This is a genomic window from Bifidobacterium callitrichos, from assembly GCF_008698085.1.
GTDB lineage: Bacteria > Actinomycetota > Actinomycetes > Actinomycetales > Bifidobacteriaceae > Bifidobacterium > Bifidobacterium callitrichos.
This window is the reverse complement of the sequence record NZ_RZJP01000002.1, coordinates 417388-475058: the sequence shown is the minus strand read 5'-3', so window position 1 is coordinate 475058 and position 57671 is coordinate 417388. Positions and strand designations below refer to the sequence as shown.

38 protein-coding genes and 1 tRNA gene (1 of these 39 running past the window's edge) are annotated in these 57671 nt (G+C 64.3%); 21 read left to right on the top strand and 18 right to left on the bottom strand.

What is annotated here, in order from left to right; translation table 11 throughout:
- The 3 genes in view from EMB92_RS06505 to EMB92_RS06495 are tightly spaced (at most 39 nt apart) and all read right to left on the bottom strand, a layout consistent with a single transcriptional unit that may run on beyond the window.
- On the bottom strand, positions 1-977 hold the 5' portion of the coding sequence (locus EMB92_RS06505) for a PP2C family protein-serine/threonine phosphatase (protein ID WP_150394207.1). 904 nt of this gene lie to the left of the window's left edge; only the first 977 of its 1881 coding nucleotides appear in the window; its start codon is at positions 975-977; its stop codon lies off the left edge, out of view.
- 7 nt (positions 978-984) lie between these two features.
- Positions 985-1569, bottom strand: a complete 585-nt coding sequence (locus EMB92_RS06500) for an FHA domain-containing protein FhaB/FipA (RefSeq protein WP_150394206.1) — start codon at positions 1567-1569, stop codon at positions 985-987.
- Between the two features lie 39 nt (positions 1570-1608).
- Positions 1609-2310, bottom strand: a complete 702-nt coding sequence (locus EMB92_RS06495) for an FHA domain-containing protein (protein ID WP_043166634.1) — start codon at positions 2308-2310, stop codon at positions 1609-1611.
- A 311-nt stretch (positions 2311-2621) separates the two neighbouring features.
- On the opposite strand from EMB92_RS06495, the gene EMB92_RS06490 reads away from it, so the two are divergent.
- The 6 genes from EMB92_RS06490 to EMB92_RS06465 all read left to right on the top strand — a co-directional run bounded on the left by EMB92_RS06490 (position 2622) and on the right by EMB92_RS06465 (position 11132).
- Entirely contained in the window at positions 2622-5129 is a 2508-nt protein-coding gene (locus tag EMB92_RS06490) for a prolyl oligopeptidase family serine peptidase (protein ID WP_150394205.1), read from the top strand.
- Between the two features lie 49 nt (positions 5130-5178).
- Positions 5179-6243 carry an alpha/beta fold hydrolase gene (locus EMB92_RS06485; protein ID WP_150394204.1) on the top strand — a complete coding sequence of 355 codons (1065 nt, stop codon included), beginning with the start codon at positions 5179-5181 and terminating at the stop codon, positions 6241-6243.
- A gap of 120 nt (positions 6244-6363) precedes the next feature.
- A complete protein-coding gene (locus tag EMB92_RS11485) occupies positions 6364-8124 on the top strand; it encodes a vWA domain-containing protein (protein WP_190973592.1) in 1761 nt (586 codons plus the stop codon).
- Positions 8124-8786: a hypothetical protein gene (locus tag EMB92_RS06475; protein WP_150394203.1), complete on the top strand. Its 663-nt coding sequence runs from the start codon at positions 8124-8126 to the stop codon at positions 8784-8786. The genes EMB92_RS11485 and EMB92_RS06475 overlap by 1 nt, the downstream gene beginning before the upstream one ends.
- A gap of 2 nt (positions 8787-8788) precedes the next feature.
- On the top strand, positions 8789-9898 hold the full coding sequence (locus EMB92_RS06470; RefSeq protein ID WP_107044567.1) for a substrate-binding domain-containing protein: 1110 nt from the start codon (positions 8789-8791) through the stop codon (positions 9896-9898).
- A gap of 52 nt (positions 9899-9950) precedes the next feature.
- Positions 9951-11132, top strand: coding sequence for a toxic anion resistance protein (locus EMB92_RS06465; RefSeq protein WP_223847604.1), 1182 nt, complete (start codon positions 9951-9953; stop codon positions 11130-11132).
- A 98-nt stretch (positions 11133-11230) separates the two neighbouring features.
- Here EMB92_RS06465 and EMB92_RS06460 read toward each other — a convergent pair whose 3' ends face one another.
- Positions 11231-11497: a hypothetical protein gene (locus EMB92_RS06460; RefSeq protein ID WP_150394202.1), complete on the bottom strand. Its 267-nt coding sequence runs from the start codon at positions 11495-11497 to the stop codon at positions 11231-11233.
- Between the two features lie 83 nt (positions 11498-11580).
- Here EMB92_RS06460 and EMB92_RS06455 point away from each other — a divergent pair, with 83 nt between their 5' ends.
- The 5 genes from EMB92_RS06455 to EMB92_RS06435 all read left to right on the top strand — a co-directional run bounded on the left by EMB92_RS06455 (position 11581) and on the right by EMB92_RS06435 (position 18530).
- On the top strand, positions 11581-12504 hold the full coding sequence (locus tag EMB92_RS06455) for a DMT family transporter (RefSeq protein ID WP_150394201.1): 924 nt from the start codon (positions 11581-11583) through the stop codon (positions 12502-12504).
- A 517-nt stretch (positions 12505-13021) separates the two neighbouring features.
- Positions 13022-14452, top strand: coding sequence for an alpha/beta hydrolase (locus EMB92_RS06450; protein WP_150394200.1), 1431 nt, complete (start codon positions 13022-13024; stop codon positions 14450-14452).
- 8 nt (positions 14453-14460) lie between these two features.
- On the top strand, positions 14461-17109 hold the full coding sequence (locus EMB92_RS06445) for a bifunctional lysylphosphatidylglycerol flippase/synthetase MprF (RefSeq protein ID WP_190973591.1): 2649 nt from the start codon (positions 14461-14463) through the stop codon (positions 17107-17109).
- Positions 17110-17119: 10 nt separating this feature from the next.
- Positions 17120-18106 carry a peptide-methionine (S)-S-oxide reductase MsrA gene (msrA, locus tag EMB92_RS06440; protein WP_150394199.1) on the top strand — a complete coding sequence of 329 codons (987 nt, stop codon included), beginning with the start codon at positions 17120-17122 and terminating at the stop codon, positions 18104-18106.
- Positions 18107-18197: 91 nt separating this feature from the next.
- Complete coding sequence (locus EMB92_RS06435; protein ID WP_150394198.1) at positions 18198-18530, top strand: putative heavy metal-binding protein; 333 nt, start codon at positions 18198-18200, stop codon at positions 18528-18530.
- A gap of 247 nt (positions 18531-18777) precedes the next feature.
- Here the strand turns inward: EMB92_RS06435 and EMB92_RS06430 are convergent, their stop codons facing one another.
- The 5 genes from EMB92_RS06430 to tgt all read right to left on the bottom strand — a co-directional run bounded on the left by EMB92_RS06430 (position 18778) and on the right by tgt (position 22896).
- Entirely contained in the window at positions 18778-19185 is a 408-nt protein-coding gene (locus EMB92_RS06430) for a HepT-like ribonuclease domain-containing protein (protein ID WP_223847602.1), read from the bottom strand.
- Complete coding sequence (locus EMB92_RS06425; protein ID WP_150394197.1) at positions 19185-19751, bottom strand: nucleotidyltransferase domain-containing protein; 567 nt, start codon at positions 19749-19751, stop codon at positions 19185-19187. The genes EMB92_RS06430 and EMB92_RS06425 overlap by 1 nt, the downstream gene beginning before the upstream one ends.
- Before the next feature lie 320 nt (positions 19752-20071).
- A tRNA-Leu gene (locus EMB92_RS06420) sits at positions 20072-20157 on the bottom strand.
- A 343-nt stretch (positions 20158-20500) separates the two neighbouring features.
- Positions 20501-21481 carry a nitroreductase family protein gene (locus EMB92_RS06415; RefSeq protein ID WP_150394196.1) on the bottom strand — a complete coding sequence of 327 codons (981 nt, stop codon included), beginning with the start codon at positions 21479-21481 and terminating at the stop codon, positions 20501-20503.
- A gap of 47 nt (positions 21482-21528) precedes the next feature.
- Positions 21529-22896 (bottom strand): tRNA guanosine(34) transglycosylase Tgt, encoded by a 1368-nt coding sequence (tgt, locus tag EMB92_RS06410; RefSeq protein WP_223847601.1) that lies wholly within the window; start codon positions 22894-22896, stop codon positions 21529-21531.
- Positions 22897-23459: 563 nt separating this feature from the next.
- Here tgt and EMB92_RS06405 point away from each other — a divergent pair.
- On the top strand, positions 23460-25580 hold the full coding sequence (locus EMB92_RS06405) for a S1C family serine protease (protein WP_150394195.1): 2121 nt from the start codon (positions 23460-23462) through the stop codon (positions 25578-25580).
- A gap of 229 nt (positions 25581-25809) precedes the next feature.
- Here the strand turns inward: EMB92_RS06405 and EMB92_RS06400 are convergent, their stop codons facing one another.
- The gene (locus EMB92_RS06400) at positions 25810-26373 is read right to left on the bottom strand and encodes a GNAT family N-acetyltransferase (RefSeq protein WP_043166613.1); all 564 of its coding nucleotides are present in this window, start codon (positions 26371-26373) and stop codon (positions 25810-25812) included.
- A gap of 1256 nt (positions 26374-27629) precedes the next feature.
- Between EMB92_RS06400 and EMB92_RS06395 the strand changes: the two genes are divergently transcribed.
- Positions 27630-30260: an RICIN domain-containing protein gene (locus tag EMB92_RS06395; RefSeq protein ID WP_150394194.1), complete on the top strand. Its 2631-nt coding sequence runs from the start codon at positions 27630-27632 to the stop codon at positions 30258-30260.
- Positions 30261-30570: 310 nt separating this feature from the next.
- Positions 30571-33189 carry an RICIN domain-containing protein gene (locus EMB92_RS06390; RefSeq protein ID WP_150394193.1) on the top strand — a complete coding sequence of 873 codons (2619 nt, stop codon included), beginning with the start codon at positions 30571-30573 and terminating at the stop codon, positions 33187-33189.
- Positions 33190-33256: 67 nt separating this feature from the next.
- Here the strand turns inward: EMB92_RS06390 and EMB92_RS06385 are convergent, their stop codons facing one another.
- Positions 33257-34204, bottom strand: a complete 948-nt coding sequence (locus EMB92_RS06385) for a glycosyltransferase family 2 protein (RefSeq protein WP_150394192.1) — start codon at positions 34202-34204, stop codon at positions 33257-33259.
- A 198-nt stretch (positions 34205-34402) separates the two neighbouring features.
- On the opposite strand from EMB92_RS06385, the gene EMB92_RS06380 reads away from it, so the two are divergent.
- Both EMB92_RS06380 and EMB92_RS06375 read left to right on the top strand, forming a co-directional pair.
- Complete coding sequence (locus EMB92_RS06380; RefSeq protein ID WP_223847600.1) at positions 34403-35614, top strand: acyltransferase; 1212 nt, start codon at positions 34403-34405, stop codon at positions 35612-35614.
- Positions 35615-35638: 24 nt separating this feature from the next.
- Positions 35639-37402, top strand: coding sequence for a DUF6020 family protein (locus tag EMB92_RS06375; RefSeq protein WP_150394191.1), 1764 nt, complete (start codon positions 35639-35641; stop codon positions 37400-37402).
- Here EMB92_RS06375 and EMB92_RS06370 read toward each other — a convergent pair.
- A complete protein-coding gene (locus EMB92_RS06370; RefSeq protein ID WP_150394190.1) occupies positions 37370-38440 on the bottom strand; it encodes a glycosyltransferase in 1071 nt (356 codons plus the stop codon). The genes EMB92_RS06375 and EMB92_RS06370 overlap by 33 nt on opposite strands.
- A 71-nt stretch (positions 38441-38511) precedes the next feature.
- Positions 38512-39639 carry a glycosyltransferase family 2 protein gene (locus EMB92_RS06365; RefSeq protein WP_150394189.1) on the bottom strand — a complete coding sequence of 376 codons (1128 nt, stop codon included), beginning with the start codon at positions 39637-39639 and terminating at the stop codon, positions 38512-38514.
- A 223-nt stretch (positions 39640-39862) separates the two neighbouring features.
- On the opposite strand from EMB92_RS06365, the gene EMB92_RS11480 reads away from it, so the two are divergent.
- The 3 genes from EMB92_RS11480 to EMB92_RS06355 all read left to right on the top strand — a co-directional run bounded on the left by EMB92_RS11480 (position 39863) and on the right by EMB92_RS06355 (position 45258).
- The gene (locus EMB92_RS11480) at positions 39863-40477 is read left to right on the top strand and encodes a hypothetical protein (protein WP_190973589.1); all 615 of its coding nucleotides are present in this window, start codon (positions 39863-39865) and stop codon (positions 40475-40477) included.
- Complete coding sequence (locus EMB92_RS06360) at positions 40444-42261, top strand: YfhO family protein (protein WP_190973588.1); 1818 nt, start codon at positions 40444-40446, stop codon at positions 42259-42261. The genes EMB92_RS11480 and EMB92_RS06360 overlap by 34 nt, the downstream gene beginning before the upstream one ends.
- A gap of 627 nt (positions 42262-42888) precedes the next feature.
- Entirely contained in the window at positions 42889-45258 is a 2370-nt protein-coding gene (locus EMB92_RS06355) for an InlB B-repeat-containing protein (RefSeq protein ID WP_190973587.1), read from the top strand.
- Between the two features lie 133 nt (positions 45259-45391).
- On the opposite strand, the gene EMB92_RS06350 is transcribed toward EMB92_RS06355, so the two are convergent.
- On the bottom strand, positions 45392-47575 hold the full coding sequence (locus EMB92_RS06350) for an InlB B-repeat-containing protein (RefSeq protein WP_190973586.1): 2184 nt from the start codon (positions 47573-47575) through the stop codon (positions 45392-45394).
- A gap of 124 nt (positions 47576-47699) precedes the next feature.
- Between EMB92_RS06350 and EMB92_RS06345 the strand changes: the two genes are divergently transcribed.
- On the top strand, positions 47700-49112 hold the full coding sequence (locus tag EMB92_RS06345) for an RNA/DNA-binding domain-containing protein (protein ID WP_150394185.1): 1413 nt from the start codon (positions 47700-47702) through the stop codon (positions 49110-49112).
- An 896-nt stretch (positions 49113-50008) separates the two neighbouring features.
- Here EMB92_RS06345 and EMB92_RS06340 read toward each other — a convergent pair.
- The 4 genes from EMB92_RS06340 to EMB92_RS06325 all read right to left on the bottom strand — a co-directional run bounded on the left by EMB92_RS06340 (position 50009) and on the right by EMB92_RS06325 (position 57022).
- Positions 50009-51274: a hypothetical protein gene (locus EMB92_RS06340; RefSeq protein ID WP_190973585.1), complete on the bottom strand. Its 1266-nt coding sequence runs from the start codon at positions 51272-51274 to the stop codon at positions 50009-50011.
- A gap of 43 nt (positions 51275-51317) precedes the next feature.
- Positions 51318-52598 carry a GmrSD restriction endonuclease domain-containing protein gene (locus EMB92_RS06335; protein ID WP_263390624.1) on the bottom strand — a complete coding sequence of 427 codons (1281 nt, stop codon included), beginning with the start codon at positions 52596-52598 and terminating at the stop codon, positions 51318-51320.
- Positions 52599-52698: 100 nt separating this feature from the next.
- Complete coding sequence (locus EMB92_RS06330) at positions 52699-54450, bottom strand: hypothetical protein (protein WP_150394183.1); 1752 nt, start codon at positions 54448-54450, stop codon at positions 52699-52701.
- 262 nt (positions 54451-54712) lie between these two features.
- A complete protein-coding gene (locus tag EMB92_RS06325) occupies positions 54713-57022 on the bottom strand; it encodes an InlB B-repeat-containing protein (protein WP_150394182.1) in 2310 nt (769 codons plus the stop codon).
- A 130-nt stretch (positions 57023-57152) separates the two neighbouring features.
- On the opposite strand from EMB92_RS06325, the gene EMB92_RS06320 reads away from it, so the two are divergent.
- A partial coding sequence (locus tag EMB92_RS06320) for an InlB B-repeat-containing protein (RefSeq protein WP_190973584.1) occupies positions 57153-57671 on the top strand: 519 nt, incomplete at its 3' end.

Here is a 57671-nt window from a genome sequence, read left to right as displayed (position 1 = left end):
GTGGCGATCGGCTCGTTGACGATGTCGGCGATCGGCTCGAGGCTCGCGCTCGCCGCGCCGCCCACCAGCGGCGTCTGATGCGGCAGGTCGAAGGCGTGCGCGTCCAGCGTCATCGTGGCGTCGCCGATCACGGCGGTCACGTTGTCGGTGCTGCCGGCGCGCAGGGCCATGCTCACGAGCTGCTGCGCGCAATCGCCCGGATTGGAGACCTCGGTCATCGTCTCGGCGATCGTGGAATCCTCCAGCACGCCGCACAGGCCGTCGGAGCACAGCAGCCAGCGATCGGCCGCATGCGCCTTGAACATGGCGATGTCCGGATGGGGGTCGATGTCGAAATCGCCCAGCACACGCATCACGACGTTGCGCTGCGGATGGTTCTTGGCCTCCGCTTCGGTGATGCGCCCGGTGTTGATGAGATGCTGCACGTAGCTGTGGTCCTGCGTCGCGCGGCTCAGCACGCCGTCGCGTAGCAGGTAGGCGCGCGAATCGCCGATGTGCGCGAGCACCCAGTATCCGGCGACGAGCGCCACGGCCGTCACGGTCGTGCCCATGCCGGAGAGCTTGCGCTCGCGACGGGCCTTGCCGACGATCGCGTCGTGCGCGGCCATCACGGAGGTCTCCATCATCGAGGCGATCTCGGCGACGTCGTCGGTCACGTCGTCGCGCTCGATATGCGCGAGCGAGCGGATCGCGATCGTCGAGGCGGTGTCGCCGCCCGCATGACCGCCCATGCCGTCGCAGATCGCGATGAGATGCGCGCCGGCGAACGACGAATCCTGATTGTTCGCACGCACCGTGCCTACGTCGGATACGGTGGTGGAGCACAGGAACAGCTGCTGCGGGTCGCTGGCGGCGGCGGATCGCTGCGTCAACGGAAGGGTCTCGGTGGCATCCTGCGCGTCCTGCGCGATGTGCCGGGGCAGCGATTGGGTCTGTTCGTTCCGTTCGTTGTGTGACTGGTCGGAGGAGGCGGACATACGGCTATCACCTCAACTCGAATGTCGTGGCGCCGATGCGTACGGGTACGCGGGCGGGAAGTACGGTGGGCACGGCCAGACGCTGGCCGTTGACGACGGTGCCGTTCGTCGAATTGAGATCCTCGATGGCCCACTGGCCGGAACGGGGATCGGGGTACAGGCGGGCGTGATGCGACGAGGCGAACTCGTCGTCGAGCACCACGGTGTTCGACGCGGCGCGGCCGATCGTGATCGCATCGCCGGTCAGCGGCACGGAGGAGCCGGCCAGCGGCCCGTCGATGATCACCAGCAGCGACGGGGATGACACGCCGCCGGAAGACGTCGAACCCGACATGCCGGACGAGGCGGAACGGGCCGGCGTGGCGCGCATCGCATCGGACGACGGCGCGACGCCGGGCGTGCCGGAGGCGACGGCCACGGCAGGAGCGTTGGCTCTACGGGAGGCGTGACGCTCCTTGCGACGGCGCGAGCGCGACGGGCGCGGGCTGAAGGACGAGATGTCCTGATGCAAGGAACGCACGGCGAGCCATACGAATACCCAGAGCAGGACGAGGAATCCATACTTGAGCAGTGCGAATGTCAGTTCGGTCATGCGATTCGACCTTTACCGTAACGGTAACGCCGTGCGGCGCTACTCCTGATCCTGGGAGGACGCCCAATACAGGATGCGGGTGCGGCCGATGGTGATGGTGTTGCCGTCCAGAAGCGTGGCGGCGGGCACCTGATGACCCTCCACGTACGTGCCGTTCGTGGAGCCCAGATCGCGGGCGATCACGCCGTTGGGGGTGATGTCGATCTCGAGATGCTTGCGGGAGATGCCCGGATCGTCGATGACGATGTCGCAGCCGGAGCCGCGGCCGATGATCGTCTTCTCCTTGGTGAGCAGGTACTGGCTGCCGTTGATCTCCAGCAGCGGGCTGTCCTGATTCTGATCGTCGGTGGTGACCGGAACCGCGTTGCCCTGCACCGAGGCGGAGGTGAGCTTGAAGCTGCCCTTGGTGAGCTCCAGATCCTCCTCGAAGATCACGACCACCGGGCCCACGAACGCATAGTGCTGGCTGCGCGCGTAGTTCGTGAGGTTGTCGGCCAACTCGTCGGCGAGCGTCTCGCTGCCCCACTGTTCAATGCGGTCGAAATCGGGGGTGCTCAGCTTGAAGCGGTACTCGTTCGGGGCGACCGTGCGGTCGCGGCCCACCGGCATGGCCTCGTTGTCGATCTCGCGCTCCAGGGCGCTGGACAGGTCGACTGGCTGCAGATCCTTGGAGCCGAACTTCGAGAACACTCCGTTCACTGCGCCTTCGACGCTTTTCTCAAAACGGTCGAGAACGCTCATAGTCATCCCTTTCTATATCCCTGACCAGTGTACGCATGGGTCGGAACGCGTCATATATTCGAGTCCAATACTTGCAAAAGCCACAAATCACCCTCGAGTGCCCTCGAAACCGCCTCCGAAGCGCCACCCGTTCACCCCAGATGGCCTTCTCTGCCCGCAATCGCGTCGCATTTTAGGGATGAAGCGCCACTGCGCGCCCCCGTCCGCCCCCGCCCGGGTTGGTCTCCGGCAAATTGTCGCACTGACCGATTCTCAGCGCGACAATCTCGCGAAATCGCCCCGGGTTGACTCCCGCGTGTAGCGTGGGGCGTATGGACGAAAACACTGCGATTGACGCAATCGAGAAGTTCCCCCGCGCGAAGGCGCGCACGCTGCGATTCACCAGTGGCGCCCCGCGCTCCGCACAGGCTCTGGGCGACGGCTCCATGGCCCTGTTCCTGCGCTCCGACGGCCCCGAGGACCTCGCCACCTCCCTGTGGCTGAGCTGGTTCGACGCCAACGGCGACCACTATGAGACCAAGCTCGCCGATCCGCGCGAGCTGCTCGGCGACAAGGCCGACGATGAGGACGTGCCCGCCGAGGAGAAGGCCCGCCGCGAGCGCGCCCGCGAGGGCGGCACCGGCATCGTCGGCTATTCGGTCGACGCGGACGGCGATCGCGTCGTCTTCACGATCAACGGCCGACTGTTCCTCACCGAGATCGGCGACCCCGAGGACTGCGACAGCGACGGCGATCTCGAGGTGCGCACGCGCGAACTGGCCGGCGCATGGCTCGACGAGGACCCGGACCTCTACACCCCGGTCCTCAACCCGCGCATCAGCCCGGACGGCTGGCACGTGCTGTACACCACCGGCGAACACCTGATGCTCGTCGACATCGGCGACTGGCCGGGCGACGAGGACGACGAGGACGATGATGACGGCGAGCCGTTCGACGACCGCGTGACCGCGATCTACGGCGTGTCCGTCGAGGACGAGGACGGCGAGCCGGCCGAGAACACGTGGAGGATCGGCCTGGCGGAGTTCGTCGCCGGCGAGGAGATGGACCGCTACGACGGCTTCTGGTGGGCGCCCGATTCACGCCACGTGCTCTTCGAATCCTTCGACACCGCCGACGAGCCGATCTGGCACATCGCCGATCCGGCCGACCCGGAGCAGCCGGCCGCGCCCCGCCGCTACCCGCGTGCGCTGACCCGCAACGCCGACGTGTATCTGACCGTTCTCGCCCTCGACTTCGACGAGGACGAGCGCTACGCCGGCATCACCGGCAACGCGGACGTCGACTGGGATCGCGACACGTACGAATACGTCGCGGCCGTGAGCTGGACGAAGGGCCACGATCCGCTCGTGCTCGTGCAGAACCGCCGCCAGACCCGCGACCAGGTGCTTGAGGTCGCGGTGAGCGAGGACGATCCGCTCGGCTCGACCCGCGTGCTCGAGGAGCACGCCAACGACCAGTGGATCGACCTCGTCTCCGGCACGCCGGCCCTGACGTCCGACGGCCGTCTCGTCTCGGCCCTCAACGACATGGAGACGGACACGAATCGCCTGACCGTCGACGGCCGAGCGTTCACCCCCGCCGGCTGGCAGGTGCGTCACGTGCTCGACGTGACCGACGACGACGTGCTCGCCGTCGTCCAGCGCACGCCCGAACTCGCGCCCGACGTGCCGGTCGAATGGCGACTTGCGTCCGACGCCTCGGTGTCCGGCAAGACGGCTTCCGGCCTTTCGGGCAGCGCCGCGCACATCGGCGACCACGACGCGCGCAGCTTCGACGTGGTGAGCTTCGGCTACGACGGATCGATCACCCCGCTGACCGTGACGCCCGGCCTGTGGACCGCCAGCCGCGCCGGCGACGGATACGTGCTCACCGGACGCGACATGACCTCGCCCGACGTGCGCATGTCCCACTGCCTGACGGTCGTCGACGGCATCGACACGGACGATGCGGACTCCGCGCTCACCATCCTCACCGCGCCCATCGCCAGCCACGCCGCACGCCCCGGCTTCACGCCGAACGTGACGTTTACGCGCCTCGGCGAACATGGCCTGTACACCGCGATCATCACGCCGAGCCCCTCCAGCCCCTACTACGGCTTCGGCCAGCTGCCCGTGCTCATGAAGCCCTACGGCGGCCCCGGATTCCAGCAGGTCATCGCCGCGCAGTCCTACTACTGGGAGGCCCAGTGGTGGGCCGACCAGGGCTTCCTCGTCGTCACCGCCGACGGCCGCGGCACCACCGGCCGCGGACCGAAGTGGGATCGCGAGATCTTCGAGAACATGAAGGACGTGACGCTCGCCGACCAGATCGAAGCCGTCAACGCCCTGCCCGAAGCCATCGCGACGATCAACGACATGCGCGCGGACGAGACGGACGCCGACCGCGTCATCCCCGCTCCCGACCTCGACAGGGTCGTCATGATCGGCTGGTCCTACGGCGGATTCCTCTCCGCGCTCGCCGTCCTCGACGCGCCCGACGTGTTCCGCGCCGCCTGCGCCGGCGCCCCGCCCACCGACTGGACGCTCTACGACACGCACTACACCGAGCGCTACCTGGGACTCGACCCCGAGGTCTACCGGCGCAACGGCATCGTCCAGGACGCGCCCAAGCTCGTCCGCCCGCTCATGCTCATCCACGGGTTCGCCGACGACAACGTGACCATCGCCCACAGCCTGCGCCTCTCCCAGGCGCTTATGGCCGCCGGACGTGCGCACACGTTCCTGCCGCTCACCGGCATCACCCACATGACCAACGACGAGACGGTCGCTGAAAACCTGCTCATCCTCCAGCGCGACTTCCTCAGGAACGCGCTGGCCTGAGCGGCTCGGCGGCCGGCTCGGGCGGTGAAGAGCGGTTAAGATGGGCCGTATGCAGCTCAATCTGATCGACGAGAGCGCCTACGCGCAGACGATGACGAAACTGGTGCGTCCGGCGCTCGCCGGCTGCCGCGACGAAGGCTGGTTCAACCCGGCGCAGGCCGAACGCGAGGCCGGGCTCACGCCTCGCGGCGGCGGCCTGCACTACCTGTGCTACGATGCCACCAAGTTCGACTACGAGCGTGAGGACGGAGCCACGGCCGTGTTCCGCGGCGCCATCGTCATCAGCCACGGTTTCACCGAGTTCGCCGAGAAGTACGACGAACTCGTCTGGTACTTCCTCAAATCCGGCTACTCCGTGTGCGTGATGGATCATCGCGGACACGGCAAGTCGGCGCGCGACGTCGACAATCCGTCGCTCGTGTGGATCGACGACTGGCATCGCTATGTGGTCGATCTGGCCGGATTCGCGCGCACGATCGGCCAGCAGTACGCGGCCGGCGAGCCGATCAACCTGTTCTGCCATTCGATGGGCGGCGGCATCGGCGCGGCCGCGCTCGAACAGTATCCGAGCCTGTTCGACCGCGCCGTGCTCTCCTGCCCGATGATCGCGCCGCAGACCGGCATGCCGATGTGGCTCACGCGCGCGCTCGTCGACGTGCTGTGCGCGTGCGGCATGGGCCGTCATCGCGTCTTCGGCCAGAAGGACTTCGACGGCGTGCTCGATCTGGGTCCCTACCAGCTCTCGAGCGAGCCGCGCGAACGCTGGTACCATCAGCTGCGCTGCAACACCCGCGAGTACCAGACCTACTGCGCGTCGTTCGAATGGGTGCATCAGGCGATGCGCATGAACCGCGCGATCCTTAAGTCCAGCGCGTGCGCCGAGATCGAGACGCCGATCCTGCTGTTCCAGGCGGGGCATGACATCTGGGTGCGCAACAAGCCGCAGAACGTGTTCGTCAACCGCGTGATCGACGGCGGCGGTCAGGCACGGCTCGTGCACATCGCCGACTCCGAGCACGAGATCTTCTCGATGCCGAACGCGGTGTTCGGACCGTATCTGGAGCAGGTGCTGGCGTTCTTCAGCGCGCCGATGATCGTGGCCTCGGAGGAGTAACGCCGGAAAACGGCGGAAACTACGCATTCTACGTAGTCGGGTGTTGCTTTTCATCCAGAGTTCACATTGACGTCATGTGGCGGTCTTGAGGGCGTAAGTCCGCGGTTCGAGAATGGAAGTATGGGTATAGAAGCCGTATTTCGCCGTCGAATCGCCGCCTGCGCCGCGCTTGTCGCCGCCACCGCGATGCTGCTGGGCGGGTGCGCCCAGACCAGTGACAACGGTAAGACCAACGCCGGCACATCGAACGGATCGAACGATTCCTCCAACTCCTACAACGGGCCGACCGGCACATCGACCACCAGCAAGGACGGTAACGAGCAGCAGTTCACGCCCGGTTCCGGCAAGCCCGATCAGACCATCACCATCGCGTCCGGCTCCGAGAACAAGGAGGTCGCCGACGCGGTCCAGCGCGCGGTCGACGAGTCGAACGTCGCCGTGACCATGAAATACATGGGCTCGCTCGACATCATGAAGGTCCTCTCCTCCGGCGCCGAAGGGTATGACGCCGTGTGGCCGGCCTCCTCGATGTGGATCTCGATGGGAGACACCAAGCACCTCGTCAAGGACCAGCAGAGCACGTCCACCACGCCGATCGTGTTCGGCATCGCCAAGTCGAAGGCCGTCAAACTCGGCTGGGCCGACTCCAGCGGCAAGACGAAGACCGTCTCCACCGCCGACATCCTCGCCAAGGTGACGTCCGGAGACCTGAAGTTCTCGATGACCTCGGCCACGCAGTCGAACTCCGGCGCCTCCGCGTTCCTCGCGTTCATGACCGCCCTGCGTGGCGGATCCGGACCGCTGACCGACGCCGACCTCAACAACTCCGCGCTCAAGGCCTCGGTCGCGCAGCTCCTGCGCGGCGTCGACCGCTCGTCCGGCTCGTCCGACTGGCTCAAGGACATGGTCGTCGCGAACCCCGATCGCTTCGACTCGATGGTCAACTACGAGTCGCTCGTCATCCAGGCCGACAAGACGCTCACGAAGAACGGCAAGGATCCGCTGCTCGCGATCTACCCGTCCGACGGCATCGCCGTGTCCGACTCGCCGCTCGGCTACGTCGACCGCTCGCAGAGCTCCGACATCAAACAGGCGTACCAGAAGTTCGCCAAGGCGCTGACGACGAAGAACGCGAAGCTCGAATTCGAACGCGCCGGCCGCCGCACCGGTCTGGGCGGCACGCTGACCTACGCGTCCGACAAGCAGGTCAAGGACGCGTTCCGCGCCGAATGGGGCCTCAACACCGACGCGAGCGTCTTGAAGACCATCGCCCTGCCGGCCGCGGCCACCATCACCAAGGCGCTTGACGTCTACCAAACCGCGCTGAGGAAGCCCAGCTGGACCGTGTGGGTGGTCGACTACTCCGGCTCGATGCGCGGCGAAGGCAAGACCGGCGTCGTGAACGGCCTCAACGCGGCGCTCGACCCGTCCAAGGCCGCGCAGGCACACATCCAGCCCGGCGACGGCGACGTGAACATCCTCATCCCGTTCGAAAGCGCCCCGCACACGTCGGTGCGCGCCGACGGCGCCAACACCGGCGACCTGCTGCGCATCGCCGACGCGACCCCGGCCTCCGGAGGCACCGACATCTACCGGGGCCTCGAGGCCGCATACCAGCAGCTGCCCGACGCCTCCCAGGCCGGCAACTACACCACCGCGATCGTGCTCATGACCGACGGCCAGTCCGAAACCGCCCGGCAGCAGGCCGCATTCGACCAGTACAAGGGCCTCGGCCGTGACATTCCGATCTTCTCGATCATGTTCGCCCAAGCCGACCCGACCCAGCTCAACCAGATTGCGCAGCTGTCCAACGCGAAGGTGTTCGACGGTCGCTCCGGCGACCTCGCCGACGTGTTCCGTACCGTCAAGGGATTCAACTGATGCTCCAAGTGATCTGCGGCTTCATCGCCGGCCTTGTCTTCGCCGGAGTCGGCTTCTGGCTGACCGGAGGAGGCCTGCTCGGACTCGGCGTTTCGGTCGCGCTCGCCGCGCTCGGGTACATCGCCGGATCGACGCTGACCGAGCCGGAACGCCGCATCGGGCACATGCTCGTCTCCGCGCTGCCCAACGGGCAGAAGGCCGCCGACGCGATCGACGCCGCCAACGTGCGCCTCAACGCCATCGGCATGCTCGCCGGGCAGGTGCGCGACCCGATGGTCAAGAAGGAGGCGGGCGACTTCATCGCGGCCACCCGCTCCCTGACCGATTACGTGGCTCGTGACACGTCCGCCTATCCGACGCTGCGGCACTACATCAACGTGTACGGCGAGCAGACCGAGAAGCTGCTGCGCTCGTACGTGGACGTCGAATCGTCCGGCGCGCGCGACCAGATGGCCAAGGCGCGCGGCGAGACCATCGAGGCGCTGCAGGTCCTCGAACGGACCGCCGCCGGCGAGCTGAGCCGGGCCGTCAGTTCCAAGACCCTCGGCATCGCCGCCGACTCCGACGCGATCCAGCGCCTCGCCCAGATGGACGGCTACGACGTGGAAGCCGGGGATCCGGCCCAGTCACCTGAGGAACCCGACGAACAGAGGAAGCACTAACCATGTCCAAATCGAAGATCATCGGACTCATCGCGCTGCTCGCGGTCGTCGCGATCCTCGGCGGCGCGCTCGTCTGGCGTCAGATCGGCCCGAAGCCTGCCGCCCCGCCCGAGCCCGTCAAGACCGAAAGCGTGACCGGCTACCTCGGCGGCGAGAAGATCGGTCTGTTCGACGATCCCGACTTCCTTAAGGCCGCCGCCGCGCAGGGCCTCGACGTCGACTACCGCAAGGCCGGAAGCCTTGCGATGATGGACTCCGACTCCAAGGGCATGGACTATCTGTTCCCGTCCTCGCGCGCCGCCGTCGAATACGGCAAGGCGAAGGGCGTCAAGGCCACGCAGAGCGACATCGTGTTCAACTCGCCGATCGTCCTGTACACGCACAAGGCCGTGGCCGACGGGCTTGTCGCCGGCGGGCTCATGACGAAGAACGCCGACGGCGTCTATTCGATGGACATGGCCAAGGCCGTCGACGCGATGGTCGCCAACAAGACGTGGGCCGACGTCGGCTACAAGGCCGGCTACGGCCAGTTCCGCATCGACTCGACCGACCCGGTCCAGTCGAACTCCGGCAATGAATACGCGGCCCTCGTCGCCACCGTCCTCAACGGCGGCCAGCCCGCCACCACCCAGTCGGTGGCCCGCGACGGCGAGAAGATCAAGGCGATCTTCGCGAAATCGGGCTGGATGGAGACCTCCTCCGAGGATTCGTTCAACCAGTTCCTCACGCTCGGCGTCGGATCGAAGCCGATGATGGTCGGCTACGAATCGCAGATCCTCGACCTCGCCGCCAACCAGCCGGACGCGTTCAAGCAGATCAAGGACGACGTCGTCATCGTCTACCCGACGCCGACCGTATGGAGCACGCACACGCTCATGGCGCTCGACGCCAAGGGGGAGAAGCTGCTGAAGGTGCTCACATCGCCCGAAATCCAGAAGCTCGCGTGGACCCAGCACGGCTTCCGCGCCGCCAACTTCTCCGGCACCGACTCGATCAAACGGTTCAAGGTCAACGGCACGCTCGATCAGGTGCCCGCCGTCTCCGAACTGCCCGGCAACGATGCGATGCAGGCGCTGATCACCACGCTGCAGGGCGTACAGCCCACCAACTGAAGGCCAACTGAGGTCGATTGTCAACTGAAGGCCAACTGAAAGGACACATACCATGGCCAAGCAAATCTCACTCGCCGATCTGGCCGGCGGCACCAACGCCGTCACCAATCCCACGCTCGAAGGCGCCATGGGCTCACAGACCGGCGATCTGGTCCCCACCGCCGCGCAGGCCGCCTCCGACGCCGCGACCCTCACGCCGGACCAGCAGATCGCGAAACTGCCCGCCGCGGACCAGCAGACCGTCAACCAGCTGGCCGACCAGATCGACTTCACACGCGAGGGCATCGAATCCAGCTACGGCAAGGACGCGCAGCGCGCCACCTCCAGCTTCGCCGACGAGATCCTGTCAGAAACCCGCTCCAAGGACACCGGCGAGGCCGGCGAGCTGCTCAACACGATGCTCGTGACGATCGACGAGGCCGAGCTCGGCGGCTTCCGCAAGATCCCGATCCTGGGCCAGGTGGCCGTCTCCATCGACAAGCTGCGCCGCCGCTACCAGAAGGTCGATTCGCAGATCGACGAGATCATCACCAAGCTCGAGGCCGCGCAGGCGAGGCTCGTTTCCGACATCTCCATGTACAACACGATGTACGAGCAGAACGCGCAGCAGTACCGCGAGCTCAAGATCACCGTGCTCGCCGGCAAGAAGGCGCTCACCGACTTCCGCGCGCAGCAGCTGCCCGCCCTCGAGGCGCAGGCCGAGCAGAGCGGCGACCCGATGCAGGCGCAGATCCTCAAGGACTTCAAGTCGAAGCTCGACCGCTTCGAGAAGCGCCTCGACGACCTCGACCGCATCAGCGTGGTCACGCTGCAGACCGCACCGCAGATCAAGATCATCCAGAACGCCGACCAGACCATCGTCGACAAGATCGACACGACGATCTCCACGACGATCCCGGTGTGGAAGTCGCAGATGGTGATCGCCCTCGGCCTGTCCAACCAGAAGAAGGCGCTCGACCTGCAGAACAAGGCCGACGACGTGACCAACAAGCTGCTGCAGCGCAACGCTGCCGCCATGCACAAGGGCGCGGTGGCCGCCGAGAAGGCCAACCAGCGTTCCGTGGTCGAGATCGAGACGCTGGAGAAGATCAACTCCGAGCTCATCGCCACGCTCAAGGAGACCGTGCAGATCCAGAAGCAGGGCAAGGCGAACCGCGAGGCCGCCCAGGTCAAGATGCGTCAGATCGAATCCGACCTCAAGAGCGCCCTCATCGAATCCGCCCAGACGATGTGAGAATCGCCTAACAGTCGTGGATAAGCGTGGATAAGCCACAGTCGTGGATAAGCGTGGATAAGCCGGCATACGCCGGCTTTTTCGCGTTATGAGGGGTTCTATGAGGGGTTCTTTTGAGAGTGATCTCGCTTGCCGGTGAGCGGGTCGAGCAGCGTGTTCGGATCGGAGATGCCGAGCATGCTGCGCCCGCCCGTCCTCTCCGGGTGGCGCGCGATGATCGCCACCGAAATGGCGCCCGGAATCATGATGATCGCGAAGATCGCGGCCAGCCCCCAGCTCACCGCGAACCCCAATACGAGGAAGATCACGACCACGGCGGCGGCAGTGCCCACCACGGTCCACAGGGTCTTGCTGTTATGCGTCATGTCATTAAGCATATCCGCCTGAAACTGATAGTTCGTCATCACTAACTACCCCTCAGGCCTGCAATGAGGGCTATGCTGTTGGCATGAGTGAGAAGAGCAGGGGCGGGCGCGCTCCCACATTCGAACGCACGCCGAAGGACCTGCTGGTCGGCGCCGCGCTGGTGCTGGTCGGCGGCGTCATGTGGGGCTGCAACGCCACGGTCTCCAAGGAGCTGATGGGCAGCTACCACGTCGATCCGATGTGGCTCGCCTGCGTGCGCGGCCTGCTGGCCGGCATCCTCTACCTTGCCGTGGCCGCCGTACGCACGCCGCAGCTCCTCACCGGCGCGCTGCATGAGCGTCGCGACTGGCCCCGATTCCTCGCCTGCACACTGGTGTGCGTGCTGCTGGTGCAGGTCGCCTACCTGTCCACGATCGACTGGACCAACGCGGGCACGGCCACCGTGCTCCAGGCGCTGAACCTGCTGTTCGTGCTGGCGTTCATGTGCATCCGCGGCCGCCGATGGCCGGACTTACGCGAGGGGATCGGCGTGGCGCTCGCCTTCGTCGGCACCACGCTGATCGCCACCGGCGGTGACCTGTCCACGTTGAAGCTGCCGGCCATGGGCCTGATCTGGGGACTCCTCAACGCGGCCGCGACCGCCGCGATGGGCATCATGCCCGTCCGTATCATCGCCCGCTGGGGCAACATGGTCGTCAACGGCGTGACGTTCACCCTCTCCGGCACGATACTGCTGTTCGTCGTCCGTCCATGGGCCCACATGCCCTCGTTCGACGCGTTCGGCCTGTTGCTCATGGCCTACACGGTGCTGTTCGGCACGTTCGGCGCGTTCGGACTGTATCTGGCGGGCGTGATGCGCATCGGCGCCATGCGCGCGACGATGCTCGGCACCGTCGAACCGGTCGCCGCCACCGTCTCCTCGGCCCTGTTCCTCGGCGCGATCTTCACCCCGACCGATCTGGTCGGTTTCGTGATGATCCTCGTGATGGTCTTCCTCGTGCGCTAGCCGCGCATCCCCGATGTCCGCGCATCGAATGATCGATGACCATGGATTGGTCTCATCTTCCGTATTCATCAACGTAGCGACTATGGTCGGGGGTGCCGGTCGGTCGGCTTGTTTGTGCCGTCCGGCAAACGGAGGTACGCCAATTGGTTTCCTGTCGCCAATCCGTGCCCCCATCGGGCCGGGCTGGCGATCTGGAACCCGCCAATCCGCTATTTCAGGGGCGAAGCGCTGTGCACATTGTGCGCTTCGTCCCTGTTATTCTTCTTCGCTCCTTGTGCAGGATCAACCGTAAGGATGATATTCACATAACTTCGAGTTATGTAAACTTGCCGTGAAGGTCACGGGATTTCCCCTGATTTCTCGAATCGCGCGTTAGGCTACCGTGCGCGTAAGGAACGTACGGGGGAGAGGACTTGTCATGGGTATCGGTATGCGTGCCGTCGCGGTGACATCGTTTGCGGTGGCATCACTTGTGACGGCATTGCCTGCGGCGGCATCATCGCTGCCGTCAGAGCTGATGCAGACATCCCTGGTCCGAGGCGCCCTGCCGATGACGGTGTTCTCCCTGACCGCGCTCGCAGGCGTCGCGCTGCTTGTCATGCTGATCGCCGCCGCAATCCGCCGAGCCGCGCCCGTGCCCGCCCCCGCATCCGCGCCCACCCCCGCACTGATCGCCGTCCCGCTGCTCGCGGCCGTCGCCTCCGGCATCCTCGGGCTCATCGCCGCATGGCTCGTCTCCGACGTGTTCATGGTGTTCGGCGTCTCGCTCGGATGGCCGGTCATCATCACCATTGCCTGCGGCATCGCCGGACTCGGCTTCCTCATCGCCGCCATCGTCGTCGCGAACCGCCGCCGCGTGCCCCGCACTGTCACGCGTCGTGTGATGCGCGCGCTCGCCGCCGTCCTCGTGCCGCTCGCGCTCGCCTCGACCGGGCTGCGCGTCGACGCGATCTACGGCGAATACCAGACTGTCGGCAGCCTCGTCGGCTACAGTCCGTACGCGTCGATCGACAGCATCACCGTGCATCGCGCGTCCATGACCGTCGAGCAATGGCGATCCCGCGCGCGTGCGCATCGACTGCCGTCCATGCCGGACGCGACCGCCGGCAGAATCGTCACGGCCGACATCCCGAACACGCGTTCGCGGTTCCACGCCCGCCGCGCGATGGTATACCTGCCGCCGGCGGCGCTCTCCCCGACGCCGCCGCGACTGCCGGTGATGGAACTGCTCGCCGGACAGCCCGGATCGCCGGGGCGTCTCGTCGCGGCATCCGGAATCGCCTCGATGATGAACGCCTACGCCGCCGCGCACGACGGCCTCGCGCCCATCGTCGTGGTACCCGACCAGAACGGCGCGGACTCGCTCAACAGCCTGTGCGCCGACACCTCGCAGGGCAACGCCGAAACGTATCTCACCCGCGACGTCGTCGATTGGGCGAAACGTCGCCTCCCGGTCGCGAAGACTCCGCACATGTGGGCGATCGGCGGCTTCTCGCAGGGCGGCACGTGCACGACGCAGCTCGCGCCGCGCCACCCCGACCTGTACGGCGCGATGCTGCCCGTCGACGGCGAGCTCAAACCCACCAACGGTTCCGTCGCCGACATGACGAGGAACTACTTCCGGGGGCGGCGAGCCGACTACGACGCGCAGGTGCCGGTCAACGCGCTCGCCAAGCTCGACCCGGGCGAGGCGAACGGACTCGCCCTGTTCGCGGGCGCAGGCGCACGCGACGTCGAATCGGTGCGCAACATGCGCACGATCGCCGCCGCCGCGCGCAAGGCGGGCATGAGCGAGGTGACCGAGATCGTCGTGCCCGGCACCGGCCACGACTGGCATGCGGTCACGGCCGTGTGGCGGCCGGGCGTCGACTGGTTCGGAGCGCGCACGGGGCTCGGCGACATGACGAAGGAACTCAAGGACTATCCGCAAGTGGAGGTGCAGGAATGACGGAGGCTATGAAGACATCACATACCTCGCTCGCGTGGCACGCGCTTATCGGCGACGCCCGCCGGTGGAACGCCGCGCATCGTTTCGCGGTCGGCGCGACCCTCGCGTTCGTGGCCGTGAACATCGTGGCGTGGATCGTGGCGGCGATCACCGGCTTCGATTTCCCGCTGCGACTGCGCACCAGCATGGCCGAATTCGACTACGGCAAGCTGCTGTGCTCGCTGTTCCTCACGCGAGGCGTCGTCCAGCTCGTCATCGACGCGATGCTGTGGCTCATCATGCTGTCCATCGCCGAACGATGGCTCGGCCGCGCGCGCACCATCCGCATCGCCGTCGCGTGCGCGATCGGCGGCGTGATCGTCGGCATGGCGATGTGCTGTGCGACCGGTGCGCTGCTGCACGACACGCACATCGTCGAACGCATCCGATTCGCGCTGAGCCCGCTCACCCTGCCCGTCGGCGCGCTGATGGCCGCCAGCGCGTACTGCACGCATCTGTGGCGTCAGCGCATCCGACTCGTCGGCTACGTGGCGATCGCCGTCACGCTCCTGTACAGCGGCAATCCCGGCGACTACTGCATCCTCGCCGCCGCGATCATCGGACACGCGGTCGGCGTGGTCATCCGCCAGCGCGAACGCCGCCTCCACGCGTTCGACGCCGTCGAGACCGTCAGAACAGCCGATACCGTCGAAACCACCGAAACCACCGAAACCGTATCCGACGGCGACACAGTCGAAACGCACTGGCACTGGCTGCGCGGCACCTCATACGAGGCGCGACGCCTGTACGCGGCCATCGCCGTCGTACTCGCGCTCGGCCCGGTCATCGCCATCACCTCGCACAGCCATGCCGGCCCGCTCAGCACGCTGGGACTCATCATGAGCCCGGTCGCGGCCGACAACGCCACGCTCGCCCGATGCATCGCCGGCAGTACACGCGCCGACTGCTTCTTCCAATTCGACCTGCTGCGCACGTCGATGCCCGGCGCGGTGCTGCGCTCGCTGCTGCCCACCGCCGTCACGCTGGTGCTCGCGTGGGGACTGTACCGCGGCCGCCGGTTCGCCGCGCTGCTGTCCATCGCGGTCAATCTCGTCACTGCGGCCATCGCCGTCGCCTACTACGTCGTCGTGCCGCTGGGCGTCGCGCCGGACGGTCTCGTCTCGCTCGTCGACCACGGCGCGCTCGCCGCATGCGTCGCGAACGTGCTGCCGCCGTGCGTGTTCGCCATCGCGCTGGCCGTCGGACTGAAGCATTTCCCCGTGCGCGTGGGATGGCGGCGACTGGCTGGCGGCGTCGGCACGATCGCGATCGCCCTGCTCGCGTGCGTCGCCGTGTATCTGCTGTACGGCCTCGCGCGGCCGGCCGATTTCGCGCCGCACGCGACGGCCGCGGCGCTCCTCGCCGAACTGCCCGGCCGCTTCCTGCCGATCGGGTTCCTCAGCCACGTGCGACTCGCGTTCGTGCCGGTCACGCCGCTCGCGTCCGTCGTGTATCAGGGCGTGGGACTCGTGTTCTGGATCGTCGTGCTCACCGTCGTCGCGCGATGGATGGGTGACGTGACGGCGGTCGACGAGCGCGCCCGCGCCCGCGCGGAACGGCTCGTCGAGGCCGGCGGCGAGTCGATGAGCTTCATGACCACGTGGGAGGGCAACGAGTACTGGACGTCGGATTCCGGCAGATCGGCCGTCGCCTACCGCGTGTGGGGCGGTGTGGCGCTCACCTGCACCGGCCCGTTCGGCGATCCGCGCGAATGGGACGACGATCTGGTCGCCTTCTCGCGCTACTGCGCCGAACGGTCGCTGACCCCCGCGTTCTACGCGGTGCATCGCACGCAACGCGACCGACTGCTCGCGATGGGATGGCATTCCATCGAAGTCGGCGGCGAAATGGTCGTCGACCCGCGGCAGTGGAAGACGACCGGCAAGAAATGGCAGGACATCCGCACCGCCATCAACAAGGCGAAACGACAGGGCGTGACCGACGTGTGCTCCACGTTCCTCGAGGCGCCGCTCGACGTGCGCGAACAGATCGAGGACATCTCCGAGGAGTGGGCGCAGGGCAAGGCGCTGCCGGAGATGAAATTCACGCTGGGCGGCGTCGAGGAGCTGCGCGACCCGCGCGTGCGACTCCTGTACGCCGTCGACCCGGACGGCATCGTGCTCGGCGTGACCAGCTGGCTGCCCACGTGGCGCGACGGACGGATCGTCGGCTGGACGCTCGACTTCATGCGTCATCGCCCGGACAGCCCGAACGGCGTGATGGAGTTCCTCATCGCACGCATGGCCGAACGGCTGCGCGACGAAGGGGAGGCGGCACCGGAGACGGCCGTCGAGTTCATGAGCCTGTCCGCCGCGCCGCTGGCCGGCATGAACCCGGAACGCGACAACACGCTCCCCGGCGACGACACGCGCATGGACGAGGGCATCAAGGTGCTGCAGCATGCGCTCCAGCTCGTGGCCGACTGGATGGAACCAGCCTACGGATTCCACTCGCTGTTCAACTTCAAACGCAAGTTCCAGCCGAGCGAGGAACCCGTGTACGTGTGCTACCCGGACGCGGCGAAACTCGCACAGATCGGCCTGGCCGTGACGCACGCGTACGTGCCGTCCGTCACGCCCGGCGAGATCGCCGGCATGCTCAGGACGCTGCGCCGGTAGTCTGGGGCGTATGACTGATACGACGACTGATACGAACATCGCCTACTTCGCCGGAGGCTGCTTCTGGGGCCTCGAACGCTACTTCCAGAACGTCGACGGCGTCATCGACACGACCGTCGGCTACGCGCAGTCGACCGTCGAGAACCCCACCTACGAGCAGGTCTGCTCCGGCGCGACCGACGCGGCCGAAACCGTGCAGGTCACGTTCGACCCCTCGCGTGTGACCCTGCGCACGCTCTCGCTGCTGTTCCTCGAGGTGATCGACCCGTTCTCCGTCGACCGCCAGGGCAACGACACGGGCCGCCAGTACCGCACCGGCATGTTCTTCACGTCCGAGGCGCAGCGGCACGTCTACATCGCCGCGATCGAACAGCTCATCGACCGCCAGCCGCAGCGTCCGGCCGTGCTCATCGAGCCGCTGCGCAACTTCTACCCGGCCGAGGCGAACCACCAGGACTATCTCATCCACAACCCCGGCGGCTACTGCCACATCCCGCTCGCCGCGATCGCGAACGTGAAGCGCCGCCAGAAGTACGTCGACCGCATCTGGGACCTGACGCTCGAACAGTTCGCGGTGACGCAGAACGCCGCCACCGAACGCCCGTTCGTCAACGAATACGACCACACGTTCGAGCCGGGCATCTACGTGGACATCGTCAGCGGCGAGCCGCTGTTCTCCTCACGCGACAAGTTCGACTCTGGCTGCGGCTGGCCCGCGTTCTCGCGCCCCCTGCGCGCCGACCTCGTCACCGAGCACGAGGACGATCGCGTGCCCGGACGCCCGCGCATCGAGATCCGCACCGCCGACACGCAGATCCACCTGGGGCACGTGTTCGAGGACGGGCCGGCCGACCGCGGCGGCCTGCGCTACTGCATGAACAGCGCCTCCCTGCGCTTCGTGCCGCGCTCGCGCATGGCCGAGGAGGGCTACGCCGACTGGATCCCCGCCGTCGACGGTGCCGAGGGTGTTGAGGGCGCTGAGGGTGCTGGTGTCTGATTGACGGGACTCCCGTCGATCAGGAGGGACGCGGGCTAGGGGCTAGACTGGAATCGTGACAGGCAGCAAATAAACGGCAAGGAGGCCAATCATGATTCTCGTCACCACTACGCCGTCGATCGACGGATACGTCATCACCAACTATCGGGGCATCGTGTTCGGCGAGGTCGTCGCCGGCGTGAACATGCTCAAGGACATCGGCGCGAGCTTCCGCAACATGTTCGGCGGGCGCAGCCAGGGCTATGAGGAGGAGCTGACGAACGCGCGCAACGAGGCGATCGCCGAGATGCAGCAGCGTGCGGAGGCGCTTGGCGCGCAGGCCGTCGTCGGGGTCGACGTCGACTACGAGGTGCTCGGCGCCGACGGATCGATGCTGATGGTCACCGCCTCCGGCACCGCCGTCAACATCGCCCGCCAAGGCTGAGCAGGATCCGGCCGGCGGCCTGACCCGGGTAACGACACATTCCATGGCGCACGTCCCGGTGCATGTCCCGGTCCCCGGCATACGGAGAAACCCACGGAACCGTTGGTTTTCCAACGTCCCCGTGGGCTTCTCCTTACTGAACCCGGATTTCGGGAAAGCAAAAGGGCTGGAACCTTGCGGTTCCAGCCCTTGACTGCTGGTGCGAGCGACAACCAAGCTTGAACTTCCGCAGGACTGATACGCGGTCTCACGTTTCGCGCAGGATGGCCGCCACAACCGGCCGAAGTCGCGTGGCCAAAGCCGGCACATCCTGCGTGACCGTGTCATATAAGGATTCGACGTCGATCTCGTCGTAATCGTGAACCAGCGCGTTGCGCAGCGCTCGCAGCTCCGCCCATGGCAGATTCGGCATGATACGACGATAATCCTCCGACAGCCGGCGCGCGCATTCCTGCGCCTGCGTCATCTCCATGGCGACCGAGTTGAACCGCACGCGATCCGCGAACAGGTCGTCGGGAGAATGGGTCGTGCTTGCATCCTCGACAGCGTGATCGAGGTGCTCCAGGAGACGGATCAGTGTGGTCTGGTCGCGGAAGAGTTGGTCGTCATGGCGGCGCTCATTATGGTGATATTCGTGTTGCGGTCGCGGCATCATCACGCCACCTTGATCATGTCACGGGAGATATGCTCGAGGAACCGACGACTGGCCTGACTGCGCTGTGCGCTGCGCAGCAGTGAATCGTAGGATGTCAGCGATACTGTGCGGCCGATCGCCGACTCCAATTCGGCGGTGAGCCGTTGCATCGTCATCATGGAATGCGACGCGCCGGATTCGAGGCGATAGAGCAAGTCCACGTCCGAATCGGCACGGGCGTCACCTCGCGCCGTCGATCCGAACACGTACATGTCGGCGATGCCGTACCGCTTCGCAATGCCGGCGACGATCGCCCTGATCAGTGCGATCTCGATCGGGCTGGATGATGATTCAGGCGTCGGCTCAGGCGTCGGCGAGGCGGATGCAGGGGATTCGGATATTCCCGTGTCGGCGGCAGTGAGGTTCCTGAGGGCGATTTCGTATCGTTGCAGGAAGTCCTGCGTTGGATTGCCCTCCCGTTCCGTGCGGGACACCGCCGACTGCGTGGTTCCCATAGACGCGGCCACATCACTTTGGCTGATATGAGCCAGCACGCGTTCCGTACGCAGTTCGGTAATGCTTTTCATGGATTAAATATAGCATATGTGATATATGGATGGACGGGACGATCGAACTAACAGCCGACACGCCGACAGCGTACGCGGATAAGACCCACGTTTCTTTACTTACTCGTTTCTTTACTTACTCGTTTCTTTACTTACCCGGCTCGGAATGACGGCGCATCCCAGGCGCATGTCCCGTGCTCCGGAATGCGGAGAAGCCCACGGAGCCGTTGGTTTTCCAACGTCTCCGTGGGCTTCTCCTTACTGAACCCGGCTTTCGGGACTGAACCCGGATTTCGGGAAAGCAAAAGGGCTGGAACCTTGCGGTTCCAGCCCTTACTTGCTGGTGCGAGTGGGGGGAGTTGAACCCCCACGAGCATACACTCACTGCCACCTGAAGACAGCGCGTCTACCATTCCGCCACACTCGCGAACAAGCAGATAACTTAGCACTACTTCGGCGCCAAACGCAAATCCGAAGCCTCATCGGCGTGTCGCGGCTATTATGGCCCCTATCTCGGCCCTCTCTAGTGAGGGGGCCGTCAGCGCGGCGGGCGACGAGCACGACAATCCCCTCGTTCTCGACCCCCTCTGACGGGACGTTGCCGTATGGCAAACGGCGGAGCTGTTTGTAGGCAACGTGCGAGCCGACAGGTGAGTCAGATAGTGTCGCGCATAGCGCGTCCGCAATTGCGGGACGGGCTGTCAGCGAAGCTGACTGGGGGAGAGATAAGAGCTCCAGAAATGGACGATTGCGCAGTCCCGAGATCATCCCTAGCGCCACTCGACCTTATGCGGGGCTGCGCCGATCTCGAAGTGGTACTTGGCGCAGCCGAGGCCGACGTGGGCGAACAGGCCGTCCAGCGCCTCGGCGGTCACCTCGCCATCGTCGGAGCCACCATCGCGCCCGTCACCGAGATGCAGCGTGAAGTGGAACGGCTGCTGGCTGAGCGACGTCGGCGCCTTCATGGCCACCTCCATGCCGGCAAGGAACCAGTCGGGCGCATTGGCAAACGAATGGTTTGCAAGCGCGGCATCGCCGCTGCCATCAGCATGCTGGTCAGCCTTGCCGACCGACTGCACGACATCGGTTCTCTCCGTCACGGAATCGACCACCACGCTCGCCAGCTCCTCGATCGGCTTGGTACGGCGACGGCCGCCCGGGCGCGCACCGTGTCCGAACGCGATCACCCACACCACCGACTCGCCATCGCCGAGCGTCCACCACGCATCGGCCGGATCGACGTTCTCCGCGCCATCCAGCACGGCCCACGACGTCTCCAACCCGAGTTGCACGGCGCGCAGCACGAGGCGCTCGCCGTAGTAGCCGACGCGCTCCTGCAGATCCGCGGCCTGAGCCGACACCGGCGTCCCCTCCGCGTCCTTGAACGACTGAAGGGTGGTCGCTATTGCTGGCGTGGCGGGCGCAGCGGGCACAGCGGACGCGGCGTCACGGTTGACTCGGGAGTCGGTCTCCGCTGAGACTGCTGTCGCAACCTCGCCGTCGCCGTCACTGCCACCCGCCACCGCGCCGATCAGCGCGATCGCATTGTGCACGCCCTTGAATCGTCCGTAATGCGTCTTCAGCCCGAGAAACGCATCGTCCAATCCCGCAGCCATCTGGATATGCAGTCCCGACTCGGCGTTGCACGCGTCGATCTCGGCCTGCAGCTGCGCCAGCACATCCGGCGCGACCGGCTCGTCGGCGTACGCGCGGATCGCGTGCCGCGCATCGATCGCCTCAAGAAGATTCATCGTCACTCCTGCTCCTTCAGCTTCTGCGTCTTGACCGTCTCGACCGATCACTTGCCGTAGAAGTGGGCCAGCGACTCGTCGCGGAACTCCTCGAAGTACCCGCCGTCAATCGAATCGCGGATATCGTCGAGCAGCTTCACGAAGAACCGCTCGTTGTGGATCGTCGCAAGCGTGAACCCGGTGAACTCGCGCGCCCGCAACAGATGATCGACGTACGCGCGCGAATAGTTACGGCACGTGTAACAGTCGCAGCTCTCCTCGAGCGGGCCGAAATCGAACTTGTGCTGCGCGCGCTTGATGTTGTAGCGGCCGTGACGCGTGTAGATCGCGCCGTTGCGGCCGCATCGCGCCGGCGCCACGCAGTCGAACGTGTCGCCGCCGTTCTCGACGCACGCGAAGATGTCGTCCATCTCCGCGATGCCCAGCACGTGGCGCGGGCGGCTCTCCGGCATCGCGTCGCAGATCCACGCGCACGTCTCGCCGATGATGCGCTTCTCGATCGCGCCGCCGATACCCACGCCGTCGAAGTCGAGCGACGCGATCTGCTCGGCCGCGTGACGGCGCAGATCCTCGTAGTTCGCGCCCTGCACCACGCCGTACAGCGCCTGATATGGCTTGCCGAGGCGCTCGGCGGTCAGGCGCTCGTGCTCGGCGACGCATCGCTTCGCCCAGCGGAACGTGCGCTCGACCGACTCCTCCTGGTACGAGCGCGTGTTCATCAGCGTGGTCAGCTCGTCGAACGCGAACATGATGTCCGCGCCGATCTTGTGCTGGATGCCCATCGAGATCTCGGCGGAGAAGCGGTGCTGGTCACCGTTGAGGGGCGACTTGAACGTGACGCCGTCCTCGTCGACCCACGCCATGCGCTCCTTGCCCTTGGCGATCACGTCGTCCGACTTCATGCCGGTCACGTCCATCGCGAGCGTCTTCTTGAAGCCGACGCCCAGCGACATGACCTGGAAGCCGCCCGAATCGGTGAAGGTCGGGCCGTGCCAGTTCATGAATCGCCCGAGGCCGCCGGCCTGATCGAGCACGTCCTCGCCGGGGCGCTCGAACAGGTGGAACGCGTTGGACAGCAGGCACTGCGCGCCGAGATCCTTCATCGACTCGGGCAGGACGGCCTTCATCGCGGCCTGCGTGGCCACGGGCACGAAGGCGGGCGTGCGGATGTCGCCGTGCGGGGTGTGGATGATGCCGGTGCGGCCGTAGCGCGCGCCGCCCTTGCCCTTGCCATCGGCGGCGTCGGACAGACGCGTGATGGTCTCGAAATGGAACGCGGATCGGTCGCCGGGTTTGCCGGTGGCGGCGCCGAGCGGGTGCAGGTTGAGGTCGGTGGCGGCGGTGGCGTCGCTGGTGCTGCTATCGCCGCCGTTTGCCAGGGCGGTGACGTTGAGATTCGTGGGAATGTCGGTCATAGCTTCACTTTAGGCGAACAAGGGGATTGAGATGAAGTGTCGGTTGGGTCGTTGGTCGGGTGGTTGGTTCTTGCTTGGGTGCGTGTGCGGTCGTGCTCCGGGGCTGCGAGGAGGGCGTAGCGTCGTGGGGGATGGGGCGAAGCGGCCGTACTGGGGATGGAACATGGCGAAGGAACAGGCAGGTTGCGGGCAAATTGCAGGTATCTGCGTTACGAGGGGTACTTTGAAAGCTTTGCGGACATCTATCTCGCTTACGTGGGGTACCTCATGCAGGTATAAGGGCCCCAAAATGGCTTGATCGTCACGAAGGTTGGCCGTTTGTGAGGTTGTATACCTGCGGCAAGTACCCCATGTAAGCGAGATAGATGTCCGCAAAGGCGGCAAAGTACCTCTCGTAACGCAGATATGCGGAAAGTCGGGAGAAGATTCACTCATCACTTCCAACAAACGTTCAGGAAACTTCCAGAGCCGGAGCTTTTACTCTTATTTAGCAATACGAACCGGCGGCGAGATTGCTGAAGAGAAACCCCGAAGCCGCTGGTCATATGAAGGAGCACACGATTATGGCTGATGAGCAGAACAACTGGGCCCCGCAGGGCGACCAGAACGCGCAGCCGCAGCGCGACACGCAGGAAACGCAGCACATCCCGACGCCGGCAGGCGCTGATTCCGTCAAGGCCGCGGGCGAGCAGCCCACCGAGACGATCTCCCCGGTTGCCAGAGAACAGGGTGCGGCCGACTCGGCCTTTGGTACGACCGGCGCGGCGGCTGGCAACGGTGCCGCGGTCTCCGGTGCGAATGCCGCCGGTGCCTCCAACGGTGAACTGAAGCCCGACTACGCCTCCGCCGCCGGCGAGCAGACCGTGGTCTCCTCCAGGCCGGTCTCGGCGGCTTCGGCCGCTTCGTCGGCTTCGGCTTCCCGGCAAACGCCGACTGCCCAGCCGACCCCGACCTCGACTTCGTCGGCCGAGCAGCCCGCGTACGGTCAGTACCGTCCTGCGCCGGAGTACGGCGCATACGGCCCGGTCCCGACCGCCGCGCAGCAGCAGGGTGGCCAGGCTCAGGCTGGTCAGGCCAACGGCCAGCCCGGCCCGTTCGGCGCCGCCGCAGGCCAGAACGGCCAGAATGGCCAGAACCCGCAGGGCCAGCCGCAGTACGGCCAGCGTTCCGGCTCGATCTTCGGTAACTCCAACCCCTTCGCCTCCAACAACCCGTTCGCCTCGCCGAACCAGGGCGCCGGCAACGGCGCCAACGGCAACGGCGGCAACGGTTCCGGCAACCCGTTCGGCGGCTTCCCCCCGTTCGGCGGCAACGGCAACAACAACGGCAACGGCGGCCAGCCCGGCGACCCGAACCAGCCGATCGACCCGAACCAGTTCAACCAGCCCGGCGCCAAGTCCTCCAACGGCGTCGGCCGTCTCGTGGTCACCGGCGTGGTCGCCGCGCTCGTCTCCGCCGCCCTGTGCCTCGGCGTCGGCTACGCGGCCATCACCTCCGGCGCGGTCCGCGTCGCAACCACCAGCTCCCTGACGAACGTCGACTCCAGCAAGTCCTCCTCCGGCTCGGCCACTGCCAAGACCGGCGAGGCGCCCGACTGGCAGGCCGTCGCCAAGCAGGTCTCCGGCTCCGTGGTCGCCATCCAGACCCAGCTGTCGAACGGCACCGCCAAGGGTTCCGGCGCGATTCTCGACAAGGACGGCCACATCGTGACCAACAACCACGTGATCTCCGGCGCGCAGAAGATCCAGGTGACGTTGTCCAACGGCCAGATGTACTCCGCACAGATCGTCGGCACCGACACCACCACCGATCTGGCCGTGATCAAGCTCGACAATCCGCCGAGCGACCTCAAGACCGTCACGTTCGCCGATTCCGACGAGCTCGCGGTCGGCGAGAACATCATGGCTGTCGGCAACCCGCTCGGCTACGACGACACCGCCACCACCGGCATCGTCTCCGCGCTCAACCGCCCGGTGACCGTGATGGATGACAACAACAACGACATCGTCACCAACGCCGTGCAGATCGATGCGGCCATCAACCCCGGCAACTCCGGCGGCCCGACGTTCAACGCGGCCGGCCAGGTGATCGGCATCAACTCGTCGATCGCCTCCACGTCCAGCTCGTCCTCGTCCAGCTCGGCCGGTTCGATCGGCATCGGCTTCGCGATTCCGTCGAACCTCGTCAAGCGCGTCGCCGACGAGATCATCAAGAACGGTTCGGTCAAGCACGTGGCGCTCGGCATCACGATCACGTCCGACACGGTCGAGGCCGACGGCGTGACCCGCGCCGGCGCGAAGATCACCAAGGGCGCCACCGGTTCCGCGGTCGTCTCCGGTTCCCCGGCCGACAAGGCCGGCCTCAAGGAGGGCGATACGATCGTCGCGTTCAACGGCAACGCGGTGGGCAGCAACGCCTCCCTGCTCGGCTTCGTGCGCGCGGCCGCCCTCGGCGACAAGGCGACGCTGACCATCGTGCGCGGCGGCAAGACGATGGACGTCGACGTGACGCTCGACCAGCAGGAGCAGTCTGTCAACGGCTCCAACCGCTCCGAGTCGAGCAACGGCAGCAACGGTAGCGGCAACAGCCAGAACAACGGCGGCAACGGCTACGGTAACGGCAGCGACGGCAGCGGCAACAGCGATGGCGGCAGCGACAGCTTCGGCTTCCCGTTCGGCTGGTGATAGCTGACATCATCCTCGGTGGCCGGCCCGCGGAAGCAGACGGTCCTGAGGAGTAGCCGACGGATAACGGGCGTATGACGGGTATGTCATCGCGATAAGCCTCTTGGCGGTGCATGTGCACGGTGCACACGCACCGCCAAGGGGCTTTCCGTTTGCTTCCCGGCATCCAGACCGCAGCTCCGGGTTCCTTGGAGCCGTGTGGGATTGGGCCCGGCGGGTGCGCCGGCGTCTACTCCTTCAACTTATGCAGCGCGTCAAGGTAGTCACGCAGCTCCTTGTCGGTGATCGGCCGGTTGGCGAAGATCTGACGCGGGTACATGCCCGTCTTCGGATCGAAGTCGTTGCGCACGTTGCGGAATCCGAGTCTGTTCGCGATCAGTCGGGACGTGTAGTTGTCGCGCAGCATGGTGAGGAACACCGGCATCGTCTTGTCGAAATAGGCCGCGGCCTTGACGCCGGAGGTCGCTATGTAGGTGCCGTAGCCCTGATGCCAGTATTCGGGTTTGACGCAGTATTGCAGGTGCCAGGCGTTGCCGCATCGTCGCACGCCTCCCGTGCCGATGAACGTATTCTGTTTGCACGCGACCCAGATGTCGAGCGCATCGTATCGCCAGCCGCTGAGCCACTGCTCCAGCACCGCGTTGGTGTATTCCATGTTCGGATGTTCGTCGCCCGACTGGTTCCACCAGATGCGCGGGTCGGAGTACATCGCGTACATCGCGGGTACGTCGGCCTTCGTCGGCTTGCGTAGTTTCGGTGGTCGTGGCTTGAGCCTCTTCTTTGCAGTTCCCATGATGGTTCCTTCTGTGTTCTCTTGCTCGTTGTTGATTGCTTGTTGTCGGTTGTTCGGTGATTGTTCGGTGATTGTTCCGTGGGTTGTCCGATGGGGGCGGATATGCGGATATTCGATTGTGTATTTCTGTATTCGATCATTCGGCTGACGATCGGTCGTCGTTCGGTGAGCGTGATCGCCAGCCCGTTTCACGAATGATCAGCTATTGACCGCGATCAGGCGATGCCGAGGCATCACAGTTCGGGCGATCCCCTCGTGAGGGACGTCCAAGGCCGTGAAAAACGCGGATCAGAGCGTGTGTGTGCGGCAGCGGGGCGATCGCGGGGAAGCGTCTGCGTCGTCGTAGACGTCGTGACGCAAGGCCGACGCGATTGCCTGACTGCCTGTTGTGTTGTTGTGTTGTGCCGCGCATCCGATACTGAAAGCTCCGATGATGAAGCGTCGCAATGAGTGTGTGACATTGCAATGAGTATTGAAACGCAACGTGAATAGCGATCAGCCCACGACTCCTTCGTCATCTTGGGTGCCAATATCGCTGTTCGTACTATCCGTTAATCCCACCGAACGATTTCTACGGTAGTCGCGGTTGGAGGCGACGTAACTACATTGTCCGCGATGTGGCCTTATTGGTGAGAAAACACGAACATGGCCATTTGCAAGGGTCGGTATGCGATTGCTGGCCACACTTTGGCCATAGACCGTATGGTGGTCCTCGGATCTGGAAACGTACGTGCCATGGCGGGGGCGCGCTATCTCCTGCGGCTGGAGAAGCTATCTCGCTTGCGTTGAGTACTTTTGGCGGTCTGCAGTCATCTATCTCGCTTACGAGGGGTGCCTGACCGAAGTATCAAGGACTCAAAATGGCTTAACGCCGTTGCATTCAAGCCGTTTTCATGCCCATATACCTGGCATAGACACCCCTCGTAAGCGAGATAGGTGTCTGCAAAGCACGAAAAGCACCCCTCGTAAGCGAGATGGGTGAGGTGTGAGAGCCCGCGCGGCGGAAGCGTTGGTGCTACTGTGCGGAACTAGTGGTCTGATCGCGCCGATGGCCTGCCTCGCACTACGTGTGTTGCCGTCTCTCTGGCCTCTTCTGATGATGAGGCTGTCAGCGAAACTGACTAGAGGCGAGATACGGGCGGCTCGCTCGATCAGACGGAGAGTTGAAGGAAAGAGGCGACGGTATGCGTCGTGGTGAGAAGGATAAGTGGTCGACTGATGAGCTGCCGACCCGTGTGAACCGTTGTGTGAACCGTGTGATCGCAACGTTGACCGGGGCGCTCGCGGTCGTCGCGATGATGATTCCGATGGCGTCGGCCCAGGCCGCGGATGTTGCCCCGATTGCCTCGGTCGTACCGGTAGCGGACACTTCCGCGGACGGCATCCAGCGCGTCGCCAAGACCCACAAGCCTCAGGTCGAGCAGCAGTCGTTCACCGCTGCGCCGGCTACCGCGATGCCAGCTGAGCCGAGTGCCCCGACCGCGCCGACCGGGCCGAACGGCGGGACCGCCTCGGGAAGTGGCTCGGAGGGTGAGCTCGGAGACGACGCGTTCGGCAACGGGAACAGTGAGGCCGGGAACGGCGATGCCGCGGCTCCCTACTCGTTGGCTGCCGAACCGCGTTCCCGCTCCGCCGCCCCGCAGTCGGGCGATGCGGGTGACGGCTCGGATTCGGCCTCCAATGCTCCGGCGGCTCCGGCCCCTGCACCGGTACCGTCCGCCCCGTCCGCCCCGCAGCCACAGGCCTCACCCCAGACCTCCCGCGCGGTGACCGTATCCGCCGACCTCTCCGGCCTCGCCACCGTCGGCGTGACGTGGAAGCAGCAGGATATGAAGGACGCCGACAAGGCTCCCACCTACCAGCTGCGCTATTTCCGCAACAACGCGTGGAGCCAGTGGATCACCATCCCCTCCATCGACGATGACTTCGGCAGGATCGGCCTGAGCCCCTCGTACTACGTGGGCGACGCCACCAAGGTCGAGGCGCAGCTCATTCCGGTGGCCGGCCAGACCATCACCGAAGCGAAGCTCATCACCGTCGATTCGGGCTATTCCGCGGTCGGCGACGCGCAGGGTAGCGCCTACCGCAACGGGAACAAGGGTGATAAGGCGAGCATCGATGACCCGTACGCTGTCGGTGAAACCAGTGCGGTTCGATCCGATAATGCGGCGTCCGAGTCTGATTCGCCCCGTCCCGCAACGGCCGGCTGGTCCGCGAATACTCCGGCCGCGTCGGGTGCCGTCTCCGCCACGTTGACGTCCGGCAAGTCCGCCTCTGCCTCCGCCTCTACCACTACCCCCACGGTCCGCACCGCCGCGGCCGTCACGGCGACCGGCCGCATCCACACCCGCGAGGAGTGGTGGGTGGCCGGCAATCCCGCGATGACGTGGAAGCCTAAGCGCGACGGCCACTGGAAGGGCGCGATCGTGCACCACACCGTGGACCGCAACGACTACACGCAGGCCGAAGTCCCCGCGATGATCAACGGCATCTACCTGTTCCACAACACGCAGCGCGGTTGGGGCGATATCGGCTACCAGCTCATCGTCGACCGCTTCGGCGGCATCTGGGAGGGCCGCGACGAAGGCGTGGCGAACCAGATCGTGCCGGCCAGCCAGGTTGAGGGTGCGCAGGCGTCCGGATTCAACCGTGACACGTTCGGCATCGCGATGCTCGGCAGCTATCATCTCGACGTGGCGCCGACCGACGCGCAGATCGAGTCGACGGCCGCCGCGATCGCGTGGGAGTTCAGGGCCCTGCGCATCCCCAGCCCGTTCGGCACGTTCCAGTTCCACGGCACGCAGCAGCGTGTGACCGGTCACGGCGATGCGAGCCACTACATCGGCGGCGACCTCAACCACACGCTGTGCCCCGGCCAGCAGGTGTGGGATCGCATGGAGACGATTCGTGCCCGCGTGCTCGGCTATATGATCCACCCGTCCGCCATGGCCGCGGTGAACGTGCCCAACGGCACGTACTACATCAACTCCGTGGCGAAGGACTCGTCCAGCATCGAGATCCCGATGACCGCGAATACCGCGAATACCGCGAATGGCTCGAACGCCGCGACCCCCGTCTACAACACCGCCGACGGCGCGCGCACCCAGCTGCACTCCGCCACCGGCAAGCCCAACCAGCAGTTCACGTTCACGCGTCAGCCCGACGGCAGCTACGAGATCAGGAACGTCGCGTCCGGCAAGGCGCTCGACGTGGCCGACGACCGCGCGTGGAACAACGCCGAGGTGCGTCAGTGGACGCCCGACAATACCGCCGCGCAGCACTGGTTCATCCGCGACTCCGGTTCCGGCTACTACCTGCAGTCCGCGCTCGGCGACTACGTGCTCGACCTGTCCAACGGCCGTACGGCCGACGGTTCGACGGCCGCCCTGTACAGTGCGAACGATTCCGCAGCGCAGAAGTTCGGTCTGGCGTCGGCGGACATCGCGATTCCGACGAATAGGAACGTGCGCATCGAGTCGGCGCTCAGGGCGAATCTGGTGCTTGACATCTACGGCGGGTCGATGGCCAACGGCGGCGCGCTGCAGATCTACGGCTGGAACGGCAGCGGCGCGCAGCAGTATCGCTTCAGGCTCGTGGGCAACAACGTGGTCGAGATCAGGAACGTCCGCTCCGGCAGGGTGATCGACGTGCCCGGCAACAGCAAGGCGAACGGTGTGAAACTGCAGCAGTATGCGGCGAACGGTTCGAGTGCGCAGCATTGGATGGTGCGCCGCGCCGGCTCGGGAGGTGCCAGCGCCCCGGTCTCGTTCTACGGGGTCGCCTCGGGCAAGAGCTTCGACCTGCCCGGCGGCAGCCAGCGCCCCGGCACCCGGGTCCAGCTCTACACCGGCAACAACACCGTAGCCCAGCAGTGGCGCATCCGCTAACTTGGCCCCCTCTGACTTCCTTTTGTGGCTCCCCTTGTCAGGGGAGCTGGCCCGCGAAGCGGGTCTGAGGGGTAGTTAGGTGATGGAGGACTCGTGGTGAGCGACCGCCGTTCGCTCATTGTTCGTTTGTTCACGTTTTGCACAGAACCGTGAACACCCCCTGACGCTGAATACCCCCGTGCCCCTACAGTGGAGTGTGGAAAACGCTGCCCAGGAGCGTTGTTCGTCAACGTTGTTCGCTGCATGGACAACACCAGCAATACATAGAGCAACCGCAGGGCAGCCAGAAGACATCAGGGGAAGAGGAATCATGTCTGTTCCGCAGTCGGGAGACACTCCCGTACTCAAGCCCGGCAGTGATGCTGGCCGCGCCGCGTGGCGTACGCGCGCGCTGAAGCTCGTCGCGTCCGTGTCGGCGGCCGTCATGGCCGTGTCGTTCGCGGCTCCGGCGATCGCGCAGCCGTTGCGCGATACCGCCGTCAACGCGACGACGGTCCAGTCGCAGACCTCGGCCACGGCCGACGTCGAGTCCGGCGAGGCGATGCCGGGCAATCCGAGCGTCGAACTGCCGGACAAGGTGGCCGGAAGCATTCCGAACAGCGCGACAGTCGTGTCCGAGGATCATGTGGCCACCACGGACGGCAAGCTCAAGGACATCGAGACCGGCAAGACCGTGACCGATCCGAAGCTGGTCGGCACGAAGGACGAGCAGCCCGATCCGCTCGCCAAGACCGATGGCGAGTCGTTCATCCCGGTCGACGTCAAGGACGTGAAGACCGCGGTGAAGGATGCCAAGAACGGCAAGAACACCACGGACGGCAACGCCAACGCCGCCGAGTCCTCCGCCTACACCACTGACGCCTCCGTCCAGCTCGCCGCGCTCGGCAACAACGAGTACGGCGCCCACTGGGGCACCCACAACGGCGTTCAGGCGTTCTTCGACGCCGGCAACAACGTGTTCGCCAAGAACGCGAAGGGCGTGGTCGACGTCTCCGAATGGCAGAAGACCATCGACTGGCAGGCCGCGAAGAACGCCGGCGTCGAAGGTGCGATCGTGCGCATCGGCTACGGCTGGGGCAACGGCTTCGACGCGCAGGCGCAGCGCAACATCAAGGAACTGAAGCGCCTCGACATCCCGTTCGGCATCTACCTGTACTCGTACGCGTACGACACCGACACCGCCTCCAGGGAGGGTGCGAACGTCGTCAACCTGCTCAAGAAGGCCGGAGTCAGCCCGAACGATCTGAGCTACCCGGTGTACTACGACCTTGAGGCGTGGACGTGGGCCGGTCACGCGCATCCGACCGATCCGAACGTGTACAGCGCGATCGTCAACGCGTGGTTCGGCCAGCTGCAGTCCGCGGGCTACAACAACCTGTCCGTGTACTCGTATACGAGCTACCTCAACGGTCCGCTCAACAACGCCAACATCCATTCGAAGACCCACTGGGTGGCCCAGTACGGCGGCTACATGGGCTTCCGCAACTGGTCCGACAAGGTGCGCGGCTGGCAGTACACGTCCGGCGGTTCCGTCGCCGGCATGAGCGGCAGGATCGACCTCAATGCGTTCGGCACCAGCGACGGCTCCGACATGGTGCCCGGCAGGACGTTCAACGTGACCAACCTCGACATGGCAGCCATCCCGAACGGCACGTACTACATCAACGCCTCCATCAAGGACTCCTCCAGCGTGGAGATCCCCGGCGGCAGCACCGCGAACGGCGCGACCACGAAGCTGTACCAGTACAACAACTCGAAGGCCCAGCAGTTCACCTTCACCAAGCAGTCCGACGGCAGCTACGAGATCAAGAACGTGAACTCCGGCAAGGTGCTTGAGGCCGCGAACGGCAACGGCGGCAACGGAGTGGCCGTCCAGCAGAACACGGCCAGCGGCTCGAAGGCCCAGCGTTGGTTCCTACGCGACGCCGGCAACGGCTACTACATCCAGTCCGCGGTAGGCAACTACGTGCTCGACATCACCTCCGGCTCGTCGGCGAACAGCACGCCGGTGCGCCTGTGGACGCCGAACGGCACCGCCGCGCAGACGTTCATCCTGCCGTCCGCGAACGTGAGCATCACGAACGGCGACGTCAACATCGCGTCCGCGATCGATAGCAAGAAGGTCGTCGACATCTACGGTGCGGCCACTACCGATGGCGCGCAGGTCCAGATCTACTCGTCGAACGGCACCAAGGCCCAGCAGTTCCGCTTCACGCAGGTGGGCAACGGCATCTACCAGATCATGAACGTGCAGTCCGGCAAGCTGGTCGAGGTTGCCGGCGGCGCGTACATCGACGGCGCCTCTGTGCAGCAGCGTGCCGGCAACGGCAAGGCCAGCCAGCGTTGGCAGGTGCGCGATTACGGCAACGGCAAGATCGCCCTGCTCAACAGCAACTCCAACAAGGCGCTGGACGTGCCGGCCGGCAACGCGTCGGATCTCGTGGCCCTGTGGGTGTACACGCTGAACGGCACCACCGCCCAGCAGTGGAAGCTCGTCAGGGCGGGCGACCCGAACAAGGTGGACGTGTACCGTATGTACAATCCGGCCACCAAGGATCACATCATCACCGCCAGCGATGGCGAGGCCACCGCGCTCGCCAACAGCGGTTGGCGCAACGAGGGTGTGGCCATGCATGCCGCCGTCAAGGGGGCTGCGAACTCCAAGCCGGTCTACCGTCTGTACAATGCGGCCCACAAGGACCACGTGTACACGACCACCGAACTGGAACGTCAGACGCTCGCCAAGTCCGGTTGGCGCGATGAGGGCATCGCGTTCTACGCTCCGGATGGCGGCAGCGTGACGGTGTATCGCGTCTACAACCCCTCGACGAGGTACCACCTGTTTACGGCCGACAAGAACGAGGCCACCACACTGCAGAAGAACGGCTGGACTCTCGAAGGCACCGCCTTCAAGGCCTACCCGGCCTGAGTTCCTCTCAAGTTGAAAGCCCCTGAGGACTTGACTGCAAGTCCTCGGGGGCTTTCGCTTAATCCGCCTACTTACGCCGCTTCAAATACGCAAACCGATTCGCGTCCACGATAAACGTCTTCCGGTCGTTCTTCGCCATCACATCCAGGATGATCCCGGCCACGATAAGCAGCAATCCTGTAATCACCAGCATTGCCGCGCCAATCAGTGTCGGGAATCGCGCCACCATCCCGGTGTGCACGAACTCCATCGTGACCGTGCCGCACAGCACCACGCCGATCAGTCCGATCACCAGACCCAGCCCGCCGAAGAACGGCAGCGGCTTGTACTCGCGGATCATGCGGAAGATCGTGGAGAGCACCTTGATGCCGTCGCCCACCGTGTTGAGCTTGGACACCGAGCCGGCAGGGCGGTCGCGGTACTGGATCGGCATCTCGAACAGTCGCAGATTGTTGTTGAGCGAGTGGATCGTCATCTCGGTCTCGACCTCGAAACCGCGCGAAAGCACCGGATACGTCTTGACGAACGTGAACGAGAACGCGCGGTAGCCGGTCATGATGTCGGTCACGTGCGCGCCGAACAGTCCGTTGATCGAATCGCGCACGAGGCGATTGCCGAAGTTGTGGAACGGGCGCTTGTTCTCCTGGAAGTACGTGGAGGAGAGGCGATCGCCGATCACCATGTCATAGCCCTCAAGCGCCTTGGCGACCATGTCCGGCGCTGCGTCGGCCGGGTACGTGTCGTCGCCGTCGGCCATCACGTACACGTCGGCGTCGATGTCCTCGAACATCGCGCGGATCACGTTGCCCTTGCCCTGACGCGGCTCCTTGCGCACGATCGCGCCCTCCGCGGCCGCGATCGACGCGGTCTTATCGGTGGAGTTGTTGTCGTACACGTAGATGTCCGCGTGGGGAAGTGCGGCACGGAAGTCACGCACCACCTTCCCGATCGTCACTTCCTCGTTGTAGCAGGGCAGGAGCACAGCGACGGTCGGATTGTTGGATTCCTGAGGCATGAGCCCCACTATAGCCGCCTCTACAGAGAGTCCCAAGCTGACCTCCAGCAGACCATCAGTGATTCGGCACACGATTCAGGGACGTTGTTACCCGACATTTCCGTCTTCTCCGTACAGATTGTGAGGAAGCTATGCTTCCCCGACATTCGCAGGTCGAACCTTGCTATTGTCGTGTCCCGGAGTCAGGAAGGGAATCACATGCCAGAACAGCACACGCCACATGGTGCCAGCGGAGTCGGCACTCACGCCGCAAAGAAGCTGAAACCGCGCATCATCGGCTACGACATCGCCAAAAGCCTCGCGATGCTGTTCGTGGTGATCCTCCACTACTCGTTCTACACGCGCTACTACTCGTCCGGCATCGCCGGCACGCTGCTGACGACCCTGTGCGTCGCGTGCGTGCCGCTGTTCTTCGCCGTCAACGGCGCGCTCCTCCTGCCCCGACCGCTCGACATCCGCAAGCATGTGCGCAAGACCCTGACGATCATCGCCGTGCTCGCCGTGTGGAAGACGATCGTCGCGCTGTTCTGCGTGTTCGTCGACCGCACGCATCCCGCTCCGATCGGCACGCTGATCAAGAATTTCCTGCGATTCCAGCTTGGCGGCGGATTCGGCGACTATCCGGTCGGCTACTTCTGGTTCATGAACGCCCTGCTCGCCGTGTACCTGGTCTACCCGCTCGTCAAACTCATGTTCGACGATCCCAGCCGCATCGCCCTGCGCGCAGTGCTCGGCGTCATCTTCGCGCTCACCGTCGGCAAGGACACGCTCGTCGTACTCCTCGACATGCTCGGCGCCGCAACGAACCACGAGCTCGCGTCGATCCTCGGCAGTCTCGACGAGTTCTACATCTTCGGCTCCTACGGCTACGTGCTCCTGTATTTCACGGTCGGCGGCTTGGTTGCCCGGGCGATGATGCCCGAAGGCCTCAAAGGCGGCATCCAGGGCATCCGCTGGCCACTGCGTGCGATCAACCGCCCGATCGCCGCACTGCTGGTCGTCCTGTGCTACGCGATCTCGTTCGGCATCCAGCGCTTCCAGCACGCGACGAAGGGCACGAACCTCACCATCGACTACGGCTACTGGCTGCTGCCCACGTTCGCCGCGACCATACTCGCGCTCATGCTGTGCCTGACCGTCAAGACCCAAATCGCCCCGGTCCGCGTGCCGGCCGAAACCGTCGGCAAGAACACGTTCGGCATCTACATGCTGCACATGATGGCGATCGTCCTGTTCGCCAAGGCGCAGGCGCATCCGGCGCTCGCCGCCATCTTCGAGGCGCATCTGAACAGCGGCGTGATCACCACCATCCTCAACCTCGCATGCGTGCTGATCCTGTTCGCCTGCTGCCTCGCCGTCTCAGTGGTATTGAGACACATCCCCGGCGTGCGTACCCTGTTCACGGTATAGGAAAGCGGTGTAGAGGAATTCATGATGGAACAGACTGAAGTTCTTGGTCTTGGAAAGACCGGCAACCAAACCGTCCCCGGCCGCGACGAAACCCCCGGCATACGTCTCCTGCGCACCCAGTGGCCCCTGATGCTCATCGCCGCGATCCTCAGCCTCTTCGCCACCGCCTGCGAGATGCTGCTGCTCACGGATCATCTCTCGTTCTCGTTCCATTACGCGTTCCGGTTCGTGATCTACGCACTGTTCCTGTTCGCCCTCTTCTACGCGGGCGATCGTCTCCTCGACCGCTTCTCGGCCAAACAAGCCGACAACGAGCAGGGCCGCGTGCAGGGGCACATCGAGCTCAAAGGTCAGCACCATTTCGAGTTCCCCCTCACCCGCCGCGGCTTCCTTGGTTCCCTCGGCGTCATCTACCTGTGCTGGATCCCGTATCTGCTGCTCACCTTCCCCGGCGTGATCTGGTACGACACCCAGCAGCAGCTCCAGCAGTTCTTCCACATTCCGAACGTGTTCGGCGACGGCAGTCACCTCTCCGACCACCATCCGGTGTTCGACACCCTGATCTTCGGCGTGTTCGTCAAGTTCGGCAATCTGATCGGCTCCGGCAACGCGGGCGTGTTCCTGTACGCGATCGTCCAGTCGCTGATCACCGCATCCGTGCTCGCCCTCACCGTGCTGTACTTGAGGCGGATCGGCGTACCGCGCCAGCTGTGCAAGGCCGCGATGCTGTTCTTCGCGCTGTTCCCGATCTTCCCGATGTATTCCAGTGCGATGGCCAAGGACGCCGTGTTCCTCCCGTACTTCCTGCTGTTCTCCCTGTGCTTCGTCGAGACCGCGCGCACGAAGGGCGATTTCCTGCGCAATCCGTGGGCGTTGACCGCGTTCATCGTGTTCGCCGTGCTCATGGCTCTGACGAAGAAGACCGGCCTGTACGTGGTGATCGTCGCGTGCCTGTTCCTGCCGTTCTTCCTGCCGAAGGGTCGCCGCATTTGCGCCTTCCTTCCCGCGATCATCACGGTTCTGGTGATGATGGTCGCCCTGCCGAAGGTCGTCTTCCCGAGTGCCGGCATCCAGGAGGGCGGCAAGCAGGAGGTGCTCGGCATCGCCTTCCAGCAGTCCGCGAGGCTCCTGCGCGAGCATCCGGACGAGGTCAGCCCGCAGGACAAGGACACGATCTACAAGGTGCTGGGCCGTGATGTCGACAAGCGCTACGAGTGGTGGGCCACGGACAGCGTCAAGGGCTACACGTGGAGCGACGAGCAGAACAAGCATCTCGGCGAGTACATGAAGGTGTGGGGCAAGAATCTGGCCGAGCATCCGGTTTCGTATGTGGAGACGTATCTGGCGCTGGAACAGGGCTGGCTCGGAGCCCCGACGGTCACGAAGGATGGACGGCTGCACAACGTGGCCAACATCTATGCGCTCGGTGCCGCGCACGGCTTCCCGGAGGCCGAACAGCTCGGCGTCGCCGTGCACCGCAATCCGTCAGGTCCCAAGTTCCTGCAGGACAGCATGGACTGGCTGGCCGGCACGTTCTTCGGCGCGCTGCCGTTCTCGCGCGCCCTGTGGGCCACGTGGATCCCGGTGTTCCTCGTCTACGAGTGCCTGCGCCGCCACAGGGAACGCTTCGCATGGCTCCTGCCCATGCTTGCCACGTTCCTCTTCCTCTGGGTCTCACCGACCAGCGCCACCATCGAAGGCGTCCGTTACCTAGTCCCCATGATTTACGTGGCGCCCCTCTCGTTGGCCTGCCTGCTAACGCATCGAGTGCAGAATCCACTGGTATAGCGGCTTCGTGATGATGTCGCTGGAGAATCGTCGCGAAGCTTCCAGCGCCTTCACCTGCGCCACCTTCAGTGCTTCTGGATCCCCAAGCAGCCCCTCAATGGCATCCGCCAGCGCCTTCGGATCCCCGGGCTTCACATACACGACCCCGTCCCCGAGCACGCGCCGTTGCGGTGCGGTGTCCGAGGTAATGACCGCGCACCCGGCCGCCATCGACTGGTACACCTTGTTCGGCACCACGTGCAATCCCTTGGACGTGGTCGAGAAGATGCCGAGCGAGATCGCATGCGAGGACACCAACGCCGGCAGGTCCTCCGGCTCCACCCATTCGCGGAACTCCACGTTGTCGAGCCCGTGCGTGATCGTACGCACCTTGGCGTAGTCCTGACCCTTGCCGATGAGCGTGAAATGCGGGGTCAGCCCGCGCCTGGCCAGCTCGCGGGCGGCCTTCGCGATGACCGGTGCGCCCTGCAACGGCGTATACAGGCCGTAGAACACGATATCGTTCGTCCGCGCGGTCTCACCCGCGGCAACCCGTGCCGCCTCAGCGGAACCGGCAGCATACCATTCGGCAGGCGCTCCCACGGGAATGACCATGGTCTGGTCTCCCGGCCGGCACATGAGCTGATGCTCCTGCGTGTCAAGTACGGTCAGCGTGGCCGAACCGATCGCCATGCGATCGAGGCGATTGAGCAGTCGCACTCTGAGTCCGTGCGCGCCGCGATCCTTCGCGGTATCTCCCGCGAAGATCATGTGATCGAGGATGATCGGAATCCCACGGAACAGACGACGGGCGAGCAGCACGTCGAAATGCCCCATGTACCCCACGAGCACCGCATCCGGGCGACCGTGGCGGCGCATCCACGCGCGCGCATCGCGGCGTAGGGCCCGCCACAGACCGAGCAGATCCCATGCGAAGCCGAACAGCTTCCATGGTTTCCTGAGGATGTCCACGCGCTGCGCCGTCGACAGCTCCAGCGGATGGTTGATCTCGGTCACCTCGCACCCGTTGGCGCGCAGACCGTCGATCAGAATGCCCACTCGGGGATGCTTGCGCACGTTATACGTGCCGAACGCGAGTACACGCGGCTTGTGAACAGACTGCTGCGTCACTACTCGGAGTCCTTACCTTCCTTCATAGGCTTGCTCTGGGGTTCGTCCTGGGGCTCGTTCCGCTGGGGTTCGCTTTCGACGTCGTCAATCTTCTTGGCCCCGAGCTGCGTCACGTAATCCGTCAATCCCGTGGACACGCCGCTGTAGCCGCCCCACTCGTCCTGCTGCGCCCACATGCGCTGGCTCTCGCGGCAGTACATGAGCTCCTTGGTGCGTTCCAGTTCGTCCTCGACGAGCTTGCGCTGGATGCGCAGCACCTCGGAGATGATCTGCAGCGCCACGCAGAACGCGGAGAGCATGATCAGCGCCACGCCCGCGAGCATCGACTGCAGGTGACCGGCGGAATGCCCCGAGAAGAAGAACATCAGATAGCGCACGAACGGGATCAGACCGAGGATACCGAAGACGATCGCCGCCCACTTGAAGATCACGTTCGCCTTGAACATGAGGAAGCTGCGGATGATCGCACCGCCCGACTTCGCCATATGCTCGAAGATGTTCGAGAACAGTCGCGACTCGCGCGTCTTCGGGTTCGTCTTGATCGCATACGAGGTGATCGCGATGCGCTTGTTGCCCGCCTGGATGATCGTCTCCATGCAGTAACTGAACTCGGTGACGATGTTGAGCTTCAGCAGGGAGTTCTTCGAGTACGCGCGGAAGCCGCTGGCCGCGTCCGGGATGTGCGTGCCGGCAGCGAGATTGACCACCCACGAGCCGAACGCCTGCATGCGACGTTTGAACCAGCTGAACTCCTTGATGGTGGCGGTCTGACGGTCGCCGACCACGATATCCGCCTCGTGGCGGATGATCGGCTGCACGAGATCGCCGATCGTCTCGCTCGGGTACTGGTTGTCGCCGTCCGTGTTCACCACGATGTCCGCGCCGTGCTTGAGCGCGTAGTCCACGCCGTCGCGGAACGCACGCGCCAGTCCCATCGGCTTGGCGTGATGGACGAAGTGCTTGACGCCGAGCGAACGGGCCACCTCCACGGTCCTGTCGCTGCAACCATCGTCGATGATGAGCAGCTCCACCTCGTCTGCGCCGGGAATGGTCTTCGGCATCTTCTCCAGCACCAACGGCAGGGTCTGTTCCTCGTTCAGGCAGGGTATCTGTATGAAGACGCGCATGGGCTTCCTTTTCAGGTGATTCGGGCTCGACAGTGCCACATCGTACTCAAACGGCCGAACTTGCGGAAGGGCGCATGAACTCTCAAGAAACATCCAGTACATACCCAGCTGCAAGTTGTCAAGTCGCCGCGTGTATCATCGGCCTCGTTCTTGACGGCATACACAGGATGGGTATACGGGCATGTCTACATCGGAATCGGGCGTATCACAATCAGCAGCGCGAATGAAGCGGCAGGCGCAGGCAGCGCCCGCCCACATCGCCGCGATCGCCGTCGGCGCCGGACTGATCGCCCTCCTCCTGTACGTGTACGGTCAGGTCGTCTTCGGCAACTGGAACTACTCGTACACCAACTGCCTGTACCGCTGGAAGCCGTTCGCCTCCGAGAACGTGGCCACGCAGGGCTACTGTTACTCGGACATCACCGACAACGTACTGCCGATCGCCTACACGACCCTGCATCAGGGACTGATCACCGCATGGGTGCCGACGTTCAGCATCGGCGCACCCATGACCGTCAACCTGTACTTCTCGCCGTTCAACTACCTGTATCTGCTGCCGTTCGACATCGCGATGCCGCTGATCGCCGTCGCCAAGGTCGTCATCGCGTTCCTCGGCATGTACTTCCTCCTGCGCCAGCTGGGATACACCTCCCGCGGCGGATTCATCGCCGGCACCACGTACGCGCTCTCCGCTGCGATGGTCACCTGGCAGGGCTGGCCGCACACCGAGGTCGGCGCGTGGGCGCCATGGCTGTTCCTTGTGCTCGACAAGCTCGTCAGGCAGCTGCGCGCCAAGAGTACATCGTGTGGACGGCGATTCTCACGTTCCTCATGCTGATGGCCGGTATGCCCACGTTTGCCGCATACTTCTTCTACTTGGGATTCGCGTACGCGCTGTTTTACGCTTGCCGCCTCTACTGGGGCAGGTGGCGTCGCCTCGCCGTCACGCTGGTGGCCGGTATCGGAGCCGTGGCGATCGGCGCGATCATGTCCTTGCCGTACACGGGCGAACTGCTCGGGTCGGTGGGGTCGAACGGATACTCGGATTCGCGCTCGAACTGGAGCTTCATCGGCTTGGCGCCGGAACAGCTCAAAACCATGTTCTTCCCGTTCATGACCACCCATAACACGGTGAACAACATCGAAAGCATGCTCTACACGGGCATTCTGGCCATCATCACTGTGGCGTTCACCATCGTGCGATTCCGCAGCAAGCCGCGCGTCGGCTTCTTCGCATGCTCAGCCGCGATCGTGGGCATCCTGCTCTTCACGCCGTACCTTGACATCGTGTTCACGAACATGCCGATGGTCAACACGTCATACAAGTTCCGCATCGTCATCCTGCTCAACTTCGCACTCGCCGCATTGCTCGGTATCAACATGGACGATCTGCTTTCTCGCGTGATCGACACGATGCGCGAGCGGCTCGCTGTCTGGGCGGTGACCGCCGTGGCGCTCGCCGTATATGTGTACGCGGCGTTCAGGACCCGTGGCACGTCGCTGGTGTCGGAGAACAACGTCGAGTTCGGCCCGCTGCAGCGGCGCATCGCGTACCTGACGGTGGCGGTGTTCGCGGTGGTGGTGCTGTGCCGGACGTGCCTGCCCGCCCTGTTCCGCAGGAGCGCCGCCTTCGCGGTTGCATCCAAGGCGATGTCGGTCCTGTGCACGGTGGCCCTCTGCGCCGCGGTGGTGGTCGATACGGGCTACTTCGCCATGCAGTACCTGCCGCTCACCCAGAAGGGCTCCTCCGCTATCCCGCAGGTGACCTCGACGATCAAGTACCTGCAGGAGAACACGAAGAACGGTGAGAAGATCGTCGGCAAGAACGTGGATCTGCCGACCGATTCGGCCATGTTCTACGGGCTGCGCGATATCCGCGGCCACGCCCTGAGCATGACCAGCCCGGACATCAAGGCGTACTACACGGCGATCGACAAGAGCGCGTACGAGTCGAGCCCCACGAACACGGTGTTCAAGAACGTGAGCAACGAGAACCTGCTGCGCTACTTGGGCGTCAAGTTCATCGTAAGCAGTGAGACGCAGGAGAACGATCCCGAGTATTCGAGCGGCGAGGGCATGAAGTCCGTCGGCGATGACGGTCTGCTCGTCAAGGAGCTGGACAACCCCGCGCCCGAGGTGCAGCTCGTGGACAACATCCAGGTCTTCGATACGAACGACGAGGTGCTGGACACGATGGGGAAGCGATATCAGGAGAACACCGTGTTCTTCAGCCGGGAATATGGCGCGCCCGAAGGCGCCAAGACCACGATGGACGCCCCGACCGAGAACGTCGACACCACCGCGGACGTGAAGAGCGTGGATCAGCAGGATGACGGTGATCTGACGATCGTCGTGTCCAGTGAGAGCATGCAGTACCTGCTGGTCAATGAATACGATGATGGCGACTGGACGGCTTCAGTAGACAGTCAGGAAACTCCCATATATAAAGGTAACGGTCTGATCCGTGCCGTAGCCGTGCCCGCCGGAAACCACACGGTGAAGTTCACCTACGAGCCGAAGAGGCTCTGGTGGTATCTGGCCGCCACAGCGGCAGGTGCCGTGGTCCTAGTGGCGATTGCCGTGCTCTATAAGCGCGAGGATGAGTTCTTCGCCGGACTCTGAGGGGCGTACCTGCAGGTTGCGCTCGTAAACGGCCCAGAATGTCTTCAGCCTCCACAGACCGAAGTCTGTGGAGGCTGAAGACACCGCGATGTCCCGAAAAGCGCAATGCGTTTGCGTCACGCATTACAACTGCAGGTACAAAACCCGTGCTCGCACACAAAGCCTGTGCCTAAAACGAACGATAAGGCCATTCATGGACATGAACATGGAATTGGGTGCAGGGCGAGTGTCTGGCGTGTCGTCGGTCCGGGTCGAGGGACATGCGGCGACACGCCGAAGTTATTCCTTCCGCTTATACGCGGCTGTAACAAACGCGAAATCGAACGACAGCGTGGCGAGTGGGAGATCATGTTTCATCATGCGTGGGAAAGTTACGTAGAAGCGCATGATTTCAAGCGAAAGCGGTTGGGAATAGCCGAGAGGAGACCTGTGGTCAGGTTGGGCGGTTCGGGGAGATATCTGGAGGTTGACAGAGCGCCATCTGAGTCCCAGCTTGTGGGTTTCGCAGGGTGACCTTCGAGACTCAGGTTGACAATGTCCGGGGGGTGGGGGTAGAAAATGACTTAGTCGGGATGGAGAAGGTCTCCATACAAAAACCCGATGTCCCTAGAAGAAAGGTTCCTGACAATGACAGGAAACAACAAGGTCTGGCGCGCGCCGCTCGCCGGCCTCGCCTCTCTGGCCATGCTGGCCACGATGGGCCTGGCCGCGTCCACGGCCAACGCCGATGATGCGGTGTCCCCTGAGACGCCGACGATCAACCTGAACGCGAACGGCGGTCACTTCAAGCGCGTCAACAGCAGCCCGGAGCAGGTTGTGGCTTCTCAGAATAAGTCGGACTATGCGCTGACTCTCGATGAGCTTCAGAAGGGCAACGCCTCCGGCGTTGATTCCGGTAACGTAGCAGTCCGTACCGATGGCGCTCTCTTTACCGGTTGGTACACCGCCGCCCAGGGTGGCGAGGCATACAAGCCGGGCACCCAGCTGGCTCCGGACACCACACTGTACGCTCACTGGTCCAAGAGCCCGGTGGTTCTGGACTTCTCCAGCTACGTGTACAGCAAGGGCGGAACGTGGTACTCTGACTTCTACAACCCGTACGGCTACGAGCCGACCGTCCCCTACAGCACTTGGTCGAACGGCGTGACTACTGGCGCCCATACGTTCACCACGTATCCCACGGCTTCCAACTCGGACAACAACTGGTTCAAGGCTCAGCCGGGTATCATCCTGCTGGCCGAGGGCGATCACGCGGCGACCTGGCAGCTGCCGTACGATAAGAGCGCGAATGATGGTCATGTCGATGACTGGAACGTTGTCTCTCATGTTGCCGGTGACTTCACCGAGAAGGATGTCCCGGTTGATTACGCGAGCCTGAAGACTGACTTCTGGACTGGTCTGGCGAACTCCTACTGGAAGCAGAACGACAAGGACCCGCTGTGGGGCACCCAGCGCGTCTACCTGCACCCGTCTCCCGCGAGTGCCAAGAAGGTCACGTTCCTGAACAAGGACAAGGATGGTAACAACTACGCGTTCACTAACACCGCCCGCAGCTACGATGACAACACAACCGCATCCCGTGCCTTCAATGTGAAGGATGGTGAGGCCGTGAACGTGCGTGTGGATACCTCCGAGTACGCCGCGTACGAGGTGAAGGGTACCAACAGCCGCAAGGTCACGAAGTGGTCAGACGTCGAGGGCGCCACCTACGCCCCGGCCGACTTCAACACGAAGACCGTGGATCGCGATTGGACGCTGCGTCCGTCCGAGTCGAAGCTCACGTACACGGTGAACTTCGTCAATGGCGGTCAGACGGTGGATTCTCAGGAGGTTGTTCTTGACGGTACCGCGACGCGTCCGGCTGATCCGGTGCGTGCGGGCTACAAGTTCCTCGGCTGGACTGCTGATACTACTCCGACCACGAACAGCAAGCTGTTCGACTTCTCCACGAAGATCGACAAGCCGACCACCCTGTACGCCGTGTGGCAGGCCGCCGGTGTCGCCGTGAACTTCGATCCGAACTGGGGCACCGCGAAGGTCGAGTCCGTGACGTTCGCCGATGGCGACCAGTTCGCGTACCCGGCCGCTCCGACCCGTGACGGCTACGAGTTCGCCGGCTGGTTCACCGAGAAGCCCGCTTCGACCGTGTTCGACAAGGCCTTCAAGGCCGACAAGTACGTCGGCGTGAAGCTCCGCATCGTGACCGGCAACAAGCTGCAGTACCTCGCCACGACCCCGTCGCTGGGCTCCAACGGCGCCCAGTCCCAGTGGCTCAACCTCCCGTTCGACACCCTGTACGCCGGCTGGGCTCCCGCCAAGGAGGCCACGCTGGTCGAGCAGGAGCTCAACGCCCCGGCGTTCAACCGTGACGGCTCCCTGGTCAAGTACGACCAGAAGGACAAGAAGGGCGACTACGCCCGCAAGTTCACCGAGTCCTCTTGGGCGAACTACATCAAGCAGGTCGAGGACTACCAGCAGGCCAAGCATGATGCCGGCTCGCTGACCAAGGACGAGATCGCGAAGCTGTATGCTCAGCTGCAGGATGCTCAGGGTGAGCTGGTGCAGAAGACGAATGTCGAGGTCGTTCGTCTGCGCAAGGGCGCCAAGTTCCTGTACTCCTCCGACGCGAAGGAGCAGTCCTACTGGAAGAACAACGGCTGGACCGATGAGGGCGTCGCGTTCTACGCGGTGTCCGAGCAGGGCCCGGTCGCCTCGAAGTCCGTCCCGGTGTACCGTCTGCGTAACCTGACCAACGGCGACCACCTGCTGTCCACCGACACCAACGAGGTGAGCGTGCTCGAGGCCAACGGCTGGGCGAGCGAGGGCGTGCTGTTCTACGCGCCGCAGGGCGCCGCGGACTCGGTCAAGCGCTTCTGGAAGGCCGGTAGCGAGCACCTGTACACCGCCGATCTCAACGAGTACAAGTACCAGACCACCAAGGGCGGCTGGACCGGTGACGACACCGTGTTCGTCGCCTCCAAGACCAACGTCAAGTGATCCCGTCCCCTGACGTGCTGGCCTGACTGAGGTCCGGAATGCGAGGGAGCCCCCGCGGAAATCGTTTCCGCGGGGGCTCCCCCCGTCTATGGCGTGTCGCCCGTCATACGGACCGGGCGTCACGCTCCCCGGATCAGTAGGCCTTGAAGGCGGTGCCCTCCAGCGTCCAGCCGGACTTGGTGGACAGGACCTTCTGCTCGTTGCTGTCGGTGGACAGCAGGTGGCGGTTGCCCTTGCTCAGACGTGCCACGTCCGTGGTGCCCGTGAACGTCGGCGTGTAGAACGCCACGCCCTCGTCGTTCCACGCGGCCTGCGCCGCAAGATACGCGTGCTCGTTCGCATCCGAAGTCCACACGTGATCACCATTCACCTTATTGAACAAGCGATACACCGGAGTCACAATCGGCTTGCTCACCGCCGCGATCTGCGACGCCACCTCGGTACCGCCGAAGTCGCTGAACTCCTTGAGGGTGGAGTTCTTCTCATCATCCTTCGGGGATTCGAACAGGCGGCCCTCGTCGGTCCAGCCACCGGAGGTGCTGGTCGTCGAGGTCAGGAAGGCGATCTCACGAGTGCTGCTGGTGTAGAAGTGCTCGCCGCCCTTCGACAGACGATGAACCGTCGAACCGCCAAGCACATTCGCACCGGTCTCGTGCTTGAACACGAGCTTCTGCCAAGCGGAGGCCAGCTCGCCGACCAGCTTGGACGCGGTCTCGGAGGTGATGCCCGAGGCCGGGGCGTTGTACTTCGCGTCCGCGTACTCCTGCTGAATCTTCTCGTAGGACTTCACGTACGCCTCCCAAGAGGACTTCTCGAAACGAGCGGCGTTCGGGTTGACCTTCTCGTCGTTCGGCTTCGTGGTGTCGTTCACCTTGACGTAGTCGAGGGCGGATTCGACGGTGTCGGCGGTGTACTGCGACCACACGGCCTGGAGCACGAAGTCGTCGGTCGTGTCGGTGAACTGCTGGCCGAACTCGTACGTCTTGCCGTTAAGGGTCCAGCCCGTCAGCGAGTAGCCGGAACGGGTCCACGCCGGGGCGTCGGACGCGTTCAGGAACGAACCCGCGTCGAAGTACTTCACGACGTCATCATGCTTGCCGTTGTAGTCCGCATCCGTGAACGTGACCTTCACCTGCGTGGTCTTGTTACCATACTCGGCCACGAAGCGCACGTTGTTCTTGATGGCGACGTTGTTGATCGCGTCGTTGGTCTTGGTCACCAGACCGGTCTTGTCATAGGCCTTGAAGGCGGACACGGTCGCGTTGCTGGCATCGACGCCGTCGGCGGAGACAGCCAGCCAACCCTTGAACGCGTAGCCGGCGACGCTCGGGTCGGACGGCAGGGACGCGTACTTGCCATTGGCGACCGTCTGGGAGGAGACCAGCTCGCCGTCGTTGTAGAAGCGGACCGTCCACGCCTTGGTCGTGGACTTCAGGGAGAAGGTGCGATCCTCGTTCACGCCAAGCGTGATGGAGTCGCCTTCCTTGTACTCCTTGCCGGAGTCGTCGCGGTCACGCGTCCACACCGGAGCGGTCTCGGCCTGAGTGTTGTTCTCGTCCTGCGGGTAGGAGAACCACGCCGGGATCGTGAACTCGCCCTTATTCGGCACATCCACGACCAGATCGGCGTCCTTGGTGCCGTCGGACTTGGCGCCGAGGACATAACCAGCACCATCGCCCTTGACGGTCACGGTACGGACGGCGTCCTTGTCCGCGACGGTCTTGGCAGTGACCTTGACCTGATCACCCGGATCGCCGGCGGCCACGGTCAGGAACTTCTCGTCCGTCAGGCTGGACACGGTGAACGGCTGGCCCTTGAGCGGGGTGACCAGATACTCGGTGACGATCTTGTGGTCGCCGCCCTTGTCCACGGGCAGCACGTTCTTGGACAGCTCCTTCGTGCCCTGCTGGACCTGGAAGTACTCGCCACCGGGCAGCTGCTCGTAGGAGGATAGGCCGGACAGGTCGAAGGACACGACCGAGCTGTCGGAATCGGAGTTCTTGTCGACGAAGTTGTAGGAGCCAAGGACGGACAGCTTGGTGTCCTCCTTGATCACGGTGTTCCAGTCCACCGGCGTCTTGCCGTCAGCGGTCCAGGTCTCGCCGTCGTAACCGTAACCACCGGCCAGATCGGCCAGCGTCTCGCCCTTGTAACCGGTGACGGAACCCGCGTCGCCGAACGTAACCGTAGCCTTATCCTCGGCCGCCGAACTCGGGGCCGCGTTGGCGGTGCCGGCGACCAAGCCCATGGTCGCGAGCATCGCGATCGAGGCGAGGCCGGCGAGCGGCGCGCGCCAAACCTTGTTGTTTCCTGTCATTGTCAGGAACCTTTCTTCTAGGGACACGGTGCTCGCGGACACTCGCGGACACTCGCGGACACTCGCGGACACTCGCGGACAGGTAGACTGGGGGCGTTCGTTGTCGTATTCGGGGGTGGTGGTCATGTCTCCGTCCGAGTTGGAGCCTGTGCTGGCGGAGGGCGAGTCGTCATCGGTGGAGTTCAAGCGTTGCGGGGGTCTTCCGGGCGATGATGTGTTCGAGACGGTGTGCTCGTTCGCGAACAGGCATGGCGGCAGTATCTTCCTGGGCGTTCTGGACGACGGTTCGGTGGAGGGCGTGGACGCCCGGCGTGCGGTCGAGGTGCAGCGCAATCTGGTGAACCGCGTGTGCAATCCGAACCAGTTCGTGCCGTCGCCGGCCGTGGAGACCGAGGAGGTGCGACTGGACGGACGGACCGTGATACGCGTGTGGGTGCCGATGTCGGCGTCGGTGGTCCGGTTCAGGGGCGTGGCCTATGACCGCATGTTCGACGCGGATCGTCGCGTGTCCACGGATTACGGGCTGTCGCAGCTGTACATGCGCAAGCAGAACTACTATTCCGAGCAGCGCATCTATCCCGCTCTGACGCTGGATGACCTGCGCGGTGATCTGATCGAGCGGTGCAGGCGGATGGCGGTGCTGCGCCGGCCGGATCATCCGTGGAGGAATCTGGACGATGGGGAGCTGCTGCGCAGCGCGAACCTGTGGGGCGTGGACGCGACGGACAGGTCGTCCGGGTATCGTATGGCGGCCGTGCTGCTGCTGGGCCGGGACGAGACGATCGGTGCCGTGTGCCCGGCCTACCGAACCGATGCGCTGGTGCGACGCAGGGATGTGGAGCGCTACGACGACCGCCTGACCGTGCGCACGAATCTCGTGGACGCCTATGATGCGCTGTCGGGGTTCGTGAGGAGCCAGCTGCCGGACCGGTTCCATCTAGAGGGGGACGTGTCCGTCAGCCCGCGCGACATCATCGTGCGGGAGCTGGTCGCGAACCTGCTCATCCACCGCGAGTACTCGAGTCCCATGCCGGGACGGGTGATCGTCGCCAACGACGGGGTGCATACGGAGAACGCGTCCCGTTCCTTCTACGAGGGGCCGTTGAGCCTATCGGACTTCAGCCCGATGTCGAAGAACCCGATCATCGCGGGGTTCTTCACCGAGATCGGTCTGGCCGACGAGCTGGGCAGCGGCCTGCGCAAGCTGTGCAGGTACTCGCGCGTGTACTCCGGACGGGATCCCGAGCTCAGGGACGGCGACGTGTTCCACGCGTTCGTGCCGGTCAGGTTCGCGGATGGCGGCGGCGAAAGCCCGGAGAATAAGCCTCAGACGGGATCAGTGTCGTCGGAGCGTCCGACGCCGGACGAGGCCATGGACGCGATCCTAGAGGAGCGCGGCTTCGTGACCTCGCGGCTTCTGGCGAACGCGGCGCACGTGTCCGTGCGCACCGCGTACCGGCGCATTATCCGCAGGGTCGATCAGGGGACGCTCAGGGCGGAGAGGCGCGGCCATTCCACCCGCTACATCCCCGCATGAGGCCCACTTCCAATTGAACACACACGGTCCACCACGCGCCCGGCGGATGCATCGTCATTGATACGCCGGCATGCCCTGCATCACGTTCACGTAGTTCTCGGTCTGGGCGCCGCGGAACCGGGGCCGACAGATGCGCGCGCCGCTCGTCAGACAGCCCCGCGCGCATCGAGCGCGTCCTGCTGAACAGGATACCGGTGCCGGCCATGTACGCCTTGAAGAACGAGCCGCCGTCGCGCGCCTCATCCCAGACCGCCCACGCAAACTTATGACGTTGTATTTCTGTAAAAAAGTGTATCGTCACGCCACTTTTCCGCAATGAAAAACGGCATACAAACCCCCGGCATCCCCGGCATCCGATATCGCAACCCCGCCCTCCCCGAAGAGGAGCGTTCCGGGGGCCATCACGGACGCGTAAGAAACATCGTGCGCATGCCGACCCGACCCGTCGCCCAGATCCCGCTGCGACCACGGGAATGATCCATGCCACGCAGCCCGTCCTGAGCGATTACCAGCCGCTCTCTTCCCGTCAACGGAAAAGCCATGCAGGAATGAGGATTTCCACCATGACGCAGCATTTTCTCTAGGGACACCGGCTCGGTAGTCGGTCTGGTGTCGGTCTGATGGTCGGCTCTGCCGTTTCTGCTACTTTTCTGCTCTTCCTGCTCTATCGGGGGCAGAAAAGCAGCAGATAGCAGCAGGATTGGCGAGTCGCGAAGAAAGGCATTATCTGGCATTCACGCTGAACTGGGCCGCGGCATACAGCGTCGGAAGGGCGACTGGATACGGGTCGGTGAGCACTGTGCCTCTACGCGCAATTCGGCCCCGGTTGGCACGGAAGTGATACCTCACGTTCGTGCCAACCGGGGCCGAATTGCGTATGACCGGTCGGTCTGCGGTCAGCGGGTGTGCCAGGCGATGCCTTCGCCGATCCAGTCGGCGCGGGCATCAAGGACCTGGTACTCGTTGAGATCCTTGGTGTACAGGTGTTCGCCGTTCTTCAGGCTGCGCAGGCGGTAGACGGCGACCGGGCCGTCGTCGTCCATGTACCATGCCGTGTTCTCGCCGGTCCAGCCGAAATGGTTGATGAGCGCGGTGTACTCGACCAGACTGGCGGTCCAGTGATGCTCGGTTCCCTGGCTCAGGCGGTAGACGGGCGCGCCGGTCTTGGGCTGGCGGAAGGCGATCGCCTCGTCGCGCCAGACGCCGCCGGCGGAGAGCACGGCGCGCTCGTTCTCGTCGGTGGTGTACAGGTGGCGGCCGGTCCTCGTGTTGAGCAGTCGGTAGACGTTGACCATGTCCGTGGGTTCGGGGTCGGGCTTGGTCTCGCCCTTGATGGTCACCTTGATGGTCAGGCTGCCGGAGATCATGCCGGTCTTGTACGGGGTGATGTCGGTGATCTGCCAGCCGAGCTTGAACTCGCCGGACTTGACCACGCTGGCGGGCCAGGTGATCTTGCCGGTGGTGCGGTTGTACACGCCGCCCTCGGTGATGCTGGTGATGGTGTCGGCCCTGCGTCCCATGGCGCTGGGGGCCGGGATGGTCAGGTCCACGTTCTTATCGAGCGAGACGAAGATCTCGGTCTCCTGATCGGTGACGTTCAGACTCCACAGCTTGGGCAGGTTGACCAGCGGATCGAATCCGGAGATCCTGTTGTGGGTCAGGGTCAGCTGTTCGAGGTTGGGCATGTCGTGGAACGCGGAGACGCCGGTCAGCGGCGCGTAGGACAGGGTCACCTCGCGCAGGTTCGGCACGGAGCGCACCGCGTCCACGTCGGTGAGCTTCTCGGCCCTGTCGATGCGCAGCACGGCGAGCTTCGGGGAGTCTTCGATGCCCGCCAGCGTGGTCGCGTCGGTCTGCGCGATCGACAGGGACTGCAGGTTGTGCAGGGCGTTGACGCCCTGAAGCGAGGCGAGGGCCTTGTCGTCCTCGTCGAGCTGCAGCGAGGTGACCGAGTCCGCGGCGGACGCGGAGAGCATGTCCGTGGGCTCGGCGTGGACCGCGTCGGCCACGGCCCGGGCCAGGACCGTGTCGGGGAAGCATTCGGCGATGGTGCTCACGCCGAGCGTGCACCCGTCGGCCATGGCCGCGGGTGCCATGATCGCACCGGCGGCCATGACGGCGCAGGCGGCGGCCAGTCCCGCGATTCGTTGTGTGATCCTCATGATGGGGTTCCTTTCACTGTGGTTCATTAGGGTGGCCGTCCGGTCACCTGCGCCAGCGCAGGCGTCCGGCGTTGTCGGCCTTGCAGGTGTAGGTCACGCCGTTCTTCTTGCCGATGCCCTTGGCTCCCGCGGGAGAGCAGAACGCGCCCGGCGTGATGCCGTGCTGCACGGCGGGCTGCTGGGGCTGAGGAGCGGGCGACGGGGAGGGGCTCGGCGCAGGCGTGGGTTTCGGCGCCGGGCTGACCGGGGCGCCCACGCCTGCGGGCACGGTCTGCGCGGGGCAGGTGTCGAGCACGTTCCTCATGGCCCGGTACTCGGCGTTGGTGACATTGAGCTTGTACTTGCTCTTGATGCCGATCTGGCGCGCCACGTAGCTGCACTGGTAGGAGGTGTTGGCGGGCAGCCACTTGTCGGCGGCGTAGTCGCGCTTGTCCTCGTTGGCCTGATCGTCGACCGCGAGCAGCACGTACGGGTCGTTGGCGTAGGAGAGGCGCTGGGCGTCGGTCCACGTGTTCGCACCGCTCTTCCACGCGTTGGACAGGGCCACGACGTGGTCGATCTGGATGCCGCCGTCATGATCGGAGTCCCCGCCGCGCGTGAACGCGATCGTCGTGCCGGTGTACGGATCGTGCAGGGTTCCCGAGGCGACCTTGCACGCGTCCTTCCTGACCACGTCGGTCATGTCGCGGGCGAGGATGTCGTCACGGGTGTCGCAGTCGTTGCCGTCCACGTCGGCCCACGACTCGCCGAAGAGATCCCTGTCATAGCCAGGGGCGAGGGTGTCGCTGATGGTCAGGCCGTTGAGCACGTCGATCGCCTTCGGAGAGGCGGCCGCGCCGCCGATGACCTCGTACTCGTGGGCATCGGTGAGCCACAGGTGCTCGCGCGTGGAGGGGTTGTAGGCGCGGTACACGGGCACGCTGGCCGAGGCGTTCACATGCCAGGCAACGCCCTCGTAATCCCAGCCGTGCGCGGACAGGTAGTCCTTCTCGTTCGCGTCCAGCGTGTAATGATGCTGCCGGGTGACGGGATTGTTCACGCGGTACACGTTCGCACCCGACTCGTCCGCGTGGAACGCGACGCCCTCGTCGGTCCAGCCGTGGGCCGTGAGGTAGGCGCGCTCGTTCTCGTCGGTGGTGTAGTGGTGCAGTCCGGCGGCGCTGCGCAGACGGTACACGGCGACGCCGCCCTCGGCCGGCGCCATCCACGCGACGCCCTCCTGCTGCCATGCCGGCGCGGCCTGGGCGGTGGAGGACACGCCCGCGAACGCGGTCAACGCCATCGCCGCGGCGACGAGCGAGCCCAGCATCTTCCTGATCTTCATGAGGACCTCTCTTCTCTTTTCCGAAATGGGTTCCGGTAGAGCCCATTCTAGAGCCAGGAGGAGCTCCGGCATGCCGTCTGTCGACCGGCCGGAACCGTTGCTATGACTGGCGTTCCGCCGTATTCGGACAGTTATACGACGACTGTCCGATGCGTGCCGATACGGCGAGGGCGAGCAGGCCGATGCCCATGATCGCCGTCAGCTGGATGAGTGGCGCCGCGGCGGCCGTGTAGTACTTCGCGTGGTGGATCATCGCCTCCACGGCCTCCGGGTACGTGACCCACGAGGTCGCCAGCATCAGCGCGGCCACGCTGCCGACCGCGCCGACCGCGAACACGAACGCCGCCAGCGTCACCCGGCGCAGCATCCCGTCCCTGCGTCTGAGCGCCGTGAAGGCCGCGGCGAGGAACCCAAGAACCCCCAACGGCAGGTAGAGCAACGCGGCCGCCTGATAGACGCGGATGATGGCTCCCGCGATACCCGTCGCCATGCCGGTGCCGCGCCATGCCACGCCGGACTCGCCTCGCCTCGGCAGGCTCTCGCCGAGCGTGGTCTCCAGCAGACGACAGTCCGACTCGTGCGCCGTGTCGCACGCGTACGAGTCCGGGGAGCGGACCTCGTAGTGCCGCCACAACGCGCTCGTCCCGAACGACATCCTCCACGAGGGATGCAACGCCCAGACCTGCCGCAGGGTCTTCGGCGCCACGCTCTTCGAGGGACGGAATCCCTCGGACTGGGGAAGATCGGCCGCGTCAAGCTCTTGATTGATCTTGGTGAACAGGTCCTGCACGGACCGCTGGTCCCTGAACTCGCCCGACTGGGCGAGATCCCAGATCAGCGTCCACACGCCCATGTCCGTGTCGGGCGGGTCCTCGGCCCACGGGGCCGAGCCGAACTGACCCTTCGCCATCCACTCAACGATCCGCGGATGCGCGCGCAGGGTCGGCGAGACGGACTGAGCCCTCTCCACGACCGACCACGGCACCCACTCGCCATCCGTGCGCTCGTCACTGGCCACCGTATACAACCGGGAGAAGAAGCCGGCGATCTCCCCCTCGGTACGGATCGACGCGTACGGAACACCGAAATACCGCTCGTTCACCGCACGATACGCCGCCACGCTCCCGCCGAACACGCCCAACGGCACCAGCACCACGACCACGGACAGCAACACCGGAACCACACGACCCGCAACCCCCTTCCCGTAAGAGGCGCGGCATCGCAGGAAGACGAGAACGCCACACGAGACCAGCGTCATCAGCAATAGGGGCGCCAGCCAGATACCGGACTCCTTGACATACCAGTAGAAGCTCCACACGCCCCCCAGCAGCACACCCCACGCCAGCATGCCGGACCATTGGCGCAACGCGGTATCACCGCGCGGCTTCCAGCATGCTGTGACGTAGATGAGCATGAGTCCGGCCAATAGCATCACCACGGGAACTAGCATCGGCTCACGGTAGATCTTCGATCCCGCATCGTAGTCGAACGCCGCCGGACAATACGCCAGAAACACGAACAAACCCAACCACACCCACCGGTTGAACCGGAACGTAGGCCAGCAGACCGAGAGGAGACGCCGCATGCCAGTCACGCACGCGTAGGCGCCCAGACAGTACAACGCCGTCAACGCGGCGCGATAGGGAATACCCAGCAGACCGATCAGATTCAGGAAATACGGGAACGACATCGTCTTGACCAAGGCGAACGCCTGATCCCAATCCGTAGCCGGATGGAAATGCGCATCCAACTGCGCGTACCGGACCATGAGCAAATCATCGAACGGGCTGCGCACCGCCGAATACGCGTCCAACGGCATATGCAAGCCGATCAGGAAACGCAACAGAACCAAGACGACCGCCGTGACACGGAACGACACCGTCCCGAACCTGAAGCTGGAATCCGCCATGGCCCGATGCCCATGGACCCGTGACGACCTCGCCCGACGATGTTCCATGACGCCTCGCATTCCTCTGCACCCTGACCTGCAAGCGATTGTAAACGGGAGCCGGGAAACTAGTTAAGGATACGAAAAGGGCGGGTCCCACGATCACTCGTGGAACCCGCCCTCTATCCGAGTTCAGTTCAAATCAACTGCTATATGCAGCCGGTTCTCACTTGACCTGGGTCTTGGCGGCGACGAACACGGTGTCGTCACCGGTCCAGCCCGCCTTGGTCGTGTTGTACTTGTACTCGTTGAGATCGGCGGTGTACAGGTGCTCGCTACCGGCCTTCCAGAAACGCTTGACGGAGTCGGTGGCACCCTGCGGAGCGTAGAACACCACGCCCTCGTCCTCCCAAGAGCCCTGAGTAAGGACCTTGACCTCATTCGCGTCAGTGGACAGAAGGTGGCTGCCGTCAGCAGTGTTGCGCAGACGATACACCGGAGTGGACTTCGGTGCGGTCTTGTCGGTTGCGTAGAACGCGACGCCCTCGACCTTCCAACCGTTGTTCTTCAGGAAGTTCTGCTCCTTGACGTCGGTGGAGTACAGGTGCTTCGCGCCGTTCACCAGACGAATCACCTTCACCGGAGTCGTCTGCACCAGCAGGGCCTGAGCAGCGGTCAGCTCGGCCTGCAGAGTGGCGGCCTCATCGGCGGTGAGCTCACCATCAGAGGTTCCCAGCTGGTCCTTGTGGGCGAGGTAGGCCTTGTACGCCTTGGCGTACGCGGCGCGGGAGGCGGCAGTGTAGTTGGCGGTGTCAGTGACCTCGCCGGTGCTGTCGGTCGGGACCTGCTGCTCCTGCGGGGCCAGCGTGTCCTTGTCGGACTTCTGCCAGGAGGCGTACAGGGTCTTGTCGACATCGATCCACTGGGTGGTGGTCTCGTACTTGCCCGGGGCGACCTCAGTCTGGGTGGACTTCAGGTACTGCAGGGTACCCGTAGTCGGGTCGATCTTCAGCTGGGCGTCGGACGGGATCTGGTACTGGGCGAAGTCGCTCAGGCGGACGCCCTTGACGTCGGACACGTACTTGGCGGTGGTGCCGTACGGAACCTGCACCCAGATGTCCTTGTTGAACGTGGCGGAACCGAAGACGTTGTCACGAACCTTGAGCCACACGAACTCGGACGGAACAACCTTGGTGTACCAACCGAGGTTGGTGTAGCCGTCGCGGGTCGCATCAGTCGGCAGGCTGAAGGTCTCGCCGGAGGCGTAGGACTTGGTGGTCTTCTTGCCGGCGTAGTTGTAGTCGAAGGTCACGGTCGCCTTGTTGGCGCTCCACTGTGCGTACAGGTCCGTGTCCTTGCTGATGGCCTTAGCGAAGTCGAAGTCGTCCTGACCGTAGCCGTCCTTCTCGGACCAGCCGGCGAACGCGTAATCGTCACGAGACGGATCGGCCGGCTTCGTCGCGGTTGCATTGGCAGCCACGATCTGAGCATCGGCGACCGGCACGTTGCGGTAGTTCACCTTGGTGTAGAAGCGAACCGTGTAGTACGGGGCAAAATCAGCGGCGCTCAGGTTGAGTTCCGGATCGAACACGGAGGAGACCTTGTCGTCCTTGGTCCATTCCTTCGTCTTGCCGGCGTAGTTGTAGTTCCACTTGGTCACCAGAGCGTGGGCATCGCTGGACTTGAACGCGGTCGGCAGCGACACGGTGGAGTTGTACGCCACGTCGACGGAGGAGGCGGTGGAGCCGTTAAAGTTGACCTTCACGGCGTCAGAGGTCACCGACGGCTTGAGGGTGACGTCGTTGGTGGACGGGTTGTTGTAGCCCAGCTTGTTCGTGAAGTCGGAGGTCAGATCGTCGAACGTGATGTCGTCCGTGATCTTGCCGGCACCGGTCTGGTCGGCCTCCCACTTGGTCACCAGAGCGGAGTCGGCGATATCGTTCGGCAGCTCCCACTTGGCGATCTTCTTGTCCTTCTTGGACACGGTCAGACGGTACTGCGCAGTGCCGGCCGTGGTGTCCGTGGCGAAGGAACGGGCATTGGTATCAGCGGAACCGTACGCACCGCCCTCGACGCGCTTCACGCCGTCGGAACCGGCCGCGAAGCGGAAGGTGACGATATCATCCGGCTCGGCGTAGTGAGCGTACAGGGTGATGGCCTTGGTCACGTACGTGTTCTTGAAGTCGAACTTCGCGGCACCGGCCTCCGGGGAGGTATACCAGCCGGTGAACTTGTTGCCGTAGCTGGCACCCGGCGTGGTCAGCGTGTACAGGTTAGTGTACAGCTCGTCGAGCTTGCCGTTGTGGTTCGTGTCCAGATCGTTGAAATAGAACGACTTGGTCTTGGAGCCATCGACTGCGCCATCACCGACGCCGGAGATGGAACCAGCATCGAGCGTGACCTTGAAGTTGTACTGGTCAACCGTGGCCGTACCAGCCGCGGAAGCGGTGCCGGCGACCAAGCCCATGGTCGCGAGCATCGCGATCGAGGCGAGGCCGGCGAGCGGCGCGCGCCAAACCTTGTTGTTTCCTGTCATTGTCAGGAACCTTTCTTCTAGGGAGGTGGGTTATCGGCATTACGCAAGTTTCACCTCATGAGATAACCAGACAAGGCGACCAACAAGGATGTTTGTGTGTTGGCTGCCGAGTATGAGAAAGGTTCCACACATGCGGAATTGGAAGAAGCAAGTGCTGGGAGGTGTTTGCGCGGCCGCGATGCTGGTGACTTTGGTCCCGGCTACCGCCATGGCTGCCGATACTTCTTGCAGCGTGAACTTTGAGGTCAACGACGTTGTCGTTGAGTATGCGGACGGCGTCAAGCCGGGTGCGACCTGCGACGTGACGATCGCCAAGGCCGTGGATATTCTGGGCGACACCCTCAGCGTGCCCGAAGGCAAGGATATCGACCATTGGACGCTCAATGGACAGAAGGTGAACACCGGAGCCAAGGTCTCCGATCCTGATCTCCAGAACAAGACCCTCGTTGCGTCGCTCAAGGATGCGCCAAAGCCCGCGTCTTTCACAGTGACGTTCGACCTCAACTACGAACCGTCTGCAGATCCGTGGCAGGCCAATGTCGAGTCCGGCAAGACTGTCGACAAGCCGACTGATCCGCAGCGTGAGGGCTACACGTTCGCCGGCTGGACCACCGACAAGGAAGGCAAGAACAAGTTCGACTTCGCCACA

Bases quoted from the DNA above. Each gene is read 5' to 3' on its own strand.
- EMB92_RS06500 (WP_150394206.1), bottom strand. From the start codon at position 1,569: ATGACCGAACTGACATTCGCACTGCTCAAGTATGGATTCCTCGTCCTG.
- EMB92_RS06495 (WP_043166634.1), bottom strand. From the start codon at position 2,310: ATGAGCGTTCTCGACCGTTTTGAGAAAAGCGTCGAAGGCGCAGTGAAC.
- EMB92_RS06490 (WP_150394205.1), top strand. From the start codon at position 2,622: ATGGACGAAAACACTGCGATTGACGCAATCGAGAAGTTCCCCCGCGCG.
- EMB92_RS06485 (WP_150394204.1), top strand. From the start codon at position 5,179: ATGCAGCTCAATCTGATCGACGAGAGCGCCTACGCGCAGACGATGACG.
- EMB92_RS11485 (WP_190973592.1), top strand. From the start codon at position 6,364: ATGGGTATAGAAGCCGTATTTCGCCGTCGAATCGCCGCCTGCGCCGCG.
- EMB92_RS06475 (WP_150394203.1), top strand. From the start codon at position 8,124: ATGCTCCAAGTGATCTGCGGCTTCATCGCCGGCCTTGTCTTCGCCGGA.
- EMB92_RS06470 (WP_107044567.1), top strand. From the start codon at position 8,789: ATGTCCAAATCGAAGATCATCGGACTCATCGCGCTGCTCGCGGTCGTC.
- EMB92_RS06465 (WP_223847604.1), top strand. From the start codon at position 9,951: ATGGCCAAGCAAATCTCACTCGCCGATCTGGCCGGCGGCACCAACGCC.
- EMB92_RS06460 (WP_150394202.1), bottom strand. From the start codon at position 11,497: ATGACGCATAACAGCAAGACCCTGTGGACCGTGGTGGGCACTGCCGCC.
- EMB92_RS06455 (WP_150394201.1), top strand. From the start codon at position 11,581: ATGAGTGAGAAGAGCAGGGGCGGGCGCGCTCCCACATTCGAACGCACG.
- EMB92_RS06450 (WP_150394200.1), top strand. From the start codon at position 13,022: ATGCAGACATCCCTGGTCCGAGGCGCCCTGCCGATGACGGTGTTCTCC.
- EMB92_RS06445 (WP_190973591.1), top strand. From the start codon at position 14,461: ATGAAGACATCACATACCTCGCTCGCGTGGCACGCGCTTATCGGCGAC.
- msrA (WP_150394199.1), top strand. From the start codon at position 17,120: ATGACTGATACGACGACTGATACGAACATCGCCTACTTCGCCGGAGGC.
- EMB92_RS06435 (WP_150394198.1), top strand. From the start codon at position 18,198: ATGATTCTCGTCACCACTACGCCGTCGATCGACGGATACGTCATCACC.
- EMB92_RS06430 (WP_223847602.1), bottom strand. From the start codon at position 19,185: ATGATGCCGCGACCGCAACACGAATATCACCATAATGAGCGCCGCCAT.
- EMB92_RS06425 (WP_150394197.1), bottom strand. From the start codon at position 19,751: ATGAAAAGCATTACCGAACTGCGTACGGAACGCGTGCTGGCTCATATC.
- EMB92_RS06415 (WP_150394196.1), bottom strand. From the start codon at position 21,481: ATGAATCTTCTTGAGGCGATCGATGCGCGGCACGCGATCCGCGCGTAC.
- tgt (WP_223847601.1), bottom strand. From the start codon at position 22,896: ATGACCGACATTCCCACGAATCTCAACGTCACCGCCCTGGCAAACGGC.
- EMB92_RS06405 (WP_150394195.1), top strand. From the start codon at position 23,460: ATGGCTGATGAGCAGAACAACTGGGCCCCGCAGGGCGACCAGAACGCG.
- EMB92_RS06400 (WP_043166613.1), bottom strand. From the start codon at position 26,373: ATGGGAACTGCAAAGAAGAGGCTCAAGCCACGACCACCGAAACTACGC.
- EMB92_RS06390 (WP_150394193.1), top strand. From the start codon at position 30,571: ATGTCTGTTCCGCAGTCGGGAGACACTCCCGTACTCAAGCCCGGCAGT.
- EMB92_RS06385 (WP_150394192.1), bottom strand. From the start codon at position 34,204: ATGCCTCAGGAATCCAACAATCCGACCGTCGCTGTGCTCCTGCCCTGC.
- EMB92_RS06380 (WP_223847600.1), top strand. From the start codon at position 34,403: ATGCCAGAACAGCACACGCCACATGGTGCCAGCGGAGTCGGCACTCAC.
- EMB92_RS06375 (WP_150394191.1), top strand. From the start codon at position 35,639: ATGGAACAGACTGAAGTTCTTGGTCTTGGAAAGACCGGCAACCAAACC.
- EMB92_RS06365 (WP_150394189.1), bottom strand. From the start codon at position 39,639: ATGCGCGTCTTCATACAGATACCCTGCCTGAACGAGGAACAGACCCTG.
- EMB92_RS11480 (WP_190973589.1), top strand. From the start codon at position 39,863: ATGAAGCGGCAGGCGCAGGCAGCGCCCGCCCACATCGCCGCGATCGCC.
- EMB92_RS06355 (WP_190973587.1), top strand. From the start codon at position 42,889: ATGACAGGAAACAACAAGGTCTGGCGCGCGCCGCTCGCCGGCCTCGCC.
- EMB92_RS06350 (WP_190973586.1), bottom strand. From the start codon at position 47,575: ATGACAGGAAACAACAAGGTTTGGCGCGCGCCGCTCGCCGGCCTCGCC.
- EMB92_RS06345 (WP_150394185.1), top strand. From the start codon at position 47,700: ATGTCTCCGTCCGAGTTGGAGCCTGTGCTGGCGGAGGGCGAGTCGTCA.
- EMB92_RS06340 (WP_190973585.1), bottom strand. From the start codon at position 51,274: ATGAGGATCACACAACGAATCGCGGGACTGGCCGCCGCCTGCGCCGTC.
- EMB92_RS06335 (WP_263390624.1), bottom strand. From the start codon at position 52,598: ATGAAGATCAGGAAGATGCTGGGCTCGCTCGTCGCCGCGGCGATGGCG.
- EMB92_RS06325 (WP_150394182.1), bottom strand. From the start codon at position 57,022: ATGACAGGAAACAACAAGGTTTGGCGCGCGCCGCTCGCCGGCCTCGCC.